The sequence below is a fragment of the Sphingobium sp. 22B genome (assembly GCF_001580035.1).
Taxonomy (GTDB): Bacteria; Pseudomonadota; Alphaproteobacteria; order Sphingomonadales; family Sphingomonadaceae; genus Sphingobium; species Sphingobium fuliginis.
In genome coordinates, this window is record NZ_LTAB01000006.1 from 1 (window position 1) to 55,083 (window position 55,083).

Below are 55,083 nucleotides of genomic sequence, written 5' to 3' on the forward strand. Positions count from 1 at the left end.
TAGGGGGTGGGCTGGCGCGACATCAGCGTGAATTTTCAACGGCTAAGCTGGAAGCTCGCTGCGCTCGCGCCCACCCCTAACCCCTCCCGCTTGCGGGAGGGGAATGTCTTGGATTGGCCAGAAACAGCCTAATAGCTACACCATCTCGCCCGTCAGCAGGCGCGGCAGCGCGCCGGATTGTCCCCGCGCCTCCGCCATGAAGCGGTTCTTGAGCAGCGACGTGCGCTGCACCGCCGCCAGCCCGGCGCGGCGGACCAGCGAGGGAATGCGCCCCGGCACGTCGAACAGCCGGACCAGCCCGTCCATCGCCACGCTGGTCATCATCGCGTCCAGACCGCGCCAGCGCTGATAGCGGGCGAGCAATTGCGCGTCGCCCGGATCGAGGCCGAGCCGCATGCCCTCCACTAGCACCTCCACCAGCGCGGCGACATCGCGGAAGCCGAGGTTCAGGCCCTGCCCCGCAATCGGGTGGATCGCATGGGCGCTGTCGCCCACCAGCGCGAGCCGCGTGTCGGTGATCCGCGCCGCATGGTGGAACCCAAGCGGATAGCTGGAGCGCGGCCCGGCCAGCGCGATCTCGCCCAGGAAGCCGCCCATGCGCTTCTGCGCCTCCGCCAGCCAGGCCCGTTCGGACAGCTTGAGCATGGCGGGAGCCTGCTCGGTCGGCACGGTCCAGACGATGGCGGAGCGGGTGCCCGGCAGCATCGGCAGCAGCGCGAAGGGGCCGCCGGGATAGAATATCTCATAGGCCGTGTTGGCGTGCGGCACGGCATGGTCGATGGCCGTCACCATCGCGACATGCCTGTAGTTCCAGCGCGTGGTGCGGATGCCCGCCGCCTCCCGGGTCGGGCTGTTGCGGCCCTCCGCCGCGACCAGCAGCGCGCCGTGGAGGGTTTCACCGCTGGCCAGGGTCAGCGTCACGCCGTCGGCATTGCGGTCGACATGCAGCGCCCGGTCGGGCTGGAAGCGGGTGAGATTGTCCGCCTTTTCCGCCGTCTGCGCCAGGGCGACGCGCAGGTCGCGATTGGGGAACATGATCCCCATCACGCCGTCATCCGCGTCCGGCGCGAAGTCGAGCGCGCCCGGCTCCAGCCCGTCGCTGACCCAGATGCGGTCGATGGGGCAACCCTTGCCGTCCAGATGATCGGCCACGCCTATGGCCGACAGCATGGCGAAACTGGTGGAACTGATGGCCGAAACCCGCCCGTCGAAACCGGCGGCGGTGGTCTCAACCGGATTGGCCGGATCGATCACGGCGCAGAGCACGCCATGGCCGGAAAGCGCGATGCCAAGGGTCAGGCCGACCAGGCCACCGCCCAGAATGACGACGTCGAAGCGTTGCATGAGGGCGGTTCTAGGCGCTCATGAGAGGATTGGGAAGGGCGTCAAAGCGCCTCCCCTCTCCTCCGTACGCCCTGAGCTTGTCGACCCGAACGGCGGCGATAGCCAACGGCTCCACTTTCTTTGAAGAAAAGTGAAGGGCTTCGACAGGCTCAGCCCGAACGGAGGAGGGGTATGTTGATCCGTTAAAGCTTCCGCACCCAGTTCGCCGGATCGGCCACCGTGCCGCGCTGGATGCCGGTGAGGTCGGCGCGCAGCGCTTCGGTCACGATGCCGCCGTCGCCATTGCCGATGGTGAAATCGCCATCGACGCTCTTGACCGTGCCGATGGCCGTCACGACCGCCGCCGTGCCGCAGGCGAAGGCCTCCCGCAGCTTGCCGCTGGCGGCGTCGGCGCGCCACTGGGCGAAGCTGTAGGGTTCCTCGCGCACTTCATGCCCCTTGGCGCGGGCGAGCGAGAGGATGCTGTTGCGGGTGATGCCCGGCAGGATCGTGCCGGACAGCGGCGGGGTGACGATGGACCCGTCGTCCATCACGAAGAAGACGTTCATGCCGCCCAGTTCCTCGACCCACTTGTTCTCGGCGGCGTCGAGGAAGACGACCTGGTCGCAGCCATGCTGGATCGCTTCCTTCTGCGCCACCAGCGAGGCGGCGTAATTGCCGCCGCATTTCGCAGCGCCGGTGCCGCCGCGCGCCGCGCGGGTGAAATGTTCCGACACCCAGAGCGTGACCGCCTTCTTCCCGCCCTTGAAATAGGCGCCGGCGGGCGAGGCGATGACGCAGAAAATATATTCGTTCGCCGGGCGCACGCCCAGGAAGGTCTCGCTCGCGAACATGAAGGGGCGCAGGTACAGGCTGCCCTCCCCGCCCGGAATCCAGTCGGCGTCGATCTTCACCAGTTCCTCGACAGCCTCCAGGAAGAGGTCTTCCGGCAAAGCGGGCATGGCCATGCGCTCGGCCGACTCAGCGAAGCGGCGCGCATTTTCCTCCGGCCGGAACATGGCGATGCTGCCGTCCTCCAGACGATAGGCCTTCATCCCTTCGAAGATTTCCTGCGCATAATGCAGCACGGCACAGGCCGGATCGAGCTGGAAGGGTTCGCGGGGGCCGATGGCGTGGCTGTGCCAGCCCTGCCCTTCCGTATAGCGAATCGTGACCATATGGTCGGTGAAGAGCTTCCCGAAGCCGGGGTCCGCCAGCAATACCGCGCGCTGGTCAGCCGACACAGCCTTGCTGCTGCGGGTGACGGTGAAGCGCGATGTCTGCTGGACGTCCATGACGAAAAACTCCTTTGGGTTGGACGCGCCGCCTATGTCACAGATGGCGGCGCGAAACAAACGGTCAATATTACTGACCCATGTAGCCGCCCATAGCCGATCCGATGGGGGTGGCATCTTGGCGCTGGAGCGCGGCGGGGCTATCGCTGCGCCATGCACTTTTTTTCCGACAATGCGACGCCGGTCTGTCCGGAGGTGATGGCGGCCATCGCGGCCGCCGACCATGCCGACCATGGCTATGACGGCGATGGCTGGAGCGCCCGGCTGAACGGCGCCTTTTCCGACCTGTTCGGGACGCAGGCGGTGGCGCTGTGGATCGCGACGGGCACGGCGGCGAACAGCATCGCGCTGGCCTGCCTCTGCCCGCCCTATGGCGGGGTGATCTGCCATGAGGAGGCGCATATCGTCGTCGACGAATGCGGCGCGCCCGGCTTCTACACCCATGGGGCGAGCCTGATGGCGCTGCCCGGCGCGGGCGCGAAACTGTCGCCCGATGCCGTGAACGACCGGCTGAAGGCAATCCGCCCCGATGTGCATCAGGTGCCGGCGCGGGCGATCAGCATCACCCAGGCGACCGAATATGGGGTGGTCTATAGTCCCGAGGAGGTGGCGGCGCTGGGCGATCTGGCGCGGGAATATGGGCTGGGTTTCCACATGGACGGGGCGCGCTTCGCCAATGCGGTGGCGCATCTGGGCTGCCATCCGGGCGATGTGACCTGGCGGGCGGGCGTCGACATACTCTCTTTCGGCTGCGTCAAAAATGGCGGGATGATCGGGGAGGCTCTGGTCTTTTTCGGGGACCGGGCGGAGGCGCGGGCGGCCGAAGCGGCGCGTTGGCGCAAGCGGGCGGGGCATCTCTTCTCCAAGGGGCGCTATCTCGCGGCGCAGGCGCTGGCGATGGTCGAGGGCGACCTCTGGCTGCGCAATGCGCGGGCGGCCAATGCGGCGGCCCAGGCGCTGGCGGAGGGCGCGGCGGGTCGGCTGATGCATCCGGTCGAGGCCAATGAGCTGTTCGTGCGGCTCACCGAAGCGGAAAGGGCGCAGTTGCGGGCGCAGGGCTTCGATTTCTACGATTGGGGCGCGGATGCGGCGCGGCTCGTCACCAACTGGTCGCAGGACGCCGCCAGCGTGCAGCCTCTGGCCGATGCGCTGAGGGCGTTGAAGGGATGAGGCAAGGCAAGGGCGTCCTCCTGCCCTTCATCCTCGTCACGCTGATCTGGAGTTCGACCTGGATCGTCATCCGCGACCAGTTGGGCAGCGTGCCGCCAAGCTGGTCGGTCTGCTACCGCTTCCTGCTGGCCGGGGTGGCGATGGCGATCTTCGCCCGGCTGCGCGGCGTGCCGCTCAACATCGGCGGCAGGGGGCTGGTCTTTGCGGGCCTGCTGGGCATGGCGCAGTTCGTGATGAACTTCAACTTCGTCTACCGCGCCGAGCATTTTCTGACATCGGGCGTGGTGGCGGTGGTCTATGCGATGCTGCTGATCCCTAACAGCGTCCTTGCCTTCCTCTTCTTCCGCCAGCCGGTGAGCCGGGCTTTCATCGCCGGATCGGTGGTGGCGGTGGCGGGGATCGCGCTGATGCTGGCGCATGAATATCGCGCCGCGAGCGTGCGGCCGGACATGGTGATTCTGGGAGCCGCTTTCTCCGTTGCGGGGCTGCTGAGCGCGTCCGCCGCCAATGTCATGCAGGGGATGGAGATCGCCCGGCGGCTGCCGATGGTGGCGGTGCTGGCCTGGGCGATGCTGATCGGCGCGGGGGTGGATGCGCTGTTCGCCTGGATTACGACCGGGCCGCCGGTGATCGAGGCGCGGTGGAGCTATCTGGCGGGAATCGCCTGGCTGGGGCTGGCCGGATCGGTCGTGACCTTTCCGCTTTATTTCCGGCTGATCCAGAGCATGGGCGCGGGGCGCGCCGCCTATACCAGCGTGCTGATCCCGGTGATCGCGATGCTGATCTCCACGCTGGTGGAGGGCTATCGCTGGACGGCGCTGGCGGGTGCGGGCGCGCTGCTGGCGATAATCGGGATGGTCGTGGCGCTGCGGACCAAGCAGGCTTAGCGGCGGACGCCCGGTTGGTATAGCCGCTTCGCCGCGTTCACCCGGTCGATCAGGCTGGCGAGCGGGACAGGCGCGGATGCGGCGCGTTCGGGCAGGGACAGGCTGTTGATGCGCTGGCCAAGGGCGGTGAAGGCGTGATCGAAGCGGTCCATCTCTTTAGTCCCCGAAAGCTGACGGGACAGCCATCGGGCAGGGATGGTTAAGAAGGCGTTAGCGATGATCAGGCTTTGCGGCGGAGCGAGTCACAGGCAGGCGCGCAACCCTTGGCGATAGGTTGGATAGCGGGGCGACCAGCCCAGCAACCGCTTGGCCCGCCCATTCGCGACCCGGCGGTTTTCGGCGTAGAAGGACCGGGCCATGGGGGTGAGCTGGGCTTCCTCCAGCGTCAATAGCGGCGGCAGCGGTTGGCCAAGCAGGGCGCAGGCCGCTTCGATCAGGCGGTTCTGCGCGCAGGGCAAGTCGTCCGAAAGATTGTAGATGCCTGGCGGTCCCCGATGAATCGACGCGACGATGCCCGCGCCGATATCGTCGACATGGGCCCGGCTGAACACTTGATCGGGCAGATCGATGCGATGCGCCCGCCCTTCCCGCACGCGATCCAGCACCGAGCGGCCGGGGCCGTAGATGCCGGGCAGGCGGAAGCGCCGTACATCGGGGCGAAGCGTGCCCCAATCGGCGTCGGCCTGCGCCCGTGCGGCACGGCGACCCTGACGGAGAGGGGTGGCTTCATCGACCCATGCGCCCGCCGCATCGCCGTACACGCCGGTGGAGGAGAGATAGCCCGTCCAGATGGCGGGGGCGGCGGCGATGGCCGCGCCATAGCGGCTGAGGACGGGGTCGGCATCTCCCTCCGGCGGAACGGACGAGAGGATATGGCTGGCCTGCGCGATGGCGGCGCGGACGGCGTCTTCATCATCGAAGGCGAGCGCTTCGGCATCGGTGGTGCGGCGGACGCCGGTGACGTGCCAGCCTTCTTCGCGAAGGCGGACAGCCAGGCGGGAAGCGGTGTAGCCCTGCCCCAGAATGAGCATATGGGGCATGAAACACTATTCCCTCAGACCGTGAAGCTCTCGCCGCAGCCGCAACTGCCCTTGGCATTGGGGTTGTTGAAGACGAAACCGGCGGTGAAGTCGTCCTCCACCCAGTCCATCGTCGACCCGACCAGATAGAGCACCGACGCGCCGTCGATGTAGAAGGCGCCGCCGGGGGTCTCGATCTTCTCGTCGAACTTCGCTTCCTCGCTCACATAGTCGACCGAATAGGCAAGGCCCGAACAGCCACGGCGCGGGGTCGAGAGCTTGACGCCGATCGTGCCTTCGGGAGCCTGGCTCATCAGGTCGGCGATGCGCTGCTCCGCGCTCGGCGTCAGGATGACGGCGGCGGGGCGGGCTCGGGTCTTGGTCGTCGTTTCGGTCATTTCCGTTCCTTCTTCCCTCCTCCCGTCTGCGGGAGGGGAGAGTGTTACAACATCCCCAGTTCGAGCTTAGCCTCGTCCGACATTTTCTGCGGGTCCCATGGCGGGTCCCAGACCAGGTTGACCTGCGCGTCGCCGACGCCGGGCACCGCGCCGACGCGCAGTTCGACTTCGCCGGGCATGGATTCGGCCACCGGGCAATGCGGCGTGGTCAGCGTCATCGTGACGACGGCATGGCCGTCCTCCGTCACGTCGACGCCGTAGACGAGGCCCAGATCATAGATATTGACCGGAATTTCCGGGTCGTAGATTTCCTTGAGCGCGTCGATGATCGCGTCGTAGAGGCTGCCGCCCGGCTCGCCCTTCGGCGTTTCCGCTGGCTTGGCGTTCAGGAAACCGTCCAGATAGTCGCGCTGGCGCGGTTCTTCCACGCGCGCCTTGGGTGGGGTCTCCACCGCCGCGACCTCTTCCACCAAAATCTTGCGTTCCTCGGTCATCCGAAGATCTTCCTCACTCGTTCAATCCCTTTGACCAGCGCGTCCACGTCGCCCTCGTCGCTATAGATGCCGAAGCTGGCCCGCGCGGTCGCCTCGACGCCCAGATGGCGCATCAGCGGCTGCGCGCAATGATGCCCCGCCCTGATGGCCACGCCCGTTTCGTCCAATATGGTGCCGACATCGTGCGGATGCACCCCCTCGACCTCGAAAGAGAGGATTCCCGCGCTATCCTGCGGCCCGAAGACGCGGACGCTGTTGAGGCTTTCCAGCGCGGCCCGCGCTTTGCCGACCAAAGCGCATTCATGGGCGTGGATCGCGTCGAGCCCGATGGCCTGCACATAGTCGATCGCCGCCGACAGGCCGACGACGCCCGTGATATGCGGCGTGCCCGCTTCGAACCGCGTCGGCGCGGGGGCATAGGTGGTTTTTTCGAACGTCACCTTGTCGATCATCGACCCGCCCCCCTGATAGGGGGGCATGGCGTCCAGCAGTTCCTTGCGGCCCCAGAGCGCGCCGATGCCGGTCGGGCCGTAAAGCTTGTGCGCGGAAAAGACGTAGAAGTCGCAGTCCAGCGCCTGCACGTCGACGGCGAGGCGCGGCACGGCCTGACAGCCGTCGATCAGGATCTTGGCGCCGACGCTGTGCGCGATGTCGGCGGCGCGGCGGACGTCGAGCACGCTGCCCAGCACGTTCGACACATGGGCCAGCGCAACCATCCTGTGCGCCGGGACGATCATCGCAGCCATGGCGTCGAGGTCGATCCTGCCGTCGGCCGTTAACGGCACCACGTCGATCTGCGCGCCGACTTTCTCGGCCACGATCTGCCAGGGGACGATATTGCTGTGATGTTCCAGCATCGAGAGCAGGATGCGGTCGCCGGCTTTGAGCTGCGTCCCCGCCCAGCTTTGCGCGACGAGGTTGATGCCCTCGGTCGCGCCGCGGACATAGACGATCTCGCTGTCCGACTGCGCGCCGATGAAGCTGGCGACCTTGCGCCGCGCCGCTTCATAGGCGAGCGTCATATTGGCGGAACGCTCATAGACGCCGCGATGGACGGTGGCGTAGTCCGGCCCATAGGCGCGGGCGATGGCGTCGATCACCGCATGGGGCTTCTGCGCGGTGGCGGCGCTGTCGAGATAATGCCAGTTGCCCCCCGCACTGTTCAAAAGACCGGGGAAGTCGTCGCGCAATCGCAGCGCCTGGGCGAGGTCGCTCATACCAGTGCCTCCAGCTTGGCGAGGGCGGCGGCCTCAAGGCTGTCCTTGACCGCTTCATCCGCCACATCGTCGAACACGCCCGCGACGAAGGCCTTCAGCAGCAGCGTCTTGGCCGTCGCCGGGTCCATGCCGCGGCTGGCCATGTAGAACAGCGCCTGCCTGTCCAGTTCGCCCACGGTCGCGCCATGGGCGCATTTCACATCGTCGGCGTAGATTTCCAGTTCCGGCTTGGCATTGGCCGTGGCGGTGCGGTCCAGCAGCATGGCCTTGACCGACTGGAAGGCGTCGGTGCGCTGCGCGTCGCGAGCGACGTTGATGCTGCCCAGATAGCTGCCGGTGGCGCGCTGGCCCAGGATGGAGCGGATGGTCTGGCCGCTGGTCGAGTCCGGCTGCGCATGGGTGACGGCGGTGACGATCTCCAGCACCTGGTCGCCGCCGCCGATGATCGCGCCGTTCAGTTCGAAATGGCTGCCCTTGCCCAGCGTGACGGCGAAGGTCACGCGGCCCAGTTTCCCACCGATATTGAGGACATGGAAATCGCAGCGCGCGCCGTCCGCGATGTCGATGACATAATCATGCACTGCGGCCGCGCCGTCGGCTGCGTCCTGCAACAGATGGTGGCGCGCGCTTTCCCCGGCGGCGACATCGATCCGCGTCGGCGCCGGGGTCGGCCAGATGGCGGCCAGCGCGTCGAGGTCGCTGTAGCGCCATTCCTCGGCCTTGCGCGTGGGAAGGGTGAGCGCGTTCATTCGATATACCCGTTCGGGCTGTCCGAGCGAGCCATTTGTCTCGCTCGAATGTCGAAGCCCAGTCCTTTCTTCGAGGAAAAATAAGGCCGTTGGCTATTGCCGCCCTCCGGGTCGACAGGCTCAGGGCGAACGGAACCCGGAAGCATCATGCCGCAACCACCTCGGCATAGCCTTCGCGCTCCAGTTCCAGCGCCAGTTCGGGACCGCCCGATTTCACGATCCGTCCCGCCGCCAGCACATGCACGAAGTCCGGCTTCACATAGTCGAGCAGGCGCTGATAATGGGTGATGAGCAGCACCGCCTTGTCGGGCCTGCGCATGATGGCGTTGATGCCCGCGCCCACGATCTTGAGCGCGTCGATGTCCAGGCCGGAGTCGGTCTCGTCCAGTATCGCCAGCCTGGGGTCGAGAATGCCCATCTGCACCATTTCGGCCCGCTTCTTCTCGCCGCCGGAAAAGCCGACATTCACCGGGCGCTTCAGCATCTCCATATCGAGGCCCAGCAGACCCGCCTTTTCCTTGGCGAGCTTGATGAACTCGCCGCCTGACAGCGGTTCCTCGCCCCGCGCCTTGCGCTGCGAATTGAGGCTCTCGCGCAGGAATTGCAGGTTGGAGACGCCCGGAATCTCGACCGGATATTGGAAACCGAGGAACAGGCCAGCGGCGGCGCGCTCATGCGGTTCCATCTCGAACAGGTCCGCGCCCTCGAAGGTCGCGGTGCCGCCGGTGACCTCATAATGGGGCCGGCCGCCCAGCGTATAGGCCAGCGTCGACTTGCCCGCGCCGTTCGGTCCCATGATCGCGTGGATTTCGCCCGCCTTGATGGAGAGCGACAGGCCTTTCAGGATCGCCTTGCCGTCGATTTCGTTGGTGAGATTGTCGATCGTCAGCATCTTTTATCCCTTATGCGCGCGCTGGAGCGTCCGCGCGGTCCAGAAGGCCATGTCCCGCACATCGCCCGGCGCGGGGAACAGCGTGTCGATATGCCGCTTGATGGGCATATAGGGCCACCAGTCGGCGCCGGGTTCGGGCGCGCCCTTTTCCAGCACGCCGGTCACGAACTCCGTCACCGGACCCATGCGGGCGAGATTGGGGGCCTTGGCCTTGTGGAAGGCCTTGTCGGTCCTGAGGCGCTCGGTAAAGGCGGCGTCGCCCTTGTCCAGCGCGGCGCGGCATTCGGCCTGATAGGCGTCGAGATCGCCGAAATCCTTGGCCGCGCGTGCCTGAAGCTCGCCCTCTTCCAGCTCATAATCTTCGGTCAGGATGCGGATCGCGGCGGTCCAAGCCTGGCCGTTTCCGACATCCTCCGCGAAATCCGCGAGGGCGTCCTGAATATCGTCTTCGTCGCTCAAGAGTCCTGGTCCTCTAAAAGCCCCTCCCCTTCAGGGGAGGGGTTGGGGTGGGGGCTGGCCCAACGATCTGACGCCTGTTCAAGCGCGCCGAAGATCGCGGCACAAACCCCTTCGATATTCTGCATCACGTCATGGTTGGCGATACGGATGATGCGGTAGCCCAATGCGTTCAGCGTCGTATCGCGCGCCTTGTCCGACCCCGCTCTATGCGTATCGCCATCGACTTCGACGATCAGCGCTTTTTGTGGGCAGAGGAAGTCGACGATGAAGGGACCGATCACGGACTGACGGCGGAATTTATAGCCGCCGAGCTGCGAGCGGGAGAGTTTTGCCCAGAGGCGCTTTTCCGGTTCGGTGGGTTCGCGGCGCATTTCGTGGGCGAAGCCCGCCAATTGGGCGAGGCGCCCAGCCGATAGCCCCCACCCCCGGCCCCTCCCCTGAAGGGGAGGGGAGTTTAGACGGCTTGCCTGATCGAGAGGCGTCAACTCCCTCAACCGACCGACCCCTCCAGCGAAATGCCCAGCAGCTTCTGCGCCTCGACGGCGAACTCCATCGGGAGCTGTTGCAGCACCTCGCGCGCGAAGCCGTTGACGATCAGGCTGACGGCCGCTTCCTGATCCAGCCCGCGCTGCATCGCGTAGAACAACTGGTCGTCGCTGATCTTGCTGGTGGTCGCCTCATGCTCGATCTGCGCCGAGGGGTTGCGCACCTCGATATAGGGCACGGTATGCGCGCCGCACTGGTCGCCCAGCAGCAGGCTGTCGCACTGGGTGAAGTTGCGCACGCCCTCCGCGCCCGGCGCGACGCGCACCAGCCCGCGATAGGTGTTGTTGGACCGCCCGGCGCTGATCCCCTTGGACACGATGGTCGAACGCGACCCCTTGCCATTGTGGATCATCTTGGTGCCGGTGTCGGCCTGCTGCAGATTGTTGGTCAGCGCCACCGAGTAGAATTCGCCAACGCTGTTCTCGCCATTCAGCACGCAGCTTGGATATTTCCAGGTGATGGCGGAGCCGGTTTCCACCTGCGTCCAGCTCACCTTGCTGTTGCGGCCCTGGCAGAGCGCCCGCTTGGTCACGAAATTATAGATGCCGCCCCTGCCATTCTCGTCGCCGGGGTACCAGTTCTGGACGGTTGAATATTTGATCTCCGCATCGTCCAGCGCGACCAGTTCCACGACCGCCGCGTGAAGCTGATTCTCGTCGCGCATCGGCGCGGTGCAGCCTTCGAGATAGCTGACGTAGCTCCCCTCATCCGCGACGATCAGCGTGCGTTCGAACTGGCCCGTATTCTCCGCATTGATGCGGAAATAGGTGGAAAGCTCCATCGGACAGCGCACGCCCTTGGGGATGTAGACGAAGGTGCCGTCGGAGAAGACCGCGCAGTTGAGCGTCGCGAAATAATTGTCGTGCATCGGCACGACCTTGCCCAGCCACTTCTTCACAAGGTCCGGATATTCGCGCACCGCCTCGCTGATCGAGCGGAAGATGACGCCCGCTTCCTCCAGCTCCTTGCGGAAGGTGGTGGCGACCGAGACGCTGTCGAACACCGCGTCGACGGCGACCTTGCGGCTGCCCTTCACCCCGGCGAGCACTTCCTGTTCGGCAATGGGGATGCCCAGCTTTTCATAGGTGGCGCGAATTTCCGGATCGAGTTCGTCCAGCGACTCCAGTTCCGCCTTCTTCTTCGGCTCCGCATAATAATAGGCGTCCTGATAGTCGATCGGCGGGATATTGAGCTTGGCCCAGTCCGGCGCTTCCATCTGCCGCCACATGGCGAACGCCTTCAGCCGCCATTCCAGCAGCCATTCGGGCTCCTGCTTCTTGGCGGAGATGAAGCGGACCGTGTCCTCGTTCAGCCCCTTGGGCGCGAAGTCCTGCTCGATGGCGGAGGACCAGCCATGTTCGTAGGTGGAGGCGCGATCGGCGGCCTCCTGCGCTTCGAGGTTGCGAACGGTGGTGGCTTCTTCGGTCATAGCGTCTGCTCTGCAACTCGTTTCTCGACTTCGCTCGAAACGAACGGAGGCGGGGTGACTTCTCTGGCGAGGCTGGCGATGGTGACGCCCGCGAGCGCCGACCGGATCGCATTGTTCGCCACATTCATATGCGGACGGACGCGGCAGTCCTGCTCCAGCGAGCAGTCATGCGCGCCCATTTCGGTGCAGGCGGTCATGGCGATGGGGCCTTCCACCGCCTCCACCACATCGGCGAGGGTGATCGCGGCGGGCGGGCGGCTGAGGCGCACGCCGCCGCCGGTCCCCCGGCTCGATTCGAGCAGTCCGGCAGCCGACAGGCGGCTCACCAGCTTCTGCGCGGTGGGCAGGGGAATGCCGGTTTCGGCGGAGAGCGTGGTCGCGTTCATCTTCACATATTTGTTGGTCGCAGGGTCAAGCCCAGCGCCCGCCCCGCAATGGCGGGCGGCGGCGGACATCAGCACCACGGCATAATCTGCGAAACTCGAAAGCCTCATGACCCTGCGTCTTGCGAACCATTCTCAAATCGGATCGAATCAATCCGATTGCGCATGTGGTCCCGCCCGCGCGCGGAATCAAGGCATTTTTGCTTGGGAGGAAGGCTTAGCTGAAACGGTTGATCACGGCCACGTCTCCGCCCAGCGAGCGGCGCAGCAGGGTGAGTTGCGCCACGGCGCTGGGTTCGGTCTGCAGCTGATGCGGGGTCAGGCCGATGAAATGCTTGATCTCCCGAATGAAATGCGACTGGTCGTAGAACCGACCGTCGTCGCACAGCGCCTGCCAGCTTTCATGATCCAGCGCGATTCGCGCGCTGCATCGAAGCGCCCGATATTTGCGCGCCAGCAGCTTGGGCGGGCAGCCATAATATTTGTTGGTGAGCCGGGCGAGCTGGCGCGGCGAGAGGCCGGTGATGTCGGCCAGCGTCTCGATCCGCGGGGAGCCTTCGCCCATCAGCCAGCCGTCCACCGCCTCCAGCAGCCGCCATGTCGATTCCGGCAACGGGACCAGCCTTTCCGACAGGAAGGACCAGCAAAGCGCCGCCATCCCCTCCGCATCGTCGGTGGCGCGGAGCCGGTCGAGCAAATCGCGGTAGCCGCCAAGATGCGCCATTTCCTGCACGCGATCCGTGAGCGTGCTGGCATCGCCCCCATGCAGGGCGATCCATCCCGCCGGCAGCAGCGAAATGCCGACCACCCGGCCCGGCCCCGTCAGTTCGAAGCGGGTCGCGCCCATGGTCGGACCCAAAAGGCAGACTTCGGGCGTCGGCAATATCGTTCCGTCGTGGAAATGATAATTGCCGCTATTGTCCAGCATGAAGCGAAGTTGCGGTACGTCGGCGCGTGTCACATCCGAATAATGTTCGGCCGTTTCGGTAAAGATATAAAGCGAACCGAAATAGGCGTTGAGTTGTTCGGGCGGCGCGAAATAGCGCAACCGCACCGGTCCCTGTGCCGCGTCGACGGTATAGGACAGCGGCGCATGACCATCTCTTGCCGTGATATTCGACGCCCCCCCGGGCGCCCCGCCTTTATGCGACCGCATATTTCACCCCAGCACGCAATATGCGCCATCGGGGTGAAGGTGCAAGGGCTATGCTTGACGGGATGCCACTTTCCGTCTTGTCCGGAGACGATGAACGGGGGTTCCCGTAAAAACGACCCGGCGGTTTTCACCGCCGGGTCAGGAAAAGGTCTCGTCAGCCATATGGCCTAGAGCCTTCGGGTCGCAGGACTCTCTTACGTCCGAATCGGGGAAATTTTATTGGATGGATCGGACATCGGCCGGACCAAAACGGGACGAATCCACGGAATCTTGTTAAGAAATGCCGTTCCTTCCTTACTGTTGCCGCGTTGCAACAGCGACTCGACGCCGGCCGTCCGCGCTGGCATAGCCCGGCCATGTCGTACCGCCTGATCCGCCCCCTGTTTTTCGCTCTGGACGCCGAGCGCGCCCATCATCTGTCCATCAAGATGCTGCGCCTGATGCCGGTGCCGCCTGCGCTGGAACCCGATTCGATGCTGGCGCAGACCGTGGCGGGCATCGCCTTTCCCAATCCGGTGGGCCTGGCGGCGGGTTATGACAAGGAAGGACTGATCGCGCACAAGATGCACGGGCTGGGCTTCGGCTTTGCCGAGTTGGGGACGCTGACCCCCCTGCCCCAGCAGGGCAATCCCCTGCCCCGGCTGTTCCGCCTGGCGGAGGATCGGGCGGTGATCAACCGCATGGGCTTCAACAATGGCGGCCAGGCGGCGGCGGCGGAACGGATCGCCAAGCGCAGGCGGCCGGGCGGCCCCGTCATCGGCATCAACATCGGCGCCAACAAGGATGCGGCCGACCGGATCGCGGACTATGCCACCGGCGTCACCTGCATGGCCCCGCTGGCCGATTATCTGACGGTCAATATCTCCTCCCCCAACACGCCGGGATTGCGCGCGCTTCAGGACCGGGCGGCGCTGGACCAGTTGCTGGGCGCGGTCATGGCGGCGCGGGGGACGAATCGGACGCCGGTCTTCCTGAAGGTGGCCCCGGACCTGGAGCCCGCCGATGTGGAGGATATTGCCGCCGCCTGCATCGACCACCGGATCGACGCGCTGATCGTGTCCAACACCACCATTTCCCGGCCGTCGCTGCAGTCTCGGCTGGCGGGGGAGGCTGGCGGCCTGTCCGGCGCGCCGCTGCACGATCTGGCGCTGCAAAGGCTGCGCGACTTCCGCCGGGCGCTGGGCACGCAGCTGCCGCTGATCGGCGTGGGCGGGATCGCCACGGCGGACCAGGCCTATGCCCGCATCCGGGCGGGGGCCAGCCTGATCCAGCTCTACAGCGCCCTGGTCTATGAGGGGCCTTATCTCGCCCGGCGGATCAATGCCGGGATCAAGGCGCTAATGGCGCGCGACGGCGTGGGGAATATCAGCGAGATAGTGGGTATCGACGCCTGATCCGTCCTATGGGTTGCGAACCGCAACGCAGCGACTAGGGTGCCGGACATGACTTTTCGCCTTTCCGGCCTGCTGGCTGCCTTCACCCTTCATGCCCTTTCCCCCTCTCCGCTCGCCGCGCGGGAGCCGGTCGCGGTCAACGCCACCGTGTCCGCCGCCGATCCCCGGGCGGCGGAGGCGGGGCAGGAAATATTGCGCAAGGGCGGCAGCGCCACCGACGCCGCCATCGCCATGATGCTGACGCTGAACGTCGTGGAGCCGCATAATAGCGGCATCGGCGGCGGCGGATTCCTGATGCATCATGACGGGCGGACCGGCGTGCTGGAATCGATCGACGGGCGGGAGACGGCTCCCGCGGCGGCGCGGCCCGACCGTTTCATGGGGGCGGACGGCCAGCCCCTCTCCTTCCGCGAAGCCTGGCCGGGCGGCTATTCCGTCGGCGTGCCCGGCAATGTCCGCCTTGCCTGGGACGCGCATCGCAAATGGGGCAAGCTGCCCTGGGCCGAGCTGTTCCAGCCCGCCATCCGCTTTGCCGAACAGGGATTCGAGGTGCGCCAGCGGCTCGACACGGCGATGAAAGCGGTTGCCCCGGTCTGGGCGGATTTTCCGGAAATCCAGAAATATTTCTGGATCGACGGCAAGCCGGCGCCGATGGGCACGATCCTCAAGAATCCGCCGCTTGCCGCGCTGTTCAGGCGGATCGCGGCGGAGGGACCGGATGCCTTCTATCGGGGCGACAATGCCCGTATGATAGCCGAAACCGTCACCAACGCGCCGAAAAACCCGGTGCCGATGACGGAGGCCGACCTCGCCGCCTATCGGGCGAAGCCGCGCAAGCCCGTCTGCGGCCCCTATCGCGCCTATACGGTCTGCGGCATGGGGCCCGCCTCGGCGGGCGGCATCACCGTCCTGCAGGTGCTGGGCATGGTGGAGCGATTCCCGCTGGCGCAATGGGGCAAGGACGATCCCCGGTCCTGGCATGTCATCGGGGAGGCGATGCGGCTCGCCTATGCCGACCGGGACACCTGGCTGGGCGACCCGGAATTCGTGTCCGTGCCCATCGCGGGGCTGATCGATCCCGGCTATCTGAAGCAGCGTTCGGCGCTGATCGGCATGGGCAGGGCGCTGAACGACTATCGCCCCGGCACGCCCCCGGGCGCGGAGAAGCGCACCGCCGCCCGGCCCCAGCCGGAATCGGGCACCAGCCATTTCGTCGCGGTGGACCGCAATGGCGATATTGCCGCCTGGACCTCCACCATAGAGAGCTTCTTCGGCAGCCAGCTCGTCGCCAATGGCGTGATCCTGAACAATGAACTGACCGATTTCAGCTTCACCCCCGAAAAGGACGGCGCGCCGGTCGCCAACCGGGTCGAGCCGGGCAAGCGGCCGCTGTCGTCCATGTCGCCCACCATCGTCTATGATGCGGCGGGAACCCCGGTCTTCACCATCGGGGCGGCGGGCGGCAGGACCATCATCATGCAGGTCGCCAAGGCGCTGATCGCGCATTTCGACTGGGGGATGTCGGCGCAGGATTCGATCGCCCTGGGATTCCTGTTCTTCGACCGGGACGGTCTGGTCGTGGAACAGGGCACGTCGCTGGAGGGCATGAAGGCGCCGTTGGAGAAGCTGGGGCACAAGGTATCAGTCAGCCGCTTCGGCCTGAAGGCCAATGCGGCGGAGCGGACGGCGGACGGCCATTGGGTCGGCGGCGCCGATCCGCGCAGCCCGGGCGTGTCGTTGCAGGAGTGACGCCCCTTCGGCGCACCCTGTTCGCGCGCGGGAGCATGGTGCTCCGGGCAGGCTACCCCTTCAAATCCAGGCCGGCGACGTTGAACTGGAAGGGGAAGACCTTGTCCTTCGGCCCGACCACCAGGTTCACCTTGATCGTCCGGCTGTCCTTGATCGCGTCATAGGCCCCGGCGGCGGGCAGGACTTCGATACCGTCCTTGTTCTCGGTCATGCGGCCCTTCCATTCATGGGTCTTGCCGTCTTCCGTGACCGCCGTGACCTTGCAGTCCGACAGGTCGCAGGCGAAGGGCGCGCCGACCAGCTTGACCGTCACATCCGCCCCGCCCTCCTGCATGGGCTGGACCAGCAGCACGCCGAAGGTGTCGGCCGCGGTCATGGTCTGGACCGCATTGGCGCTGCCGATATAGGCGACCTTGGGCTTTCCGCCCTCGCCGCCCTCATATTTCCAGACCTGCCCGATCTGGTCGCGCTGCGTCGGTCCCTTGTCCTCGGAAGATGAGCAGGCCGCGATCAGCCCCAGGGCGGCAAGCACCGCTATCGATCGCATCGCGTTTCTCCTTCTGTCCGTTTCGATGTCGGAAGGAGAACGCATGGCCCCTGCGGGGTTTCCCTCCGCTCAGCTATAGCGGGCTGCGGTTTCCCGGATCAGCGCGATCATGTTGGGAATGCCCTGCGTCCGATTGGAACTCAACTGGTTGCGCAGGTCGAACGGCGCCAACGCGCCTTCGATGTCCGTGGCGGCGATGGCCGCGGGCGGCTGGTCCTGCACGGTGAGGAGGACGAGCGCGATGATCCCCTTGGTGATCGCCGCATTGCTGTCCGCCAGGAAGTGGAGCCGTCCCCCGCCGGCAGAACCGGCGTCGATCACGGTCGGATAGACCCAGACCGCCGCCGAGCAGCCCCGGACCAGCGTGGCGTCGGTCTTGAGCGCGTCGGGCATCGGCTCCAGCGCCTTGCCCAGATCGATCAGCAGGCGATAGCGGTCGTCGGCATCGAGAAATTCATATTCTTCGACCAGATCGGCGAGGACGGGCAATTGGGTCATGGCCGCCCATATAGGGGTAAAATCGGGCGGGGGAAGGCGGTTTCCGCTGCTGCTCCGTCCCCCTTGAGGCAGGTTGGAGGGACAGACGGAGCAAGCCGGTCGACCTGTCCGGCAAGGATGGAAGCGACTGCGCCGCCATCACGCCCGCCCCCTGCCCCCGCCCCCCTCGCGGGAGGGGGAGCATCGGATTTTCAGAGGTCCACGCCCGCGGCGATCGCTTCCAGCTTGCGGATGCGTTCCTTGAGGTCGGCCACCTCGATCCGCGTCGCGGTGGAGGGTGGTGCTGCCTCGTCCGTTCCGCGGGCGAGTTCCGCGCGCTTCAGGTCCAGCCAGCCATTCCATCCCCGCAGGGCCGTGGCGGCGACGATGGCGAGTCCGGTCAGACCCGCGACCGCCAATGTCAAAGTGATGAGGGGGTCCTGCATATCGTCCTCCCTGTGATGGTGGGCCGCGTCAGTCGCGATCCCGGAGCTTGTCGAATTCGCGGTCCAGCGCGGTGCTGCTGTCCGTGGCCAGCCGTTCCAGCACGGCGACCCGGTCCTTCAGCGCCTTCACCTCCGCACGGAGCCGTTCGGCTTCAGGATCGGGTCCGCGCTGGACCAGTTCCTCGCCCTTGTGGCGGCGGACGATGCCATATTTGGCGCGAACGACGCTGGCGATTGCCGCTATGGCGACGATGGCGACGACCATTTCGAACGGATTCATGACTTTTTTCCCTTGCTGAGCGTGGGGCCCTTCAGTTGGCGGGGCCGCGCAGGCGCTCGATTTCCCTGTTCAATGCGTGACTTTCATCGGTGACGATGCGCTCGACCACGGCCAGCCTGTCCTTCATCGATCCGAGTTCGGCACGGAGCTGGGCGTTTTCCTGGGTCAGCAGGCTGATCCGTTCCATCGCCTCATTGCCCGCCCTGGGATAGACGGCCTGGCCCCAGGCCCCATCCAACGGATAACCATGCTTGATCCTCAGCCAGGTGGTGAAGATCCATCCGCCCACACCGATCCCGGTACAGATCGCGATCAGCGGCGCGAGTTGCGCGAACATCGCGAATTGTTCCGACATGGCAAACCTCCCTCATTCCGCTCCCCATGGGCGCGGCCCATCAGATGTTGGATTTCTCAGACAAATTGGCCGGCTTTTCGACAGGCTCCCAAGCCCGTTCGATAAACGGCGTAGGCGATGCGATTCCGTCAGCGCAGGCTGTCGATCTCATCCGCCAGCCGGGTGTTGCGGCTGGTATAGTAGGTTTCGATGTCGGCCAGGCGCCGGTCGATGTCGCGAAACTTGGACCGCACGTCGCGGGTGGAGCGCGCCGGATTGGTGCGCACGCCCTGCCAGAATTTCTGGTCGTCGCGGTCGGCATAGAGGCCCAGCGGCTTGTTCTCGGCAAAATAGGCGACGACGAAATAGGCGATCAGCGTCCAGGGAAAGGCCCCCATCAGCGTCACCAGCACGGCGCCGACCCGGACCCACAGCACGTCGATCCCCGTATAGTCGGCAATGCCGGCGCAGACGCCCATCCATTTGCCGTTCTGCTTGTCGAGATAGAATTTGGTGCGACGGGCAGCCATCTCAATTCCTCCTGTCGGGATTTTGGCGTTCGGGATATGGGCGGTCGAACTCATAGCCATCGTCCTGCGACGGACGGGCGGGGCGGAAATCGGGGTTGTCGGCGGCGACGATCCGTTCGACCGTCTGCAGCCGCTCCTCCAGCCGCCGGGCGAGCAGGTGAAGCTCGTCCAGCAGCTTCTCGTCCTCATCGGTGATCTTGGGCGCCTGCTTCCACTTGGTGACATAGTGGAAGATCAGCCAGGGCATGCCGATGAACAGCATGCCGCAGATCATGATGGGCAGGAACACGTCCTCCATGCGTCACTCTCCCTTGTTCATGGACGCCTTGAGCGCGGCCAGTTCGGCATCGACCTTGTCGCTGGCCTTCAGCTCGGCAATCTCTTCCTCCAGCGTCTTGGGCTGGGCGCCAAGGCCCATGGCGTCCGCGCGGCCTTCGGCCATGTCGACCCGCCGTTCCAGCATGTCGAAGCGGGCGAAGGCGTCGTTCACCTTCTCGCCGGCATAGGCTTCGCGGACGCGCAGGCGATTCTGGGCGCTTTCCATGCGGGTCACAAGGCTGTTCTGGCGGGCGCGCGCCTCGCGCAGCTTGGCCTGGAGCTTGGCGATGTCCTCTTCGGAGGCGCGCAGCGCTTCGTCCAGCACCCCGATCTCATGGGAAAGTTGCTCCGCCATGTCGGCTGCCTTCTGCTTTTCCACCAGCGCGGCCTTGGCAAGGTCTTCGCGGTCCTTGCTGAGCGCGAGCTGGGCCTTTTCCGTCCAGCTGTCCTGCAGGCCCTGAAGCTTGGCGATGTGGCGCCGCATTTCCTTCTGGTCGGCGATGGTGCGGGCAGCAGAGGCGCGCACCTCGACCAGCGTCTCCTCCATTTCGAGGATGATCATGCGGATCATCTTCGCCGGGTCTTCCGCCCGGTCGAGCAGGTCGGTGACATTGGCGGCGATGATGTCGCGGGTGCGGGAGAAAATACCCATTTGAACTTCACTCCTGGTACGAACTTGTTAGGCAGGCCTTACGCCAGATAGTGCAAGGCTGCGGGGCATTCCTTGTTCGCGAGCATCGGGATTTCGCTGGCGCGGGCCGGGCCGACCGCCGAAAGGATCAGGGTCGATCCGAACAGGACGGAGGCGATGGCGACGGACAGGAACTGGCCGATTTCGCGAACGCTGTTGCTTTGCTTTTCCATGATAAACTCCTGAACCTTGGCCTTCGTCGATGTGCCGCTTGATGCGTCAGCGGCTTCGCTTTCCGACTTTGCAGAAGCCGTGCCAATTTGCGGAAATGGCGGAATTTCGCGGTTTTTTACGATTGTCCGAATATTGGGCTTGCCGAAAGATGGGAAATTTCACCATAAGTTGGGGATGGAGAAAAATACCCAGTTCGTCGGCCAGTCGCTGGCCTTTCTGGATGCGGTCGAGCAGGCCGGGCGGGCGGCAGAACTCAACCGGCCGGTCCTGGTCATCGGCGAACGCGGGACCGGCAAGGAACTGATCGCCGAGCGCCTTCACCACCTCTCGCCGCGCTGGGACGAACCGCTGATCGTCATGAACTGCGCGGCCCTGCCCGAAACGCTGATCGAGGCGGAACTGTTCGGCCATGAACAGGGCGCCTTCACCGGCGCGGCGCGGGCGCGGGCGGGGCGGTTCGAGGAAGCCGATGGCGGCACGCTGTTTCTGGACGAGCTGGGCACGCTGTCCATGGCGGCGCAGGAGCGGCTGCTGCGGGTGATCGAATATGGCGAGGTGACGCGGATCGGGGCGTCGAAGCCCATGACCGTCGACGTGCGGATCGTCGCGGCGACCAATGAGGATTTGCCCGCCGCCGCCGATGCAGGGCGGTTCCGGCCCGACCTGCTGGACCGGCTAAGCTTCGAGGTGATCACCTTGCCGCCGCTGCGGGCGCGGGAGGGGGATGTCGCGGTGCTGGCCGATCATTTCGGGCGGCGCATGGCGGCGGAGATCGGCTGGCCGCAATGGCCGGGCTTTTCCGCCGCCTGCATGGCCGAGCTGGAGGCGCATGACTGGCCCGGCAATGTGCGCGAGCTGCGCAATGTGGTGGAACGGGCGGTCTATCGCTGGAATGAGCCCGGGCGGCCGGTCGCGGCGATCGTGTTCGACCCCTTCGCCTCGCCGTGGAAGCCCAAGCCGCTGATGGCGGCGCAAGCGGCGGTGGAAGCCGCGCCCATGGGTTCACCCGCTCCGGTCGCGAACGGCCATGACGCGGTCACCGACCTCAAATCCGCCGTCGATGCGCATGAGGCCGCCATCGTGCGGGCGGCGCTGGAGCGCTACCGCTACAACCAGCGGGCGACGGCGAAGGGATTGGGGCTGACCTATGACCAGCTTCGCCATTGCATGAAGAAACATGGGTTGAGCGCGGGGTAGCCACCTCCCGCAAGCGGGAGGGGCTGGAGGTGGGGGTAGGCATGCCGCGCCAGCGGCAATTTGCAACTGAGGACAGAAGCTCGCTCCGCTCGCGCCCACCCCTAACCCCTCCCGTCTACGGGAGGGGGACTATTGTCCTCTTAACGCGTCGGCACGGGCTCCGCGCCCGAATAATCGTAAAAGCCCTTGCCGGTCTTCCGCCCGAGCCAGCCCGCCTCGACATATTTCACCAGCAGCGGCGCGGGGCGATATTTGGGATCGCCGGTCGTGTTCTGCAGCACCTTGCAGATTTCCAGGCAGGTATCGAGGCCGATGAAATCCGCCAGCGTCAGCGGACCCATGGGATGGTTGAGGCCCAGCATCACGCCCTTGTCGATGTCGACCACGCTGCCCACGCCCTCGCCCAGCGCGAACACCGCCTCGTTGAGCATCGGCAGCAGGATGCGGTTCACCACGAAGCCCGGCGCGTCGAAAGCATGGACGACCTGCTTGCCCAGGCTGGCGGCGAAGCCCTCCACCGCGCTCACCGTCTCCGCGCTGGTGGCGAGGCCGCGAATGACCTCGACCAGCGCCATGACCGGCACCGGGTTGAAGAAATGCACGCCCACGAAGCGCCCCGCGTCGGGCGCCGCCTGCGCCAGCCGGGTGATCGGGATGGAGGAGGTGTTGGAGGCGAGGATCGCATCGCCGGCCAGCAGGGCGCCGACATTGGCGAAGATCGAACGCTTGATCTCTTCCCGCTCGGTCGCGGCTTCGATCACCAACTGGCAGGCGGCCAACGGCGCGACTTCGCCCACCGGCGTGATCCGGGCGATGGCGGCGTCGGCGTCGGCCTGCGCCAGCTTGCCCTTTTCCACAGCCTTTGCGAGTTGACGGATGATGCCGTCGCGGCCCTTCTGCGCGCGGGGCAGGTCGATGTCGGACAGGATCACCTCATAGCCCGCCTGCGCCGCCACCTGCGCGATGCCCGCGCCCATCTGGCCCGCGCCGATCACGCCCACGGTCCGAATATCCATCATTGCCGAAACCCTCCTGCACTGAATCCTGTTCGCCGTCCCCGTAGCGCCATGGCAGGCGGGCCGCCAGAGCTTCCGCACGGGCGAAAGCGGACGGAAAGCCCCGGACGGTCGGCGGAGCGCTGATCTTTCTGTGATTTCCCGCTTTGCGCCGCGCCTGCTTGATGGTTAAAAGCCCCGGCATGTCCGTTTCAGACCTGCTGCCCGCGCCGGCGACCGGAAGGTTCATTGCCGCCGTGCATCACTTCCCGCTGCGCGTCTATTTCGAGGACACCGATCTGTCCGGCCTCGTCTATCACGCCAATTATCTGCGCTATATGGAGCGGGCGCGGTCGGACATGCTGCGCATCGCCGGGATCGACCAGCGCGGCAATCTGGAGGGGGGAGAGGGCGTCTATGCCGTCACCGACCTTCAGCTCCATTACCGCCGCCCCGCCAGGCTGGACGATGACCTGATGGTCGTGAGCCGCGTCACCAAAGTCGGCGCCGCTTCATGTTCCATTCATCAGACGGTCATGCGCGATGGGGAAATACTGACGCAAGGCGATGTTTCCGTCGCCTTCCTGACGCCCCAGGGCCGCCCGCGGCGGCAACCCAAGCCCTGGACCGACATTTTCAGCCGTTTGATGAGAGGGGAAGACATCAACCCATGAGCCTTTCGATGCCCGACGTTGGCCTTGCGGTCGGCAATGCCGCGCAAGCCGCCACCATTTCGCCGCTGGCCCTGTTCCTTCAGGCCGACATCGTCGTGAAGGTGGTGATGCTGGGCCTGCTGCTGGCCAGCATCTGGACCTGGGCGATGATCATCGGCTTCAGCTTCACCCTGCGCAAGGCGAGCCGGCAGAGCCGGGCGTTCGAGCAGGATTTCTGGAAGGCGGAGGATATAGACCGCTTCTACGAAGCCCGCGGCAAGGCGGAATTCCCCGCCGCCAGGGTGATGGCCGCGGGCGTCACCGAATGGCGCCGCTCCACCGCGCAGAAGGTGATCGACCGGGAGGGCACCCGCGACCGGCTGTCGACCGCCATGTCCAGCACCATCGCGGCGGAGGTCGACCGCCTGTCGGACCGGCTGAACATCCTGGCCACCATCGGGTCGGTCGCGCCCTTCGTCGGGCTGTTCGGCACGGTATGGGGCATCATGCGGGCCTTCACCAGCATCGCGGCGGAGCAGAACAGCAGCCTGGCGGTCGTGGCGCCGGGCATTGCCGAGGCGCTGTTCGCCACCGCCATCGGCCTGTTCGCGGCGATCCCGGCGGTGATCGCCTACAACCGCTTCAGCCATGGCATCAACCGAATGGAATCGGGGCTGACGCGCTTTGCCGACGGCTTCTATTCGACGCTGAGCCGCGAGCTGGAGGCGCAGCGGTGAGGCCCCCTCTCCTCCCGTTCGCCCTGAGCTTGTCGAGGGGCTTCACTGCTTTTCAGAAGAAGGGGGCTTCGACAGGCTCAGCCCGAACGGTGATAGCCAAGGTCCGCCGTTTCGGAGGACGTGCCTGATGGCCATGTCCGGACCTCCCTCCAGCCGCAGGGGCCGTCATCGCGCGCCGATGGCGGACATCAACGTCACGCCGCTGGTCGACGTCATGCTGGTGCTGCTGATCATCTTCATGGTGACGGCGCCTCTGCTGGTCACGGGCGTGCCGGTGAACCTGCCCGAAACCCGCGCCAAGGGGCTGGACCAGGACCAGAAGCCGACCGTGGTGTCGATCGATCGCGACGGCGGCGTCTTCATCGACGACGCGCAGATCAGCGACGCCGAACTGCCCGGCCGCCTGGCCGAGATCATGTCCGCCAATGCGGGCAAGGCCGAACCGCCGCAGATATTCCTGCGCGCCGACAAGGGGCTGGACTATGGCCGGGTGATGCTGGTCATGGGCGAGCTGAACCGGGCGGGACTCAACAAGGTCGCGCTGGTCAGCACCGGTTCCGAAGGCGGTTCCGCTGTCAGCAGCGGTTCAGAATAGGGGCCATAGGTCGTGGCGATGGATCGCGCGGAGAAAATTGGCCTTGGCGTGGCGACGGCGGGACATGTCCTGCTGTTCGGCCTGCTGTCGTCCGGCTTTCTGGCCACTCCCAACCCCCTGAAGCTCAATTCGCCGCCGATGGACGTCAGCCTGGTGGATGAGGTGGCGCTGAAGTCGACGGCGCCGCAGGTGTCGACCCAGCCGCCCCCGCCCAGCGTTGCACCGGAGCAGGGCCCGACCGAGAATGCCGCGCCTGCGCCGGAACCCGAACCGGCACCGCAGCCCGAACCGACCCCGGCGCCGCCGGCTCCCCGGCCCGCGCCGCCCAAGCCGGTGGCAAAGCCAGCGCCGCCCAAGCCCGCGCCCGCTCCGCCGAAGAAGAATGTACCCGCCGCCAAGCCCAAGCCGGCGGCGGAAAAACCCGCCCCCGCCAAGTCCAAGCCTGCGCCGGAAAAACCCAAGCCAGCCGCCGCCGCGCCCGCCAAGGCGTCGCAGAAGCCCGCGGCCAAACCCAGGTCCGACGCGCCTGCCCGCGCTTCGGGACAGGGCAAGGCGGACAAGCCCAAGGGATCGCTACTGGGCAAGGATTTCCTGAAGGGCATCGACACCGAGGATGACGCGCCGCGCAAGCCCGCGCCGGTGCCCGCCGCCGCCATGGGCCCCGCGCAGAAGGCCGCGCTGGACGCGGAAATCCGCCGCCAGCTCAAGCCCTATTGGAAATCCCCGAGCGGCGCGGACATCGAGCAGCTTCGCACCTTCGTCGATGTGCAGCTTGCCCGCGACGGTTCGCTCGCGGGGCAGCCGCAGGTCGTCAACACCACCGGCATCACCGCCAGCAACCGCACGCAGGTGACGCTGCATCAGGAACTGGCGGTGAAGGCGATCCGCCTGGCCGCGCCGTTCAAGCTGCCGCCCGCTCTTTATGATGGCTGGAAATCCCTCCGCATCTCCTTCGACAAGAGGCTATCGCAATGACCCGACCCTTCAGGACAGGAAAGGCCCGAGCCATGTTCGGCGCCACGCTGGGGGCGCTGCTGCTGGCGTTCGCGCCCGCCGCTTCCGCGCAGCTCAGCGTCGATGTGACGGACGAATCCTCCTCCAACCTCAAGATCGTCGTCCCCGCGCTGCCGGCGCAGGCGGAAGTCTCGACACCGGCGGGCGGTTCCACCGAACTGGGCCGCAAGATCGCGGAGGTGATCGCCGCCGACCTCAAGGGGTCGGGCCTGTTCGATCCCTCTGGCCCCGGCGGCATCCCGACCATCGCCTTTCCCGAAGTCACCAATCCCGCCTACGATAAATGGGGCGCCTATCAGGCGCTGGTGCAGGGCTTCGTCCGCACCACCGGGGGCGAGGCGGACATCACCGTCGGCTGCTATCTCTACGACGTGGCGCTGAAGCAGGAACTCACCCGGCAGGGCTATGTCGTCGCGCCCCGCGACTGGCGGCGGGCCGCGCATAAATGCGCCGACGCCATCTATGCGCGCCTGTCGGGGGAAAGCCCCTTCTTCGACAGCCGCATCGCCTATATCGCGGAAAGCGGTCCCAAGGGGAACCGCACCAAGCGCCTCGCCATCATGGATTCGGACGGCGCGAACCACCGTTTCATCACCAATGGCCAGTCGATCGCGCTGACGCCGCGCTTTTCGCCCGACTACAAGTCGATCGTCTATGTGAGCTACCTGAACAACCGGGTCCGCATCTATGTCTATGACATCGGCACGGGACGGCAGCGGCTGGTGACGGAAAGCAACAATCCGACCTTCGCGCCGCGCTGGTCGCCCGACGGCCGCAACATCCTCTTTTCCATGGCGATCGCCGGCAATACGGACATCTATCGCGTTTCGGCCAGCGGCGGCGCGCCCGTGCGCCTGACCACGGCGCCGGGCATCGATGTCGGCGGCAGCTATTCGCCCGACGGCCGCCAGATCGTCTTCGAAAGCGACCGCTCCGGCAGCCAGCAGATCTATGTCATGAACGCCGACGGTTCGGGCCAGCGCCGGATCAGCCATGGCGGCGGCCGCTATGCGACGCCCGAATGGAGCCCGCGCGGCGACCTGATCGCCTTCACCAAGATTTCGGGCGACTTCAAGATCGCGGTCATGACGCCGACCGGCGACAATGAGCGCATCCTGACCAATGGCTGGCAGGATGAGCAGCCGAGCTGGTCGCCCAATGGCCGGGTGCTGCAATATTTCCGCACCACGCCGGGCCGGGAGGGCAGCAGCCAGGTGTGGCAGGTCGATCTGACCGGGGTGAATGAACGGCGGATTCCGACGCCGCTCAGCGGTTCCGATCCGGCCTGGGGGCCCTTGCTGCCCTGATATGCGCGGCCATCCCACTCAGGGCGGACTGCCCACGCTCCTGATCTGCATCATATCGGAACCGAATCGTCCCGACTGCGTAACGACTTTCAGACCATGTTGAGGAGCAACCCGATGAAACTATCCCGTCCCCTGCTGATGGCGACCGCCGTCATAGCCCTTGCCGCCTGTTCCAAGAAGCCGCCGCAGGAACTGCCGCCTGCCCCCGGCGGCGACGGTTCGGCCCAGACCGGCGGACCGGCGACGCCTTCGGGCCCGGTCAAGGGCAGCCAGGAGGATTTCGTGGCTTCCGTCTCGTCGGACCGCATCCTGTTCGACACCGACCAATATGATGTCGACGCGCAGGATCAGCAGATACTGCAGAGCCAGGCCGCCTGGCTGCAACAGAACCCCAATGTCCGCGTGACCATAGAGGGTCATGCCGACGAGCGCGGCACCCGCGACTATAATATCGCCTTGGGCGAGCGCCGCGCCAATGCGGCGAAGAACTATCTCGCGTCGCTGGGCATCGACGCCGGCCGCATCACCACCGTCAGCTATGGCAAGGAACGCCCCGCCGCCCTGGGTTCGGACGAAGCGGCCTGGGCGCAGAACCGCCGCGCGGTGACGGTCACCGTCCAATATTGATCCCGTGAAGCATTGGAGTCTCAACAGCTCCATGACCCGCCGGTCCCCAGGATCGGCGGGTGTTCTTTTCCCCGTCTGAATGGCAGCCAGTTCCCGCGCAGGAGCATGTTGCGCCCTGATCTGGTCAAACCAGCTTACGACCAGCCACCGCCGAGAGCGAGGAAGATGGCGATCTGGTCCTGCACCAACTGCACCCGCGCCGCCGCCGCCGAAGCCTCCGCATTGGCGAGCGAGCGTTGCGCGTCCAGCAGGGACAGGAAATCGCCGCGCCCGAAGCGGAACAGCTTGCCCGCCTGCGCCGCCGAAACGCCTGCGCTATCCCGCGCCCGGTCGAGCGCGGCCGTCTGCTCGGCATGGCGGCGGTAGCTTTCCAGCGCCGTTTCCGTCTGCCGCAAAGCCTCCAGCACAGTTCCGTCGAAACGGGCGAGATCGGCCTGTACCTGCGCATCGGCCTGCGCGATCCGCGCCCTGACGACAGGCCGGTTGGGGAAGCTCCAGCTCAGCAGCGGGCCCAGGCTCATGCCGAAGCTGGTGCCCGAACCGAAGCTTTTGAGCGGTCCGGCGAGCCCCAGCGACCCGCCGATGCTGACCTGCGGATAGAGGTCCGCGGTCGCCACCCCGACGCGGGCGGTGTCGGCGGCGATGCTGCGTTCCGCCTGTCGGATGTCGGGCCGCCGCCGGATCAGCGCCGCGCCGTCGCCCACGGGCATGGGTGCGTTCAGCGCCGGCAGCGTCGCGCAGCCCTCCACTTCCCTGGGATAATCCGCGGGCGATCGCCCCAGCAGCGTCGCCAGCAGATAGAGTCCGCTCTGCCGCTGTGCATCGAAGGCGGGAAGGCTCGCCTCGCTGGCGTCGACCGCCGCCTGCGCCCGGCTGACGTCGAAGGCGGTGCCGCGGCCGCCCCTGAACAGCCGCTGGGTGGCGTTGAGCGTCTCCCGCTGAAGCGCGACGACGCGCCGGTTGACGGTCAGCGAATAATTGGCGGCGCAGACCTGCGCATAGGCCCTGGCCGTGGCGGCCGCCACGCTGACCCGTACATAGTCGCGCGCCGCCACGACCGTTTCCAGGTCGGCGGTGCTCGCCTCTATCGCGCGCCTGATCCGGCCGTTGAGGTCGAGCGGATAGGAGGCGGCAAGGCCCAGATCATAGCCGACCACGCCCGGCAGGCTCTCCGCCGTGCCGGAGGGCCGGGCAAGCGTCCCGCCGCCGCTGACCGTGGTGCCGACGGTGCGCCCGGCCTCCGCCTCGCGCAGCACCGCCTCCGCCGCGGTCAGGTTCGCATCCGCCACGCGCAGGTCGGTGTTGGCGGCGAGCGCCTGTTCGACCAGCGCATCCAGCCGGGGATCGTTATAGAGCCGCCACCAATGATCGGGCAGTTCGGCATTGCTGAAGCTGGGGTCCTGCGCCGACAGGAAAGCGCCCTGCGCGGCGGGGGCGGTTGCGGCGGACTTTTCCGGCGGGCGATAGTCAGGGCCCGCGGTGGCGCAGGCGGCCAGCGCCAAGGCCAGAAAGGGCGTCCATATCTTCGCCCCACATCCGCTCCCTTCGGGTGAAGGCTGTCGGCTTCCCAAGAAAGAAAAGGGCTTCGACAAGCTCAGCCCGAACGGCGAGAAGGTGTCGGGAGCCGCGACATTATGCATGGCGGCACACCCCCGGCTTCGAGTCCTTCCGCGCCGGTTCGATCGTCACCGTGGCCGTGCGCCCGGCGATCAGCTTCACCTCCGGCGGTACCCGCGTCAGCTTCACCCGTACCGGGATGCGCTGGGCCAGGCGGACCCAGGAGAAGGTCGGCTCGACGGTCGGCAGCAGATTGCCCGAATCCGAACGGCTGCTGTCGTTGATGCCGTAGGCGATGCTGTCGACCCGCCCGTAGAGGTCCTGCGCCTCGCCCATCAGCCGCACCGTCACCGGCGCGCCGATGCAGACCAGCGGCAGCTTGGTTTCCTCGAAATAGCCTTCGATGCGCAGGCTGTCGCGGTCGACCAGCGCCATGGCCTGCTGCCCCGCAGCGACGAAATCGCCCGGATGCAGGTCGAGGTTCGTGACCACGCCGTTGACCGAGGCGACCACCCGCGTTCGCCTGAGGTTGAGGGCGGCGGCATCGCGCGCGCTCATCGCTTCGGCCAGCGCAGCCTCCGCCGTCGCGACGCGCGCGACATTCTGTTCATGCGCCTCCTTCGCCACCAGCTCGCCCAGCGCGACGTCGCGGGTCGCCTCCCGCCGCGCCTGACCGAGTGTGGCCCGGGCGCTGGCGATCTGCGCCTCCGCCTGCTCCAGCGCCAGCGCATAGCGCGGCCGGTCGATCACGAACAGCAGGTCGCCCGCCCTGACCGCCTGGTTGTCATGCACGGCGACGGAGGTGACGAGCCCGCCAATGTCCGGCGTCACCCGCACCACATCGGCGCGCACCCGCCCGTCGCGGGTCCAGGGGCTGCGCTCATAATGGTTCCACATCCATATCGCCACCAGCACGGCGGCGATGACGATGACGATGGTGGCGGCGCTCCTGATCAGGGCAGGGGGGATCAGCGTGGCGGCAAAACGGTTCATAGGCGGATTCCAAGGGTGGGAACGAGGAGGGCGAGCGCGCCCAGCACCAGCACGAAGATGCTGAGGTCGACCGCCGCGCGATAGGCGAGGAAACGATAGAGACCGAAAGCGCCGATCAGCCGGGTGACGCCCCAACTCAGGATCAGCGCCACCAGCGCGAGCAACAACAGGGTCGGCACATAGACGCCGCCCAGGGCGATTTCTCCGGTCATGCGGCCACTCTCCGATAGCCTTCGCTTTCAGGGAACAGGTTGCGGCGCAGGCTGACCAGCGCGAGTATGGCCTCCCGCCGGATCACCGCGCTGGGATTGCGCGACAGGTCGCTGATCGCATGGTCGATGTCGGTGAGCAGGGCGGGCTTCGCGGGCGCGGGCGCATCCGGGTCCAGCCCGCGATAATGCGCGCTGACGCCCGTCAGCACATCGGCCAGCGGCGCCGCTTCATCGGCGGGCAGGTCGAGCCGCAATTGCCGCAATTCGCCAATGGCGACGCCGGTCCGCAGGTCGCGCAGCGCGTCGTAGAGCGGCCGCCCGCTGTCGGACCGCACCGCCGCCAGACGCGGCGCCAACAGGGCGATGCGGTCCAGCATCCGGTTGATCCAGCCGCGCAGATCGGGCGGCGTCATCAACGTGGCGCGGTTGGCAATGTCGTTCCAGCCCGCGCGCACGGTGCGCCGGATCGCCCGCTCCACCCCCGCCGACTGCAACAGCCCGGCCATGATGATCGCGAACCAGATGCCCACCAGCTGCGCCACGGTGCCGTTGGCGTAGCTGGCAAAGGCGCTGACATAGCGATCCGACAGCAGCACCGGGCTGCCCAGCCCCAGCAGCGTCGGCAGGGCGATGCCCATCCAGCGCGGCGACGCCATCATCGTGCCGAGCAACAGCAGCATCGGGGCATAGGCGGCCGCCAGCATGGCGAAGCCGTCGAGGCGGGGCATGATCGCATAGCCATAGACCGCGCCGAGCAGCGAAGCGGCGATGGTGCCGATCATGAAGCCCTTGAGCGGCGCCAGCGGATTGTCCGACGCCGCGAACAGGGAAAGGAACACGCCCGCCAGCATCACCGCGCTGCCGCCGTCCTTCCAGCCGCTGCCGATCCACAATGCGCAGCCCACGGCCACGGTGACGAAGGCGCCGAGGGCCCCGCGCGCCGCCCCGGCATAATCCCTGTGCAGTTCGCGGTTGCGCCGCCCCTCCAGCAACTCACCGACGCGGGGGCTGACGGCTTCCCGCCTGTGCGTCACCATTTGGTCGTAAAGGTCGCGGCAGTCGCGATGCGCCGCGATCAGGGCGGCCAGCCGGGCGAACAGGCTGAGGCGCATCATGTCCGCCCACCCCATCTCCGCCCGCGCCGCAGGCTCCAGAGCGGCGCAGCGGGCGATCAGGGCATCCGCCGCCGCGGTGCGAAGGATGATGTCGTCGCCGGGGTTGACGATCCAGGCGCGGACATCCGCGATCAGTTCTTCGACCTCCCGCGGCACCTTTCCGCCGCTCGCCGCCTTCAGCATGGCCAACCGGTCCTCCACGGCCGCGCCCAGGGGCAGCAGCAGCGAAAGCTGGTCCTGCATCGCGCGCACCGTGCGCACGCGAGGCGCGAGGCGGCTGATGTCGAAGGGCAGATGCACCGACATCTGGTGCAGTTCGGTGATGTCCTGCGCCAGACGGCGACGTTCCTGCGCCAGCCCCTCCACCGGCTCCAACGCGATGGCGTCATGCGACCAGCGTTCCGCATCGCGCAGCATCGCCTCCACCCGCGCCAGCAGCAGGTTGGTGATGGAGCCGGGGAAGACGACGCCGTGGACCAGGCTGCCGCACATGATGCCGATGGTGATTTCCTGCACGCGCAGCGTCGCCACGGTGAAGATGGTCTGCGGCGTGTCGACGTCGGGGAAGACGATGAGGCAGGCGCTATAGCCCGCCAGCACGAACATATAGGATCGCGGCGTGCGGTCGAGCAGGGAGACGAAGACGCACAGGGCCAGCCAAAGCGCCATGGCGAGCGACAGCAGTTCCGGCGCATTGACCAGCGGCGGCACGATGGCGACGGAGAAGATCGCGCCGGTCAGCGTGCCGATGACGCGGAACACCGCCTTGGAAATCACCGCCCCGGCCAGCGGCTGGGCGACGATATAGCTGGTCAGGAAGGCCCAATAGGGCCGCTCCAGCCCGATGCTGAGCGCGACATAGAGCGCCAGCATCGCCGCCGCGAAGCATTTCAGGGAAAAGAGCGCGGCAGGCCAGCCGATGCGCTCTCCAAGGGCGTTCATATCAGCGCTCGCATGTCGGGCCATTCATGGCGGGCCGTCCCGTTACGACTGACCCCGCCGCTCGGCCATGCGCCGCTCCAGCAGGTTCAGCAGGTTGACAATGATCTCGATCGCGGCATCGGGCACGCCGTCGAGCAATTCGCGCCGAAGATTCTCCAGCCTGGCCTCTATCCGGCCCACCAGCTCCTGCCCCTCCGGCGTGAAGGCGACTCGATTCGACCGCCGATCATCGGGATTGGGTACGCGCTCCACAAGCCCCGCCGCCTGCAGCTGGTCCAGGGTCCGGACCAGCGAAGGCTGGGCGATGCCCAGTTCCTCCGCCAGATCCGCCTGCCGGACGTCGGGGCCCAGTCGGTCGAGATAGATGAGGCACCAGCCCGCGCTGTTCGAGACGCCGAATTCCGCCAGCGCCAGATCGGCCAGTTGCCGCCACTGGCGCGCCACCTGCGGCATTTTATGCGCGAGGGCGCGCTTCAACTCCGATCGGGACATTTTTCTTAGATAGCTAACTAATGTCCTGCGTCAAGGGATTTTCGTTTCTCTCCATCGCGGGATGGGAGCAGAAGCAGCCTTGGGCGGGTGGAGTTAAAAGGGGCCCCGATCTGCCGCGCCCGCGAGCGGTCCCCCACGTTGCGCATAGGGGAAGTTTTTGGCGCGGCACGAAAAAGGGCCGGAAACTCGCGTTTCCGGCCCTTTTTCCGCCCTGCTGGAACCCTCAGGCCCGGCGCGTCCCCGAAAAGCCCGCCGTGCCGAACGCGCCAAGCTGCATCGTCCCGGTGATGGCATCGCCATTCACCTCCGCCTCGCATTCCAGCGTCATCGGCATCGGCAGCGTCATGTTCATCTTCCAGCGCAGCTTGTTGCCGTCCACCTTGCCCTCGGCCACGTCGAGCGAACCCATCATGCCCGCGAAGGTGCCATGAAAGCCATCGCCCGAGCTGATGACCGTCAGCACGCCATTCTGGTCGCCCATCGGCGTTTTCGCGACGCAGTCATAGGCGCCATCCACTGCTGCCATAGCACTTCTCCTTTACGTAACCGTCAATCGGCCAATGTGCCCATTTCCACCGGAAGGCCGACGACGTCAAGCTGCGGTTTCACCAGTTTCGCGTCGCCCACGACCACCCAGATCAGCCGGTCGGGATTGATCGCATCCCGCGCCGCCTTGTCGAGATCGGCAGCCGTCATCGCGCGGTACACGCCCGGTAGCGTCTCATAATAATCGTCCGGCCGCCCGAGCATCCGGTTGCGCATCATCGCGCCGAGCAGGTCGGACGAGGTTTCGAAACTGCCCGGCAGCGACAGGATCTGGCTGTTGATCGTCTGGTTGCGTTCCGCCTCCGTCGTGCCCTTGGCGGTCAGGAAGTCGCTGATGTCCTTCCGCGCGGCGACGATGGACTCCCCGGTCTTATCGGTCTGGACCGGGGCATAGACCAGCAGCGGGATCGTCTCCTTGACGCCGGGCAGCGCGCTGCCCGCATAATAGGCCCAGCCCTTGGTCTCTCGCAGGTCCATGATCAGGCGGGAGGTCGAGCTGCCGCCCAGCACCTCATTGGCGGTCAGCAGCGTCACCGGATTGTCCGTGCCCGCCTTGTTGGTGAGCAGCCCGGCGAGGATCATCGACTGCGGGCTTTGCGGCTTGTCGACCAGGATGATGCGCGAAGGGCGCATCATGCGGTCCATGCGGAACAGCTTGGCGCCCTTGGCCGCCTTGGGCGCCTTCCAGTCCCCGAAGCGCTTTTCCAGCAGCGGCATCACGTCGGCCAGCGTGGTGTCGCCGGTGACGAAGATCGTCGCATTGTCGGGCCGCATCCATTTGTCGTGGAAGGCGACGAGATCGGCCCGCGTCACCGCCTTGACGCCGCTTTCCGTGCCCGATCCGGTGAAGGGAATGCCGTAGGGATGCGCCTGCCCATAGAGAAGCGGCGGCAGCAGGCGTTGCGCGATCGGCATGGGTTCGGTCTTTTCCGCCGCGATCCGGGTCAGCACCTGGCCGCGCAGGCGTTCGACCTCCGCCGGCGCGAAGGCCGGGTTGCGGATCACGTCCGCCAGCAGGCCCAGCGAGGCGTCCAGATTGGGCTTGAGCGCATAGAGGCCGACATTGGTCGCGTCCATGCCATTGCCCGCGCTGATCGAGGCGCCCAGCCGTTCCTGCTCCTCCGCGATCTGCACGGAGCTGCGCGTCGTCGTGCCTTCGTCCAGCAGCGCCGTGGTCAGGCCCGCCGTGCCCAGCTTCGCCTTGTCGTCGGCCGCATTGCCCGCATCGAAGGACACCGACACCCGCACCACCGGCACCGTTGCTCGGCGCGCGAAGACGATGGGAATGCCGTTCTTGAGCGTCGCATGCTCGACCGCCGGGAATTCCAGGTCCTTGACCGGCTCGATCCCCGGCTCAGCGATTTTTGTGGGCGGCGGCGGGGTCGCCGCGACCGGCGCGGGCTTCTTGGGATCGCGGAAATAGGCCGGATGATGGGTCGCGTTGCCTGCCAGCGCATTGTCCTCGGCCGACCGCTCGCCGGGGGCCACGGTCAGGCGGAACACCGGGCGGGACAACCATTTGCGCGCCGCTTCGCTCACCGATTGGGGCGTCGCGGCGGCGGCGGCGGCCAGATCCTTCTTATATTTGGCCGGATCGCCCGAATAGACGGCGCCCTCGGCCAGCGTCACCGCCTTGCCGCTGAAGCCGCCGACCTTCTCCAGCCCGCCGATGGTGCCCGAAAGCTGCTGCGTCGCGGCGCGCTGCACCTCGTCCGCCGTCGGCCCCTTGGCGAGATAGTCGGCCAGAAGCTGGTCGAGCCGCTTGCCCACCGCCGCCGGGTCCTGTCCCGGCTTCACGTCCACGGTGATCTCCGCGATGGAGAGCTTCTCGAAGGGCTGGATGCTGGCCTTCACGCCCACGGCGACCTTCTCGTCCCGCACGAGGATATTGTCGAGCCGCGAGGATTTGAGGCCGCCGAACACAGCCATCGCCAGGTTGAGCGGCGTCAGATCGTCCGAATTCACCCCCGGCACGATCCAGTTGCGATAGAGCCGGGTGGCGGCGACATTGTCGTGCATCACCTTCTCGACATCCTTGTCGAGCGTCGGGACGGCCGCATCCACATCCCTGGGCGCGGGACCGGCGGGGATATTGCCGAACCACTTCTCGACCTTGGCCTTCGCCGTCGGCACGTCGATGTCGCCCGCCAGCACCAGCACGGCGTTGTTCGGACCATAATGGGTCTTGAACCATGTCTGCACATCGGCAAGGCTGGCGGCGTTCAGGTCCGCCATCGAACCGATGGTGGAGTGGCGGTAGGGATGCCCCTCCGGCAGCATGGCGGCGAGCTGCGCATATTCGACCAGCCCATAGGGCTCATTCTCGCCCATGCGCTTTTCATTCTGCACGACGCCGCGCTGGGTATCGAGCTTGGTCTGGGTGACGGCGCCCAGCAGATGGCCCATGCGGTCGGATTCCAGGAACAGCGCCCGGTCCAGCGCGCCGGTCGGCACCGTCTCGAAATAATTGGTGCGGTCGAACCAGGTCGTGCCGTTCCAGTCGGTGGCGCCGATGTCCTCCAGCCGCCCGAAGAAAGGCCCGTCGGCATTTTCGGAGCCGTAGAACATCAGATGTTCGAACAGATGGGCGAAGCCGGTCTTGCCCGCCGGTTCGAAGCGCGAGCCGACATGATACCAGATGGACACGCCCACGACCGGCGCCTTGCGGTCGGTATGGACGATGACGCGCAGCCCGTTCTTCAGCGTGAACTGCTCATAGGGAATGTTCACCGCCGCGACCAGGCTGGAAAGCGGCGCGGGCGCGCTCGCCGCCTGGGACGCCGGAGCAGCCGCCGCCTGCATCATGGGCACGAACGCGAGCGAGGACAGGCCGAGCATCAGGGCCATCCGGCGGGAAATGGGGGAGAAGGTCATCGGCGCCTCATGATGGTCAGTGGATCGGCGGGCAGCATAGCGGGGCGTTTTAGCTGTGCAATACGCATGTGGGAGAGGCGCCTCATCCTCCGGCAAGGGCGAGAGGCCGCTGGACAGACGAAACCAGCGCGCTAGGTTTCCCTTCCAACCATAAACAGAGGTTTTCGCACCCGATGCGCCTTCGGTCCTTCGCCTTCGCTTCCACCTTCGCCCTTGCCCTCGCCACCCCCGGAACCGCACCCGCCGGAACCGCACCCGCCGAAACCGCGCCCGCCATCAGTGCGGAGGGCATTCGGGCCGACATCGGCTTCCTGGCCGACGACCTGCTGGAGGGGCGCGACGCGGGCACGCGCGGCTATGACATCGCCGCCCGCTATGTCGCCGCGCGGTTCGAGACACTGGGTCTGCGGCAGGCGGTTGCCGACAGCTGGTATCAGCCCGTGACGCTTGCCGTGGCGCGGCTCGACAAGGGGGCCGCCCCGTCGATGGACATCGGCGGCAGGCGCTTCGCCAATGGCGACGATGTCGCTGTCGGCGCCTTCGGCCGGGAGCCGCGGCAAAGCATCGAGGCGCAGGCGGTGTTCGTCGGCTATGGCCTGAAATCCGGGCGCGAGAAGATCGACGACTATGCCGGTCTCGACCTGCGCGGCAAGTTCGCGGTGGCGCTGTCCGGCTCGCCCGTCGGCATGCCGAGCGAGATCGGCGCGCACCTGGCCGCCGAAAAGGCGCTGGCGGCGCAGCAGGCCGGGGCCATCGGCCTCATCACCATTCCCACCACCGGCTATCTGCGCCGCACCCCCTGGGAGAAGCTGCGCGACCGGGCGCAGCATCCGACGGTGAGCTGGCTGGAAAAAGACGGCCAGCCCTATGTCCGCACTCCCGGGATCCGCGGCACCGGCACAGTGACCGGCGCCGCCGCCGACGCGCTGCTCGCCGGATCGGGCAGGAGCCTGGCCGCGATCCGTGCCGAGGCGGAGAAGAAGGGCGTCCGCCCCAAGGGCTTCGCGCTGAAGCCCGGCATCCGCATCGACCGCGCCAGCACCGTCGAGACCGCGCCCAGCCGCAATGTGCTGGCGGTGCTGCCCGGTTCCGACCCGGCACTGGCCCGGGAATATGTGCTGCTGATGGCGCATCTCGACCATCTGGGGGTCAAGGAAGACGGCAAGGGGCCGGACAGGGTCTATAATGGCGCGATGGACAATGCGTCGGGCGTGGCGACCCTGCTGGCGGTGGCCAAGGCCTTTGCGGAGAGCGGGGAGCGGCCGAAACGCTCCATCCTGTTCGCGGCGGTGACGGCGGAGGAAGACGGGCTGCTGGGGTCGCAATATCTGGCGCGGAACCCCGTCCTGCCGGCGGGGGGCAAGCTGGTCGGCGTGGTCAATCTCGACATGCCGATCCTGACCTATGATTTTCAGGACGTGATCGCCTTCGGCGCCGATCATTCGACCCTGGGGCCGATTGTCGAGAAAGCGGCGAAGGCCGAGGGCGTTTCGCTCTCGCCCGATCCCCTGCCGGCCGAAGGGCTGTTCACCCGGTCCGACCATTATCGCTTCGTGCAGGAGGGGGTGCCGGCGGTGTTCCTGATGACCGGTTTCGCCGGGCCGGGCAAAGAGGCGTTCGAACATTTCCTCAAGACCGACTATCACCAGCTTTCCGACCAGATGAGCCTGCCCTTCAACTGGGGCGCCGCGGCCAAGTTCGCCAAGGTGAACTATGCCATCGCGCGGGAGATCGCGGACGAGCCGCAGGCGCCGCTCTGGTACAAGGGGGATTTCTTCGGGGACGCCTTTGCCCCGGAGGCGCCAAAAGCGGTGAAGCGATAGGGAACATGTGTTCCCCGCCCGAGGTTTAACGCAGCGTGCTCCCGCGACCCGAAGGTCGGCCTGAGCCAATGCAGGAGTCCAGTTCTGACGGCGGGACCGGCTTCTCGCCTTCATAAGGAACACGGTGCGCCAGGACGTAAGGATATTTGCGTAGAGCCTCTTGTGTTGCTTTTATGCAACATTACATCGTGACGAGCTTCACGAAGGGGAACATGATGAACCTCGAAAAATTCACTGACCGCGCCAAAGGCTTCCTCCAGTCGGCGCAGACTGTCGCGATCCGGATGAGCCATCAGCGCATCGGCCCGGAGCATCTGCTGAAGGCGTTGCTGGAGGACCAGCAGGGCATGGCCTCCGGCCTGATCAAGGCAGCGGGCGGCGACGCCGGCGTGGCGCTGCGCGAAACCGACGCAGCGCTGGCCAAGGTGCCTGCCGTATCCGGCAGCGGCGCGCAGCAGACCCCCGGCCTGGACAATGATGCCGTGCGCGTTCTGGACAGTGCCGAACAGATCGCGACCAAGGCGGGGGACAGCTTCGTCACCGTCGAGCGGCTGTTGCTGGCCCTCACCCTCGCCACCACCACGGCGGCCGGCAAGGCTTTGGCGGCGGCTGGTGTGAAGGCGGAGGCGCTGAATGCCGCGATCAACAATCTGCGCGGGGGGCGCACCGCCGACACGGCGGGCGCGGAGGATCGCTACGACGCGCTCAAGAAATTCGCCCGCGACCTGACCGAAGCGGCGCGCGAGGGCAAGCTGGACCCCGTGATCGGCCGTGACGAGGAAATCCGGCGGACAATCCAGATCCTGGCCCGCCGCACCAAGAACAATCCCGTCCTCATCGGCGATCCCGGCGTCGGCAAGACCGCCATTGCCGAGGGGCTGGCGCTGCGCATCGCCAATGGCGACGTGCCCGATACGCTGAAGGACCGCACGCTGATGGCGCTCGACATGGGGAGCCTGATCGCGGGCGCCAAATATCGCGGCGAGTTCGAGGAGCGGCTGAAAGGCGTGCTGGACGAGGTGAAGGGCGCGGAAGGCCAGATCGTCCTCTTCATCGACGAGATGCACACGCTGATCGGCGCGGGCAAGTCCGAGGGTGCGATGGACGCGGGCAATTTGTTGAAGCCTGCCCTGGCGCGCGGCGAACTGCACTGCATCGGCGCGACCACGCTCGACGAATATCGCAAATATGTCGAGAAGGACCCGGCGTTGCAGCGGCGGTTCCAGCCTGTCTTCGTGGGCGAGCCGACGGTGGAGGACACCATCTCCATCCTGCGGGGCCTGAAGGAGAAATACGAACTCCACCATGGCGTGCGGATCACCGACGGCGCGATCGTGTCGGCGGCGACTCTCTCCAACCGCTACATCACCGACCGTTTCCTGCCGGACAAGGCCATCGACCTGATGGACGAGGCGGCTTCGCGGCTGCGCATGGAGGTGGAGAGCAAGCCGGAGGAGATCGAGACGCTCGACCGGCGGATCATCCAGCTCAAGATCGAGCGGGAGGCGCTGAAGAAGGAGACGGACAAGGCTTCGCAGGATCGCTTGGCGGCGCTGGAAGAAGACCTAGCCAATCTGGAGCAGCAGTCGGCCGAACTCACCCAGCGCTGGCAGGCGGAGAAGGACAAGATCGCAGGCGAAAGCAAGCTGAAGGAGCAGTTGGACGCTGCCCGCGTCGAACTGGACCAGGCGCAGCGCGCGGGCGACCTCGCCAAGGCGGGCGAGCTGGCCTATGGCCGCATTCCGGAGCTGGAGCGCAAGCTGGCCGAGGCCCAGAACGTCACGCAGGGCGCGATGCTGCGCGAGGAAGTGACGAGCGAGGACATCGCTTCGGTAGTCAGCCGCTGGACCGGCATCCCCGTCGACAGGATGATGGAGGGCGAGCGCGAGAAGCTGCTCGCCATGGAAGAGGAACTGGGCAAGCGCGTCATCGGCCAGGCCGATGCGGTCAAGGCCGTGTCGACCGCGGTGCGCCGTTCGCGGGCGGGTTTGCAGGACCCGAACCGGCCGCTGGGATCGTTCCTGTTCCTGGGGCCCACGGGCGTGGGCAAGACGGAGCTGACCAAGGCGCTCGCCGGATTCCTGTTCGACGACGACAGCGCGATGGTGCGCATCGACATGAGCGAGTTCATGGAGAAGCACTCGGTCGCCCGGCTGATCGGCGCGCCGCCGGGTTATGTCGGCTATGAGGAAGGCGGCGTGCTGACCGAAGCCGTGCGTCGCCGGCCCTATCAGGTCGTGCTGTTCGATGAGGTGGAGAAGGCGCATGGCGATGTGTTCAACGTGCTTCTCCAGGTGCTGGACGATGGCCGCCTGACCGATGGGCAGGGCCGGACGGTGGACTTCACCAATACGATCATCGTGCTGACGTCGAACCTGGGCAGCCAGTTCATCGCTTCGCTCACGGATGACGAGCCGGTCGAGAAGGTCGAGGATCAGGTGATGGACATCGTCCGCGCGCATTTCCGGCCGGAATTCCTGAACCGGCTGGACGAGGTGATCCTGTTCCACCGCCTGGGCGCCGCCCACATGGCGCCGATCGTGGACATCCAGGTGGCGCGGATCGGCAAGCTGCTGAAGGACCGGAAGGTGAAACTCGACCTGACCGACGGCGCACGGGCATGGCTGGGCCGGGTGGGTTATGATCCGGTCTATGGCGCAAGGCCGCTGAAGCGCGCGGTGCAGCGCTATCTGCAGGACCCGCTGGCCGACCTGATCCTGCGCGGCGAAGTGCCGGACGGCGCGACCGTGAGGGTGGATGAAGGGGATGGGGCGTTGAGGTTGAGTGTGGGCTGACCTTCGGAACGCCGGCACCGTAACGCAGTCGCTATCGGGATAGTGGTCCCGACATGAAAAAGGGCGGCTTCCGTCGGGAAGCCGCCCTCATCATTTCCAGTCTAGGCCGGTTTAGAAATCGACCTTCGCGCCGACGCGGAAGTACCGGCCGATGAACAGACGATCCGCCCAGGCGGGGTTGAACTGATAGATGGCGTAGCCCGCGTTCACATCGAGCGGCGGCCGATCGTTCAGCACGTTGAGCATGTCGGCGTACAGGGTGAATCTGTCGGCAACCTTGACCTCGGTGTGAGCATCCAGGTTGAACGTCGCCTTCACGTGGCACTGCACCGGATCGCCATTGTCGTAGACAATGAGCTGGCCGTCAGCGGCGCTCTGCGCGCAATCCTTGTAGGTGCCACCCGAGTCGGCTGCCGTCGGGGAATAGCCGGCGGTATAGCTGGCCGTCAGCGTGAAGCTGAACTTGTCGTTGAAGTCCAACGTGTTCTGCCAAGTCACGCGCCACTTCGGCGCACCCGAGCAGGACGTCCAGCCGCATGGACCCAGCGTGCCGTCAGCCCGCCAGATCGTGCCGTCGTCATTCTCCTGCTGCAACTTCATAAGGTAGGATGCGTTGGCGACGCTGCGCAGCGTAACGGTGTTGCCGATCGGCAGCTTGACGTCGGCCGACAGGTCGATGCCTTCACCCAGGAATGCGTTGGCATTGCGGAACGGAGCTTCGATGAAGCCCAGCAACGGCAGTGCGTTCGGATTCTGCGGGTCGGCCGCACCCGGGATCACGGTGATGCCCGGAATGTTCACAACACCGTTATTGGTATAATATTGCTCGTAGATTTCCGCCGATGCCGATGCCGGAACGATCAGATTCTTGATCTTGGTCCGCCAGTAATCGACCGTGAAAGTCATGTTCGACCGGGGCTGGAACACTGCGCCCAGCGTATAGGCCGTCGACTTCTCCGGCTTCAGGTTCGGGTTGCCCGCCGAAGTGAGGCCCGGCGAATAACCACCCGTGTAATAGGTGGGATTACTGGCATGCGCGGCGCAGAACGCCGCATAGGTCGGCTGCGAGCAGACGATCGTGGCAGCGGTATAGCCGGTGCCGGGCGCCTGGAACGATTCGTTGAAGTTCGGTGCACGGAAGCCCCGCGACCATGTGCCGCGCAGCTTCAGTTCCTTGATGGGCGTGAATTCGGCTTCGAACTTGGGCGAGAAGGCCTCCTGTCCAGTCGAATAATGTTCATAAGAACCAGAGGCCTTTACACGAACCGAGTCGAGGATCGGCGCTGCCACCTGATAGGAAGCCGACCAGATGTCGCGCTTGCCCTGAACTGCCACGGCGTTGATCGTATAGTAGCGCGCGTAGGGATTGGCATCGTCCGCCGGGTTAGAACTCGGGTTATTGAGCGATTCGTGGCGAAACTGTCCACCCACCGCGACGTTCAGCATTCCGCCCGGTAGTTCGAACACGTCCTTGGCCAGCGATCCCTGAATCTGGAACAGCTTCGAAGTGGACGTCTTGTGCTGTTCTGGGAACACTTGGTCGATTGCGGCTTGGCTGTTTGCCGTCGGATTAACGAAATTATAGGTTCCCTGCGCAATCGCATCCATCAGACCTTGCAGGTAGATGTAGTTGCGATTGGTGATATCCAGATTCACCTTCGATGCGGTCACGCCGAGATTATATTCCCAACCTTCACCGAAGGTACCGTGGGCGCCAAGCGCAGCACGATAAACCTTCGAATTGGTGTAGGTCTGGATACCGCGATCGGGCACGCCCAGCAGTTGGGCGACATTGCCTGACGCAGCGAACGGGTTATTCGGATTGAGAACGCCGTTGCTGGCGTTGCAACCCGAGGCGACGAGATCGCCGCTAATATTGCCGGTCGCCGGATTGGCGCCGACTACCGCCGTCCCCTGCGGGCAGACATAAGCTGGCAGGAAGATGCGGCTCACCGTCACGCGACGGCCGCCTGCAGCCGTCGAAGTAGCCCAACCACGCGGCGAACCTTCATTGAAGGTCGTCGTGTTGTAATAGTTGAACATGGCGAAAATTTCAGAGTCCCCAAGGACCTTCGTCGCACGCAGCGTGCCGCCCCGACGGGTGATCTCCGCATTATACATCTGATATTTGCCGACGACCGTGTCTTCCTGACAGACTACGCCATTGGCGGGCGCCGTCGACGTGAGCTGGTCCGGGGTCAGGGTGATCGAACCCAGGCCGTTACAGCCGTTCAGATATTGATAGCGGGCGTCGAGCGGCGTGGTGAGATTGGTCGGATCAAAGGGCCGCACCGCATTTGCCTGCGTCCCCTGGAAGCCGAGATAGCTGCCGTCATACTGGATGCCATTGCGGATCGCATTGGTAAGGCAGCCCTGCTCGGCGGTGCCGCAGATGCGGCTGAGGTCAGCCGTGTTGAACGGATAACCGCGCTGGTTCGAATAGAGCGAGTCATTATGCTGATATTCAGCGCTGACGTAGACGTTGAAGCCATCTTCGTCGATGTCGCCATAGCCGTAGCTGCCGCTGATGCGCTGCTCGCCGGCATCGCCGCGCTGCGAGATGCCCATCGAGCCGTTCAGGTGCAGGCCCTTGATCTCGCGCTTGGTGATCACGTTGACCACGCCGGCGATCGCGTCCGATCCATAGGTGGCGGAAGCGCCGTCGAGCAGCGTGTCGATATTGCCGATGATCGAGTTCGGGATGGTATTGATGTCGACGATGTTGCGTTGCGTGTCGTCGGCCAGCGGATAGACGGCAGTACGCATGCCGTCGAACAGGACGAGCGTGTAGGAATTGTTGAACCCGCGCAGCGAGGGCGCGCTCGCCCCCGTCGTGAAGCCGAAGGCCGACCAGCTAGGAGGAATGGTGCCGGCATTGTTGGCGGTCAACGTCTGAAGATATTCCGTCGCGGTGGGAATACCGCGCTTCTGGAGATCGTCGGCCGTGATCGAGACCACCGGCGACGCGGTTGCCGCCGCCGGATTGCGCGTGATGGACCCGGTAACGATGATGGTGTCTTCCGGCGCATTATCGCCTGACGCCTGAGGCGCCTGCGCAAATGCCGGTGCGGAAAACGCCAGCCCTGCAAAGGCCAACGCCTGCAATGCCGCGCTTCCGCGCAGCAGCGCATTCTTCGATGATTTGTTCACTATCCAGTCCCTTGCTCTGGAGTGATGATAGGCTGCAAGCCCACCGCCTGTTCCATTTCTTTCGACGTGTGAAGAGAGCGAAAGGAGCCCGACAGCAAACCCTCTTCACACGTGCTGCGGGATACTGTGCGCAGTCGTTTTATGGGTGTAAAGCAGGGCGGCCAGTGACAATTCGCATTTGAGCGGCACTGTAGCAATTATGCCACAATCGCTCAAAATGATCATTGAACACCTGTTTAACAACTTTGTTGCATCGCTGTGTTTGCGCGAAAAACATTCGCGCGAGGTGCGCGCAAACGAACGAATAAAATTATAGTTCCGTGAAATAATAGATCAGTTCTGCGGCATGGGTCCGGTGAGCAAAATCGGATCGATCCGGGCTTCATTCCACTTCATCCCCCAATGGAGATGCGGTCCGGTGGCCCGGCCGGTGGCGCCAATCGCACCGATGCGCTGTCCCTGAATCACATGCTGACCGGGAATCACGTCGATCCGCGATAGATGCAGGAAGGCGCTGTTCAATCCATGACCATGGTCGATCATCAGCAGATTGCCCTCCAGCGTGAACGGGCGATCCGCGGCCAGGATCACCACCCCGTCGGTCGGGGCCACCACCGGCTCGCCCGTCGCGCCCGCTATATCCACGCCGCCATGATAGGCGCCCGGCTGCCCCTGATAGATGCGCTGCGCGCCGAACAAGCCGGAGACGCGACCGATGCGCGGCCAGATGAACCGCTGGCGCCAACCCTGCGCGTCAGTCACGGTTTCGCGCGCGGCGGCGATCCGTTCAAGCTCCGGCTTGCGCAGGGCAAGGAAGGCTTCCGTGCTTTTCGTCGGACGCAGCGGCGCATCGACCCGCTCGATCCGCCAGTCGCGCGGCGCGACGGTGAGGGCGCGGTCGAGAAGCGTTCCATCGGCAAGACGTCCGATAAGCCGGGCCTGCGGCGCCGCATCGCGGTCGAAGGCGATCAGGAAACGGCCATCGGCATCGACCGGCACCAATTGCCCGTTGAAGCGCAGTTCGACCGTCCCCTTGGGCGCCGTGCCCAGCAAGGCGCCGCCCTGGACGGGCGTACCGGCCAGCACCAGTTCCACGGCAGGCGGCGCTGCCGGGGAGGTGGCCGCCACACCGGCCATCGCCAGCGCAGCGGCGGCGATCCAGCCCTTCATCTAAACCCCGGCACCTTACAGACCCCGCGCCTTCAGTTCGGCCTGGGCGGAGATTTCGGCGCTGGCATAGGGTTCCTGCCGGGCGATGCTCCAGTAGCGCAGATCCTCCAGCGGGATTTTCTGTCCGCTGACGGAGCACACCACATGGTCGCCCGCCTGCAGCACGCGGAAGCTGTAGGCCATATAGTGCAGCCGGGCCGGGCGGTCGCGGTTGGACATCAGCATGGGATCACTCGGCCTTTCCTGTGCAACGGCGTCATTGGGAAAACAGGTCCTGCTGGCCCGTCTCCTGGCCCTCGCGCGCTTTGCGCGGGGTGCGTGACGGAGTCGATATAGCCTCGGCGGCGGGCTTCTCAAGGGGCGTGCCGCCATCGATGCTCGCGCCCACCGCGCCGTCGCGGAAATGCAGGCTGACCGCGCCCGCCGCCCGCGCCTCCGCCACGGATTTCACCAGCCGGTCGCCCGCCATCACCCGCGCGAAGCCGCGTTGCAGCGGCAGGTCGGGATTGACCGACGTGAAGAGACGCGAGACGCGATCGAAAGCGGTCGCCCGGTCCTTGTAAACGCGCTCCAGATAATCCGGGCGCAGCCGCAACCGGCCGACGCGCTCGGCGGCGCGGTTGACATATTGGCGCAGCAGGGCGGGCCGCAACGCGCCGCCCGCCTGCCCCAGATGCGCCCGCGCATCGGCAACGCGATGCCGCAATCCGCTGACCAGACCATCGGACAGTTGGTCCAGCCGCTGGCGCTGGGGCGCGAGCAGCATGTCCGGCGTCGGCATCAGCCGCGCCTGCATCTCCAGCCGCTCGCGCGCCTGCGCCGCTCCTCGCCGCACGGCCCGGTCCATGCGCAAGCCCTGCTCCGTCAGCATCGCCAGCAGCTCCGCCCGCACCGGCACCGCCATTTCCGCCGCCGCCGTGGGCGTAGGCGCGCGCATGTCGGCGGCATAGTCGCAGAGCGTCGTATCCGTTTCATGCCCCACGGCGGAGATGATCGGGATCGAACATTCCGCCACGGCACGGACGACGATCTCCTCGTTGAAGCTCCACAAATCCTCGATCGAGCCGCCGCCACGCGCCACGATCACCAGATCGGGCCGAGGCACAGGGCCGCCCGGCTGCATCTCGCTGAACCCGCGCACCGCCCGCGCCACCTGCTCGGCGGCGCCCTGTCCCTGCACCAGCACCGGCCAGAGCAGCACCTGCGTCGGGCAGCGATCCTCCAGACGATGGAGAATGTCCCGGATCACCGCCCCGGTGGGCGAGGTCACGACGCCGATCACGCGAGGCATGAAGGGCAAACGCCGCTTGCGCTCCCGGTCGAACAGCCCCTCCGCCGCCAGCTTCTGTTTCAATTTCTCCAGCAGCGCCATCAGCGCGCCCTCGCCCGCCAGCTCCATCCGCTCGATCACGATCTGATATTTGGAGCGCCCCGGATAGGTGGTGAGCTTGCCGGTGGCGATCACCTCCACCCCGTCCTGCGGCGCGAAGGGCAGGCGCGCCGCCCCGCCCTTCCACATCACGCCGTCGATCACCGCATTGTCATCCTTCAGGCACAGATAGATGTGCCCCGACCCGGCCCGCTTGAAGCCGGAAATCTCTCCGCGCAGGCGGACATGGCCGAAACGGTCCTCGACCGTGCGCTTCAGCAGGGCCGACAATTCGCTCACCGACAGCGGCGGCGCGTTGTCCCCTGAGCGTTCCTCGGCTAACAGGCGCCCCGAGACATCGAAACCAGCTTCATATTCCGGGGACATGGGCGAAATGAACATCCTTCTGTTGGGCGGCGGCGGCCGCGAACATGCTCTGGCCTGGAAGCTGGCGCAATCGCCCGCTCTCAGCACCCTTTATGCCGCGCCGGGCAACCCCGGCATAGCCCAGCATGCGACATTGGTCGACCTTGATGCCACGGATCATCGCGCCGTCGTGGATTTCTGCCTGCGCCACAGCATCGGCCTGGTGGTGATCGGCCCGGAAGCACCGCTGGTCGACGGGCTGGCCGACAATCTGCGGGTCAAGGGCTATCCGGTCTTCGGTCCGGGCAAGAAGGCGGCGCAGCTTGAGGGGTCCAAGGGGTTCACCAAGGACCTGTGCAAGCGCGCGGGCATCCCGACCGCCGCCTATGAGCGCGTCACCAGCAAGGACGGCGCCATCGCCGCGCTGGACGATTTCGCGCTGCCGGTCGTGATCAAGGCGGACGGTCTGGCGGCGGGCAAGGGCGTGATCATCGCGGAAACGCGGGAAGAGGCGCTGGAGGCGCTCGATTCCATGTTCTCCGGCGCGTTCGGCGCGGCGGGCGAGGAAGTGGTGCTGGAAGAATTCATGACCGGCGAGGAAGCGAGCTTCTTCGCCCTGACCGACGGCAGCGCCATCCTGCCCTTCGGATCGGCGCAGGATCACAAGCGCGTGGGCGACGGCGACACCGGCCCCAATACCGGCGGAATGGGCGCCTACAGCCCGGCCCGCGTGCTGACCCCGGAACTGGAAGCGGAAGTGATCGAGAAGATCGTCCGCCCCACCGTCGACACGCTCGCCGCCGAAGGGACGCCCTATAGCGGCGTGCTCTATGCCGGGCTGATGCTGACCGCCGAAGGGCCGAAGCTGATCGAATATAATGCCCGCTTCGGTGATCCCGAATGCCAGGTGCTGATGATGCGCTTCGACGGCGATCTGGTGGCGCTGCTGCTTGCGGTGGCGGAGGGCAGGCTGGCCGAGCAGGGGCCGGTGCAACTGGCGGACCGCGCCGCGCTCACCATCGTCATGGCCGCGAACGGCTATCCCGGCACCCCGGAAAAGGGCGGCGCGATCACCGGCATCGACGCGGCGGAAGCCACGGGAGCGCGGGTTTTCCATGCGGGCACGGCGGACAGGGACGGCGCGATCGTCGCCCATGGCGGCCGCGTGCTGAACGTCACCGCGACCGGCGACACGGTGAAGGCGGCGCAGCAGGCGGCCTACAAGGCGGTCGACGCCATCGGCTTCCCGACCGGCTTTTACCGCCGCGATATTGGGTGGCGGGAGGTCGCGAGGGAGGAGGCCGCGCGCTGATCCCCTTGCGGCGCGCCCTCAACCATCCTTAAATAGGCCAAATTCGGACAGGGAGGGACAAGCGATGCAAGAATTTTTCATGGACTATGGCCTGTGGCTGCTGATCGCGCTGTTGGTCATCATCGGCATCGTCTTCCTGCTGTCCGGGCGCAACAGGCCGAGCGAACCTTCCGTCCCGGTGGAGGCCAAGAAGCCCACCACCCCCGTTTCCGCGCCGCCTGCTTCCGCCCCGCCCCTTTCCAAGCCGGCGGAGCCGGTCGTGCCGGAACCCGTCGCCGCTGCCCCGGCTCCGGTCGACGCTGCGGCGCCCATCGCGGTCCCGGCGTCGCCGGCGGTCACCGCAGCGTCCGGCGATGCCGACGACCTGCTGAGGTTGAAGGGTGTCGGCCCCAAGCTCAACACGCTGCTGATCGAACTGGGCGTAACGCGCTATGCCCAGATCGCCGGCTGGAGCGATGCCGACATTGCCGCCATCGATGCGAAGCTGGGCAATTTCAAGGGCCGCCCGGTGCGGGACCAGTGGATCGACCAGGCGAAATATCTCGCCGCCGGAGACGTTGCCGGTTTCGAAGCCAAATATGGCAAGATCTGAACGGTCAGGCCGGTAGGGGCGCTTTCGCCAGGGGCGGGACCGTCCCGCTCCCTTGCGGCAGGCTGCCGAACAGCAGCGGCAACAGCGTGCCGCGCGCCGTCAGGCGACATGCCAGCGCAAGCAGCAGGAGCGACAGCGCCAGCGTCGCTGCCGGGCCCACATCCGTCATGACGAGCACGCCCATGACCAGCGGGTGCCACAGGTAGAAGAACAGGCTGTCGCGCCCGATCGCATTGACCGGCGCGAAATCCAGCCGCAGGGCGGACAGCATCGGCAGCAGCGCGATCAGGCCAAGGCACATCAAAAGCCGCGCAGGCACGAAGGCCAGGACATTGTCGGCATCATAGAGGCCGGACCACCAGAGAAGGCCCAGCAGCGCGACCGCCCCGGCGATCGGCAGATAGCGTCGCGAAACCCGCCGCTCCGCCATCAGCATGCCGAAGAAGAAATAGACCAGATAGCGCAGGAAGCGGCTGTCGGGCGAAAACAGACTGTCCCCCACCGGTCCATGATGGAGGCCGAAGCCATACATGATCGCCAGGCTGATCGGCGTGCCGACCGCCAGCAGCGCCAGCGGGGAGAAGGGCAGCAGCCGCGTCAGCATGATCAGGAAGAACAATGTCGGCACATACCAGAGGTGAAAGGGCGGCCGGAACAACAGGTCGAACGGCAGGGTCCAGCGGAGCGCCGCGCCGCTCGCGATCAGGTACACCATGCCGGCAAAAAGCCAGGGCAGCAGCATTCGCCGGCCATAGCGGGACATCAGGCGCTGGATACTGTCGGTGCGGATGCGGGTGACGTTGAGCAGATAGCCGGAGATGCCGACCATCAACGGCATGCGAAAACCCGACCCGACCCACAGCGCCAGATCGTGGCCGCCGGTCAGTTCCATCACGTGCCCACCCATGACGAGCAGGATCAGCACGCCTTTCAGCAGGTCGATCGACGGATTCTTGCCCACAAAAATTGCCCCGGTGCAGGAATCGGAACGATAGCGTCACATTCTTGCCCGATCGTTAAGGCGCAGTAGGGAATTTCGGCTTTGCGCCGTAGAAAAAGACGCTACTTATATCCTTCGATGAAGACGCCGCTGCTGCAACGCCTCGACGCCTCGCCTTTTGCCAAATGGGGGCTGGCGGCCCTCATCTTCTGCCTGATCGTCGGTAGCTGGCTGGCGGTGGGCCGATACCGCGCGGCGCATGTGACGCTGCCGGACGACGGGCCCGGGCCAAGCGCCTGTTCGCTCTGGTTCGTAGGCAGTTCTTCCATGCGCCGCTGGACCAGCCTCAGCCGGGACATGGCGCCATGGAAAACGCATAACCGGGGCATCGATGATGCCACCTTTGCCGAGATCCTGCCGCGCTTCGCCAATGCGGCGCAGGACAGCAAACCGGTGGCGATCATCCTCTATGCCGGGGAGAACGACATCGCCAACGGCATTGAGGTTCGCACCGTCCTCCGCAACCTTGGGCGATTTCTGGACCTGCGCAACCGGATGATGGGTGACGTGCCGGTCGTGATATTGTCGATGAAGCCCAGTCCGGCGCGGCGGTCGATCTTCAAGAGCCAGATGCTGTTCAACGCGGCGACGCAAGGGCTGATCGAGCGCATGCCGCTGACCTATTATGCCGACATCACGACGCCGCTGCTGAAGGATGGAAAGCTGGGCGACAATTATCGGGCGGACGGCGTCCATATGAACCCGGCGGGATATGGCATCTGGGCCGGGGTGGTGCGCCAGCGACTGAACGATGTCCTGCCGGCCGAGACTGTCCGTCGCTGCGTGGCTTGATATGTGGAAGGGGGGCTGCCTCTCTGTTTTCGCCAAGCTGCCCATGCCAATGGCGGCGATTGGCCACCATCATGGTATCTCAAGCCCGGCGACGCCTCACCCGCGTCCCAATATTTCCCGTGCGCGCGGCGCCAGCCGCTCCGCTGCGGCGGCATGGATTCCTGGCGCGGCGCACAGCAAGCCGAAGGCCGTCGGCTGCGGCCGGTTGAAGGAAAAGGGATTGCTGAGCGCGTCGGTGACGATCGCCCCCGCCTCCTCCGCGATCAGCGCGGCGGCGGCGACGTCCCATTCATTGCCCCATCGCACCGTGGCGACCAGGTCGGCCTCGTCCGCCGCCACCATCGCCATGCGCAGCGCGATGCTGTTGGGCTTGTCGACGGTGACGAGATCGCGGTCATGGCGGGGCAACTGATCCGCCGGCACTCGTGAACCCGGCAGGACGGCCCGCGATCCGGCCTGCAAGGTCCGGCCGTTGCGGGTCGCCCCCGCGCCTGCCTGCGCTATCCACAGTTCGTTGCGCGCAGGCGCCGCCAATATGCCGAAGCGCACCGCGCCATGCTCCACCAGCGCCACCGATACCGCCCAGCCGGGCCGCCCGCGCAGATAATCCCGCGTCCCGTCGATCGGGTCGACCACCCAGACGCGGGGCAGGTTCAGACGGTGCACGGTGTCCGCCGTCTCCTCCGACAGCCAGCCCGCCGACGGATCGATGGCGTAGAGCCGCTCGCGCAGCATCGCGTCCAGTTCCAGATCGGCTTCGCACACCGGATGGCCGGGCACTTTCTCCCACTGGCGCACGCGCGTTTCCCCGCCCGCCCAGAGCGTCAGGGCCCGGTCAGCCGCGTCCGACACGACCGCCACCACCTCGCGCAAGGAGATGTCAGCCGCCTGCAACGGTCATCCCGTCGATACGGAGGGTCGGCACGTTCATGCCATAGCGGAAGGCGAGGTCGTTGGCCGGCACCAGCGCCCGGAACATGTCCTTCAAATTGCTGGCGATGGTGATTTCCGACACGGCCTGTCCCACGGCGCCATTTTCGATCAGGAAACCCGCAGCACCCCGGCTGTAATCCCCGGTCACGCCGTTGACGCCCATGCCGATCAGTTCGGTGACATAGAGGCCGCGCTTCACGTCCGCCATCAGTTCGCCCGGCGACAGCGTGCCCGGCTCCATATGGACATTGGTGACGCCCGCACCCGGCGCGCCGCTGCCGCCCCGGCTGGCATGGCCGGTCGGCTCCAGCCCCAATTGCCGCGCCGAAGCGCTGTCCATCAGCCAGCCGGTCAGCACGCCCCTGTCGATCAATGCGCGGCGTTCGACCGGAAGCCCCTCGCCGTCGAAGGGTCGCGAACGCAGGCCGCGCAACCGCAGCGGATCGTCGATGATCGTGATGGCCGCATCGAACAGCGCCTCGCCCAGCGATTCCAGCAGGAAGCTCGACCGCCGCGCAATGGCGGGGCCTACCATGCCGCCGATCAGATGCCCGACCAGGCTGGAACCGATGCGCGGGTCGAAGATCACCGGCATCACGCCGCTGCCCACCTTCACCGGATTGAGCCGCGCCACCGCCCGATGCCCGGCGCGGGTGCCAACCGTTTCGGCATCGTCCAGATCCTCGATATGGCGGACGCTGTGGCTGGCATGGTCGCGCTGCATGTCGGCGCCGGTCCCGGCCAGCACGCTCGCCCAGGTCGAATGGCTCGTCCCCGCATAGGCCTCGGCAAAGCCATGGCTGGTCGCCAGCGCCATCTGGCTCCGCCCGGTCGCCGCGCCGCCGCCTTCGCTGTTGGTGACGCCCGGCACGGCCCGCGCCGCTTCCTCGGCTATCATGGCGCGCTCTCTGAGCTGCGCCGGTTCCGGCTCGAACGGATCGGTCAGGTCCAGCGCGGGCAGCTTCTTCCTGAGCAGCCGGTCTTCAGGCGCAAGGCCCGCATAGGGGTCTTCCGGCGCCTGCCCCGCCATGGCGATGCAGCGGTCGACCAAGGTCGCCAATGTCGCCGGATTCATGTCCGACGCCGAAATGCTGGCGGACCGACGGCCGATGAACACGCGCAGGCCGATTTCCTCGCCTTCCGACCGCTCCACATCCTCCAACGCGCTCAGCCGCACGGATACGTTGGTCGAGGCGTTGCAGGCATAGATGGCGTCGGCCGCATCCGCCCCCGCCCGGCGCGCCGCCGTGACCAGATCCTGCGCGCGGGACTGGGCTTCTTCTAGGCTGAGCATGGACTGTGTCGATTCCTGAAAGGGGATATGCAGGGCGAAGGGGCGGCCTTACGCGCTTGGGCCATGGTCGGCAACCTGCCCTTCCGGTCGCTCATCCAGCCAGTGCCGCAGCAGATGCCAGGCGACCGCCATCGGCGGCGGCGCGATGAAGGGCGCGTCCTCTTCGCCAGCCATCGCGGCGCGAACGCCAGCCTCGTCGCACCAGAAGGCATGTTCGATCTCATTTTCATCGATCTTCAGCGCGTCGTCATCGGCCTGCGCCGTGCAGGCGATCATGAGCGAAGAGGGGAAGGGCCAGGGCTGGCTCGTCACATAGCGGACTGAGTGAGTGGCTACGCCCGCTTCCTCCTTGATCTCGCGGATGACGGCTTCCTCCAGCGTTTCGCCCGGCTCGACGAAGCCGGCCAGCGCCGAATAGCGTCCCGCCGGCCAGCTATGCTGCCGCCCCAGCAACACCCGCCCGCGATGTTCGGCCAGCATGATCACCACCGGATCGACGCGGGGGAAATGCTCGGCCCGGCACGACCCGCATTGCCGCGACCAGCCCGCCTTGACCGGCGCCGTGCGCTGCCCGCACACCGAACAGAAGCGATGCCGCGCATGCCAGGCCAGCAGGCTGCGCGCCACGCCGTAGAGGGCAACCTCATGCCCCGGCACCTCGTCCGCCAGCGCACGGCTGCGCGGCGTGGCGAAGAAGCTGTCCGGCGCATCCGCCAGCAGTTCAGCGAAGATCGGCCGCTGCTGCTCATCCACGCCCAGCAGCGCATGATGCTCGACCCAGGCATCCTCCGGCAGCGGCTCCATGACCAGATGCCCGCCCTCGACCACCGGCTCCAGCCCTTCCAGCACGACGCGGCGCGCCAGCGGCGAGGCAAAGGCCTCCGCCAGCAAAGCGGGATTGGTGCGGACATGGTCGACCCGGTCCAGCCGTCCCCCGCCAAAGGCCACGAGCCGCGAATAGGGGGCGTTAGAGCCGTGCATCGTCCATTCTCTCCTTCATCGCTGCCTCGGCGGCGCGAGCGAACAGGGTCGGCAGGCCCGCCTTCCCGATGTCCGCCACGGGCCACCACTCACCTTCGCCGGGCGGCGTCACGTTCGGCCCGACATGGGCATGGTGCACCGTCAATGCGAGGGAGAAATGGGTGAAAACATGCGCGACCGGCTCGGCCACCCGCCGCCACGACGCGGCAAGCGGCGGCGTCGCGTCGGGCGCATCGTTCCAATCCGACGAAGGCAGCGCCCGCATGCCCCCCAGCATTCCCTTGTCGGGCCGCCGCACCAGCCAGACATGTCCGTCGGGCCGCTCGATCCACCAGCCATGGCCCAGCCGGTGCGGCTTGGCCTTCTTCGCCGCCTTGACCGGGAAAGCGGCGGGATCGGCGGTGCGGAAAGCCGCGCAATCCTCCCGCAAGGGGCAAATGCCGCAGGCGGGGTTGCGCGCCGTGCAGATGGTCGCGCCCAAGTCCATCATCGCCTGCGCGAAGTCCCCGGCGCGGGCATCGGGCGTGATCGCGTCGGTCGCGGCGCGAATCTCCGGGCGCGCCACGGGCAGGGGCGTGGCGATGGCGAAGAGCCGCGCCACCACCCGCTCGACATTGGCGTCGACCACCACGGCGCGCCGCCCGAAGGCGATCGCCGCCACCGCCGCCGCCGTATAGGCGCCGACCCCGGGCAGGGCGCGCAGGCCCTCTTCGGTATCGGGAAACACCCCGCCATGGTCGTTAGCCACCGACCGGGCGCAGGCCAGCAGATTGCGGGCGCGGGCATAATAGCCGAGCCCCGCCCAGGCGGCCATGACCTCGGCATCCTGTTCCGCCGCCAAAGCCGCCACATCGGGCCAGCGCTGCGTGAATTTCGCGAAATAGGGCCCGACCGCCGCCACCGTGGTCTGCTGGAGCATCACCTCCGACAGCCAGACGCGATAGGGATCGGCGGCATTGGCCCCCGGCGGGGCGCGCCAGGGCAGTCTGCGCGCATGCACATCGTAATGAGCGAGCAGATCGGATGCTATTTTCTGGATGTTACCCTCGACGCGCATGCCGCCCCTATGCCATTAAGCGAGGCATGACGGAACGCCCCCCGACTCCCAAAATGAAAAGCCGCAAGTCGGATGCGGAAGACCGCCCGCGCATCGGCGCGCCGCGCCGGATCGCGGACCTGATGCCCGCCATCGGCGCCGCCGCCTTCCGCAAGTTCGGCTTCGTCCAGTCCAGCATCGTCACCCGCTGGGCGGAGATCGTCGGCCCGCATTATGCAGCGATCAGCGAACCCGAA

Annotated in this window: 57 protein-coding genes (1 of these 57 only partly in view); 17 read left to right on the plus strand and 40 right to left on the minus strand. The window is 66.2% G+C overall.

The genetic code is table 11. The features are described 5' to 3' along the window. Positions 1–135: 135 nt before the first annotated feature. Complete coding sequence (locus A0J57_RS07295) at positions 136–1,344, minus strand: FAD-dependent monooxygenase (RefSeq protein ID WP_061934834.1); 1,209 nt, start codon at positions 1,342–1,344, stop codon at positions 136–138. A gap of 182 nt (positions 1,345–1,526) precedes the next feature. Further along, a complete protein-coding gene (locus tag A0J57_RS07300; protein WP_025549772.1) occupies positions 1,527–2,618 on the minus strand; it encodes a branched-chain amino acid aminotransferase in 1,092 nt (363 codons plus the stop codon). Between the two features lie 153 nt (positions 2,619–2,771). Here A0J57_RS07300 and A0J57_RS07305 point away from each other — a divergent pair, with 153 nt between their 5' ends. Beyond that, complete coding sequence (locus tag A0J57_RS07305; RefSeq protein WP_061934836.1) at positions 2,772–3,788, plus strand: low specificity L-threonine aldolase; 1,017 nt, start codon at positions 2,772–2,774, stop codon at positions 3,786–3,788. Next, a complete protein-coding gene (locus tag A0J57_RS07310) occupies positions 3,785–4,675 on the plus strand; it encodes a DMT family transporter (protein ID WP_061934838.1) in 891 nt (296 codons plus the stop codon). The genes A0J57_RS07305 and A0J57_RS07310 overlap by 4 nt, the downstream gene beginning before the upstream one ends. Here A0J57_RS07310 and A0J57_RS26555 read toward each other — a convergent pair. From A0J57_RS26555 to A0J57_RS07365, 12 genes are all read right to left on the minus strand, one after another. Beyond that, the gene (locus A0J57_RS26555) at positions 4,672–4,827 is read right to left on the minus strand and encodes a hypothetical protein (protein ID WP_173664347.1); all 156 of its coding nucleotides are present in this window, start codon (positions 4,825–4,827) and stop codon (positions 4,672–4,674) included. The genes A0J57_RS07310 and A0J57_RS26555 overlap by 4 nt on opposite strands. Before the next feature lie 90 nt (positions 4,828–4,917). Continuing rightward, complete coding sequence (locus A0J57_RS07315) at positions 4,918–5,715, minus strand: NAD(P)-dependent oxidoreductase (protein WP_061934840.1); 798 nt, start codon at positions 5,713–5,715, stop codon at positions 4,918–4,920. A gap of 14 nt (positions 5,716–5,729) precedes the next feature. Beyond that, positions 5,730–6,092 (minus strand): iron-sulfur cluster assembly accessory protein, encoded by a 363-nt coding sequence (locus tag A0J57_RS07320; RefSeq protein ID WP_044660406.1) that lies wholly within the window; start codon positions 6,090–6,092, stop codon positions 5,730–5,732. Positions 6,093–6,136: 44 nt separating this feature from the next. After that, positions 6,137–6,586 (minus strand): SUF system Fe-S cluster assembly protein, encoded by a 450-nt coding sequence (locus tag A0J57_RS07325; RefSeq protein WP_061934842.1) that lies wholly within the window; start codon positions 6,584–6,586, stop codon positions 6,137–6,139. Beyond that, a complete protein-coding gene (locus tag A0J57_RS07330; RefSeq protein WP_061934845.1) occupies positions 6,583–7,803 on the minus strand; it encodes a cysteine desulfurase in 1,221 nt (406 codons plus the stop codon). The genes A0J57_RS07325 and A0J57_RS07330 overlap by 4 nt, the downstream gene beginning before the upstream one ends. After that, the gene (locus A0J57_RS07335) at positions 7,800–8,552 is read right to left on the minus strand and encodes a SufD family Fe-S cluster assembly protein (protein WP_044660409.1); all 753 of its coding nucleotides are present in this window, start codon (positions 8,550–8,552) and stop codon (positions 7,800–7,802) included. Before A0J57_RS07335 ends, A0J57_RS07330 begins: the two co-directional genes overlap by 4 nt. A 145-nt stretch (positions 8,553–8,697) precedes the next feature. Continuing rightward, a complete protein-coding gene (sufC, locus tag A0J57_RS07340; RefSeq protein ID WP_061934847.1) occupies positions 8,698–9,444 on the minus strand; it encodes a Fe-S cluster assembly ATPase SufC in 747 nt (248 codons plus the stop codon). A 3-nt stretch (positions 9,445–9,447) separates the two neighbouring features. Continuing rightward, positions 9,448–9,903, minus strand: coding sequence for a hypothetical protein (locus A0J57_RS07345; RefSeq protein ID WP_025549781.1), 456 nt, complete (start codon positions 9,901–9,903; stop codon positions 9,448–9,450). Further along, positions 9,900–10,295, minus strand: coding sequence for an endonuclease domain-containing protein (locus A0J57_RS07350; protein WP_268873879.1), 396 nt, complete (start codon positions 10,293–10,295; stop codon positions 9,900–9,902). Before A0J57_RS07350 ends, A0J57_RS07345 begins: the two co-directional genes overlap by 4 nt. Positions 10,296–10,393: 98 nt before the next feature. Further along, complete coding sequence (sufB, locus tag A0J57_RS07355; protein WP_061934849.1) at positions 10,394–11,878, minus strand: Fe-S cluster assembly protein SufB; 1,485 nt, start codon at positions 11,876–11,878, stop codon at positions 10,394–10,396. Beyond that, positions 11,875–12,372: an Rrf2 family transcriptional regulator gene (locus A0J57_RS07360; RefSeq protein ID WP_061934851.1), complete on the minus strand. Its 498-nt coding sequence runs from the start codon at positions 12,370–12,372 to the stop codon at positions 11,875–11,877. Before A0J57_RS07360 ends, sufB begins: the two co-directional genes overlap by 4 nt. A 106-nt stretch (positions 12,373–12,478) precedes the next feature. Further along, entirely contained in the window at positions 12,479–13,309 is an 831-nt protein-coding gene (locus tag A0J57_RS07365) for an AraC family transcriptional regulator (protein ID WP_061935017.1), read from the minus strand. Positions 13,310–13,773: 464 nt separating this feature from the next. Between A0J57_RS07365 and A0J57_RS07370 the strand changes: the two genes are divergently transcribed. Both A0J57_RS07370 and ggt read left to right on the plus strand, forming a co-directional pair. Continuing rightward, the gene (locus tag A0J57_RS07370) at positions 13,774–14,811 is read left to right on the plus strand and encodes a quinone-dependent dihydroorotate dehydrogenase (RefSeq protein ID WP_061935019.1); all 1,038 of its coding nucleotides are present in this window, start codon (positions 13,774–13,776) and stop codon (positions 14,809–14,811) included. A gap of 48 nt (positions 14,812–14,859) precedes the next feature. Further along, entirely contained in the window at positions 14,860–16,560 is a 1,701-nt protein-coding gene (gene ggt, locus A0J57_RS07375; RefSeq protein ID WP_061934853.1) for a gamma-glutamyltransferase, read from the plus strand. Between the two features lie 52 nt (positions 16,561–16,612). Here the strand turns inward: ggt and A0J57_RS07380 are convergent, their stop codons facing one another. From A0J57_RS07380 to A0J57_RS26560, 9 genes are all read right to left on the minus strand, one after another. Next, entirely contained in the window at positions 16,613–17,107 is a 495-nt protein-coding gene (locus tag A0J57_RS07380; protein WP_061934855.1) for a hypothetical protein, read from the minus strand. 69 nt (positions 17,108–17,176) lie between these two features. Beyond that, complete coding sequence (locus tag A0J57_RS07385; protein WP_025549788.1) at positions 17,177–17,605, minus strand: SufE family protein; 429 nt, start codon at positions 17,603–17,605, stop codon at positions 17,177–17,179. 191 nt (positions 17,606–17,796) lie between these two features. Next, positions 17,797–18,030, minus strand: a complete 234-nt coding sequence (locus tag A0J57_RS07390; protein WP_025549789.1) for a hypothetical protein — start codon at positions 18,028–18,030, stop codon at positions 17,797–17,799. Between the two features lie 28 nt (positions 18,031–18,058). Beyond that, entirely contained in the window at positions 18,059–18,310 is a 252-nt protein-coding gene (locus A0J57_RS07395; protein WP_025549790.1) for a hypothetical protein, read from the minus strand. A 31-nt stretch (positions 18,311–18,341) separates the two neighbouring features. Next, complete coding sequence (locus A0J57_RS07400; RefSeq protein WP_101756456.1) at positions 18,342–18,647, minus strand: hypothetical protein; 306 nt, start codon at positions 18,645–18,647, stop codon at positions 18,342–18,344. Positions 18,648–18,793: 146 nt separating this feature from the next. After that, positions 18,794–19,174, minus strand: a complete 381-nt coding sequence (gene pspC / locus A0J57_RS07405) for an envelope stress response membrane protein PspC (protein ID WP_025549791.1) — start codon at positions 19,172–19,174, stop codon at positions 18,794–18,796. Between the two features lies 1 nt (position 19,175). Then, positions 19,176–19,472 (minus strand): envelope stress response membrane protein PspB, encoded by a 297-nt coding sequence (gene pspB / locus A0J57_RS07410; protein ID WP_025549792.1) that lies wholly within the window; start codon positions 19,470–19,472, stop codon positions 19,176–19,178. 3 nt (positions 19,473–19,475) lie between these two features. Continuing rightward, a complete protein-coding gene (pspA, locus tag A0J57_RS07415; protein WP_025549793.1) occupies positions 19,476–20,144 on the minus strand; it encodes a phage shock protein PspA in 669 nt (222 codons plus the stop codon). A 38-nt stretch (positions 20,145–20,182) separates the two neighbouring features. After that, complete coding sequence (locus tag A0J57_RS26560; protein ID WP_165363315.1) at positions 20,183–20,356, minus strand: hypothetical protein; 174 nt, start codon at positions 20,354–20,356, stop codon at positions 20,183–20,185. Between the two features lie 175 nt (positions 20,357–20,531). Between A0J57_RS26560 and pspF the strand changes: the two genes are divergently transcribed. Then, positions 20,532–21,554, plus strand: a complete 1,023-nt coding sequence (gene pspF, locus A0J57_RS07420) for a phage shock protein operon transcriptional activator (RefSeq protein ID WP_061934857.1) — start codon at positions 20,532–20,534, stop codon at positions 21,552–21,554. A gap of 140 nt (positions 21,555–21,694) precedes the next feature. On the opposite strand, the gene A0J57_RS07425 is transcribed toward pspF, so the two are convergent. Beyond that, positions 21,695–22,573, minus strand: a complete 879-nt coding sequence (locus tag A0J57_RS07425; RefSeq protein WP_061934859.1) for a 3-hydroxybutyryl-CoA dehydrogenase — start codon at positions 22,571–22,573, stop codon at positions 21,695–21,697. A gap of 179 nt (positions 22,574–22,752) precedes the next feature. Between A0J57_RS07425 and A0J57_RS07430 the strand changes: the two genes are divergently transcribed. The 6 genes from A0J57_RS07430 (at position 22,753) to pal (ending at position 27,482) form a co-directional block, all read left to right on the plus strand. Further along, positions 22,753–23,223 (plus strand): YbgC/FadM family acyl-CoA thioesterase, encoded by a 471-nt coding sequence (locus A0J57_RS07430; protein WP_044660419.1) that lies wholly within the window; start codon positions 22,753–22,755, stop codon positions 23,221–23,223. After that, entirely contained in the window at positions 23,220–23,939 is a 720-nt protein-coding gene (gene tolQ / locus A0J57_RS07435; protein ID WP_044660420.1) for a protein TolQ, read from the plus strand. Before A0J57_RS07430 ends, tolQ begins: the two co-directional genes overlap by 4 nt. Before the next feature lie 127 nt (positions 23,940–24,066). Continuing rightward, on the plus strand, positions 24,067–24,534 hold the full coding sequence (gene tolR / locus A0J57_RS07440; RefSeq protein WP_061934861.1) for a protein TolR: 468 nt from the start codon (positions 24,067–24,069) through the stop codon (positions 24,532–24,534). Positions 24,535–24,552: 18 nt separating this feature from the next. Beyond that, positions 24,553–25,509 (plus strand): hypothetical protein, encoded by a 957-nt coding sequence (locus A0J57_RS07445; protein ID WP_061934862.1) that lies wholly within the window; start codon positions 24,553–24,555, stop codon positions 25,507–25,509. Positions 25,510–25,541: 32 nt separating this feature from the next. Beyond that, positions 25,542–26,855 (plus strand): Tol-Pal system beta propeller repeat protein TolB, encoded by a 1,314-nt coding sequence (gene tolB, locus A0J57_RS07450; RefSeq protein WP_044660422.1) that lies wholly within the window; start codon positions 25,542–25,544, stop codon positions 26,853–26,855. Positions 26,856–26,969: 114 nt separating this feature from the next. Further along, complete coding sequence (gene pal, locus A0J57_RS07455; protein ID WP_044660423.1) at positions 26,970–27,482, plus strand: peptidoglycan-associated lipoprotein Pal; 513 nt, start codon at positions 26,970–26,972, stop codon at positions 27,480–27,482. A 134-nt stretch (positions 27,483–27,616) separates the two neighbouring features. Here the strand turns inward: pal and A0J57_RS07460 are convergent, their stop codons facing one another. The 7 genes from A0J57_RS07460 to A0J57_RS07490 all read right to left on the minus strand — a co-directional run bounded on the left by A0J57_RS07460 (position 27,617) and on the right by A0J57_RS07490 (position 36,213). Next, the gene (locus A0J57_RS07460; protein WP_061935021.1) at positions 27,617–28,990 is read right to left on the minus strand and encodes an efflux transporter outer membrane subunit; all 1,374 of its coding nucleotides are present in this window, start codon (positions 28,988–28,990) and stop codon (positions 27,617–27,619) included. Between the two features lie 124 nt (positions 28,991–29,114). Next, positions 29,115–30,032, minus strand: coding sequence for an efflux RND transporter periplasmic adaptor subunit (locus A0J57_RS07465; protein ID WP_061934864.1), 918 nt, complete (start codon positions 30,030–30,032; stop codon positions 29,115–29,117). Further along, positions 30,029–30,244 (minus strand): DUF1656 domain-containing protein, encoded by a 216-nt coding sequence (locus A0J57_RS07470; protein ID WP_025549801.1) that lies wholly within the window; start codon positions 30,242–30,244, stop codon positions 30,029–30,031. Before A0J57_RS07470 ends, A0J57_RS07465 begins: the two co-directional genes overlap by 4 nt. Continuing rightward, positions 30,241–32,301 (minus strand): FUSC family protein, encoded by a 2,061-nt coding sequence (locus A0J57_RS07475; protein ID WP_082718630.1) that lies wholly within the window; start codon positions 32,299–32,301, stop codon positions 30,241–30,243. Before A0J57_RS07475 ends, A0J57_RS07470 begins: the two co-directional genes overlap by 4 nt. Before the next feature lie 42 nt (positions 32,302–32,343). Continuing rightward, the gene (locus tag A0J57_RS07480; protein ID WP_025549803.1) at positions 32,344–32,793 is read right to left on the minus strand and encodes a MarR family winged helix-turn-helix transcriptional regulator; all 450 of its coding nucleotides are present in this window, start codon (positions 32,791–32,793) and stop codon (positions 32,344–32,346) included. A gap of 223 nt (positions 32,794–33,016) precedes the next feature. Beyond that, a complete protein-coding gene (locus A0J57_RS07485; protein WP_048576931.1) occupies positions 33,017–33,319 on the minus strand; it encodes a hypothetical protein in 303 nt (100 codons plus the stop codon). Between the two features lie 23 nt (positions 33,320–33,342). Beyond that, positions 33,343–36,213 (minus strand): pitrilysin family protein, encoded by a 2,871-nt coding sequence (locus tag A0J57_RS07490; RefSeq protein WP_061934868.1) that lies wholly within the window; start codon positions 36,211–36,213, stop codon positions 33,343–33,345. Positions 36,214–36,386: 173 nt separating this feature from the next. On the opposite strand from A0J57_RS07490, the gene A0J57_RS07495 reads away from it, so the two are divergent. Together A0J57_RS07495 and clpB are read left to right on the plus strand one after the other, a co-directional pair. After that, the gene (locus A0J57_RS07495; RefSeq protein ID WP_061934871.1) at positions 36,387–38,036 is read left to right on the plus strand and encodes a M28 family metallopeptidase; all 1,650 of its coding nucleotides are present in this window, start codon (positions 36,387–36,389) and stop codon (positions 38,034–38,036) included. A 215-nt stretch (positions 38,037–38,251) separates the two neighbouring features. Next, positions 38,252–40,831 (plus strand): ATP-dependent chaperone ClpB, encoded by a 2,580-nt coding sequence (clpB, locus tag A0J57_RS07500; RefSeq protein ID WP_061935023.1) that lies wholly within the window; start codon positions 38,252–38,254, stop codon positions 40,829–40,831. Between the two features lie 111 nt (positions 40,832–40,942). Here clpB and A0J57_RS07505 read toward each other — a convergent pair whose 3' ends face one another. From A0J57_RS07505 to xseA, 4 genes are all read right to left on the minus strand, one after another. After that, positions 40,943–43,981, minus strand: coding sequence for a TonB-dependent receptor (locus A0J57_RS07505; protein WP_061934873.1), 3,039 nt, complete (start codon positions 43,979–43,981; stop codon positions 40,943–40,945). Between the two features lie 333 nt (positions 43,982–44,314). Next, a complete protein-coding gene (locus A0J57_RS07510; RefSeq protein WP_061934875.1) occupies positions 44,315–45,151 on the minus strand; it encodes a M23 family metallopeptidase in 837 nt (278 codons plus the stop codon). 15 nt (positions 45,152–45,166) lie between these two features. After that, positions 45,167–45,376 carry a DUF2093 domain-containing protein gene (locus A0J57_RS07515; protein WP_061934876.1) on the minus strand — a complete coding sequence of 70 codons (210 nt, stop codon included), beginning with the start codon at positions 45,374–45,376 and terminating at the stop codon, positions 45,167–45,169. 31 nt (positions 45,377–45,407) lie between these two features. Continuing rightward, on the minus strand, positions 45,408–46,907 hold the full coding sequence (xseA, locus tag A0J57_RS07520) for an exodeoxyribonuclease VII large subunit (RefSeq protein ID WP_025549422.1): 1,500 nt from the start codon (positions 46,905–46,907) through the stop codon (positions 45,408–45,410). A 7-nt stretch (positions 46,908–46,914) separates the two neighbouring features. Here xseA and purD point away from each other — a divergent pair, with 7 nt between their 5' ends. Both purD and A0J57_RS07530 read left to right on the plus strand, forming a co-directional pair. Beyond that, positions 46,915–48,198, plus strand: coding sequence for a phosphoribosylamine--glycine ligase (gene purD, locus A0J57_RS07525; protein ID WP_061935025.1), 1,284 nt, complete (start codon positions 46,915–46,917; stop codon positions 48,196–48,198). Positions 48,199–48,262: 64 nt separating this feature from the next. Beyond that, positions 48,263–48,790: a hypothetical protein gene (locus A0J57_RS07530; RefSeq protein WP_048576922.1), complete on the plus strand. Its 528-nt coding sequence runs from the start codon at positions 48,263–48,265 to the stop codon at positions 48,788–48,790. Positions 48,791–48,794: 4 nt separating this feature from the next. Here the strand turns inward: A0J57_RS07530 and A0J57_RS07535 are convergent, their stop codons facing one another. Continuing rightward, complete coding sequence (locus A0J57_RS07535) at positions 48,795–49,751, minus strand: acyltransferase (RefSeq protein ID WP_061934879.1); 957 nt, start codon at positions 49,749–49,751, stop codon at positions 48,795–48,797. Between the two features lie 117 nt (positions 49,752–49,868). Between A0J57_RS07535 and A0J57_RS07540 the strand changes: the two genes are divergently transcribed. Further along, positions 49,869–50,582, plus strand: coding sequence for a GDSL-type esterase/lipase family protein (locus A0J57_RS07540; protein WP_061934881.1), 714 nt, complete (start codon positions 49,869–49,871; stop codon positions 50,580–50,582). A gap of 96 nt (positions 50,583–50,678) precedes the next feature. On the opposite strand, the gene A0J57_RS07545 is transcribed toward A0J57_RS07540, so the two are convergent. Genes A0J57_RS07545 through A0J57_RS07560 form a run of 4 tightly spaced genes read right to left on the minus strand, consistent with a single transcriptional unit; the run spans position 50,679 to position 54,847 of the window. Next, positions 50,679–51,476 (minus strand): inositol monophosphatase family protein, encoded by a 798-nt coding sequence (locus A0J57_RS07545; RefSeq protein WP_048576920.1) that lies wholly within the window; start codon positions 51,474–51,476, stop codon positions 50,679–50,681. Further along, positions 51,463–52,809 (minus strand): TldD/PmbA family protein, encoded by a 1,347-nt coding sequence (locus A0J57_RS07550; protein ID WP_061934883.1) that lies wholly within the window; start codon positions 52,807–52,809, stop codon positions 51,463–51,465. The genes A0J57_RS07545 and A0J57_RS07550 overlap by 14 nt, the downstream gene beginning before the upstream one ends. A 48-nt stretch (positions 52,810–52,857) precedes the next feature. Further along, positions 52,858–53,790 carry an NAD(+) diphosphatase gene (gene nudC / locus A0J57_RS07555; protein WP_025549417.1) on the minus strand — a complete coding sequence of 311 codons (933 nt, stop codon included), beginning with the start codon at positions 53,788–53,790 and terminating at the stop codon, positions 52,858–52,860. Further along, entirely contained in the window at positions 53,777–54,847 is a 1,071-nt protein-coding gene (locus A0J57_RS07560) for an A/G-specific adenine glycosylase (RefSeq protein WP_061934885.1), read from the minus strand. Before A0J57_RS07560 ends, nudC begins: the two co-directional genes overlap by 14 nt. Positions 54,848–54,873: 26 nt before the next feature. Between A0J57_RS07560 and A0J57_RS07565 the strand changes: the two genes are divergently transcribed. Further along, a protein-coding gene (locus A0J57_RS07565; RefSeq protein WP_048577243.1) for a DUF721 domain-containing protein crosses the window boundary here: on the plus strand, positions 54,874–55,083 show its 5' end (the start). It continues 333 nt past the right edge of the window; the window shows 210 of its 543 coding nt (coding positions 1–210); it begins with the start codon at positions 54,874–54,876; its stop codon lies off the right edge, out of view.

Bases quoted from the DNA above. Each gene is read 5' to 3' on its own strand.
- A0J57_RS07295 (WP_061934834.1), bottom strand. From the start codon at position 1,344: ATGCAACGCTTCGACGTCGTCATTCTGGGCGGTGGCCTGGTCGGCCTG.
- A0J57_RS07300 (WP_025549772.1), bottom strand. From the start codon at position 2,618: ATGGACGTCCAGCAGACATCGCGCTTCACCGTCACCCGCAGCAGCAAG.
- A0J57_RS07305 (WP_061934836.1), top strand. From the start codon at position 2,772: ATGCACTTTTTTTCCGACAATGCGACGCCGGTCTGTCCGGAGGTGATG.
- A0J57_RS07310 (WP_061934838.1), top strand. From the start codon at position 3,785: ATGAGGCAAGGCAAGGGCGTCCTCCTGCCCTTCATCCTCGTCACGCTG.
- A0J57_RS26555 (WP_173664347.1), bottom strand. From the start codon at position 4,827: ATGGACCGCTTCGATCACGCCTTCACCGCCCTTGGCCAGCGCATCAAC.
- A0J57_RS07315 (WP_061934840.1), bottom strand. From the start codon at position 5,715: ATGCCCCATATGCTCATTCTGGGGCAGGGCTACACCGCTTCCCGCCTG.
- A0J57_RS07320 (WP_044660406.1), bottom strand. From the start codon at position 6,092: ATGACCGAAACGACGACCAAGACCCGAGCCCGCCCCGCCGCCGTCATC.
- A0J57_RS07325 (WP_061934842.1), bottom strand. From the start codon at position 6,586: ATGACCGAGGAACGCAAGATTTTGGTGGAAGAGGTCGCGGCGGTGGAG.
- A0J57_RS07330 (WP_061934845.1), bottom strand. From the start codon at position 7,803: ATGAGCGACCTCGCCCAGGCGCTGCGATTGCGCGACGACTTCCCCGGT.
- A0J57_RS07335 (WP_044660409.1), bottom strand. From the start codon at position 8,552: ATGAACGCGCTCACCCTTCCCACGCGCAAGGCCGAGGAATGGCGCTAC.
- sufC (WP_061934847.1), bottom strand. From the start codon at position 9,444: ATGCTGACGATCGACAATCTCACCAACGAAATCGACGGCAAGGCGATC.
- sufB (WP_061934849.1), bottom strand. From the start codon at position 11,878: ATGACCGAAGAAGCCACCACCGTTCGCAACCTCGAAGCGCAGGAGGCC.
- A0J57_RS07360 (WP_061934851.1), bottom strand. From the start codon at position 12,372: ATGAGGCTTTCGAGTTTCGCAGATTATGCCGTGGTGCTGATGTCCGCC.
- A0J57_RS07370 (WP_061935019.1), top strand. From the start codon at position 13,774: ATGTCGTACCGCCTGATCCGCCCCCTGTTTTTCGCTCTGGACGCCGAG.
- ggt (WP_061934853.1), top strand. From the start codon at position 14,860: ATGACTTTTCGCCTTTCCGGCCTGCTGGCTGCCTTCACCCTTCATGCC.
- A0J57_RS07380 (WP_061934855.1), bottom strand. From the start codon at position 17,107: ATGCGATCGATAGCGGTGCTTGCCGCCCTGGGGCTGATCGCGGCCTGC.
- A0J57_RS07385 (WP_025549788.1), bottom strand. From the start codon at position 17,605: ATGACCCAATTGCCCGTCCTCGCCGATCTGGTCGAAGAATATGAATTT.
- A0J57_RS07390 (WP_025549789.1), bottom strand. From the start codon at position 18,030: ATGCAGGACCCCCTCATCACTTTGACATTGGCGGTCGCGGGTCTGACC.
- A0J57_RS07395 (WP_025549790.1), bottom strand. From the start codon at position 18,310: ATGAATCCGTTCGAAATGGTCGTCGCCATCGTCGCCATAGCGGCAATC.
- A0J57_RS07400 (WP_101756456.1), bottom strand. From the start codon at position 18,647: ATGTTCGCGCAACTCGCGCCGCTGATCGCGATCTGTACCGGGATCGGT.
- pspC (WP_025549791.1), bottom strand. From the start codon at position 19,174: ATGGCTGCCCGTCGCACCAAATTCTATCTCGACAAGCAGAACGGCAAA.
- pspB (WP_025549792.1), bottom strand. From the start codon at position 19,472: ATGGAGGACGTGTTCCTGCCCATCATGATCTGCGGCATGCTGTTCATC.
- pspA (WP_025549793.1), bottom strand. From the start codon at position 20,144: ATGGGTATTTTCTCCCGCACCCGCGACATCATCGCCGCCAATGTCACC.
- A0J57_RS26560 (WP_165363315.1), bottom strand. From the start codon at position 20,356: ATGGAAAAGCAAAGCAACAGCGTTCGCGAAATCGGCCAGTTCCTGTCC.
- pspF (WP_061934857.1), top strand. From the start codon at position 20,532: ATGGAGAAAAATACCCAGTTCGTCGGCCAGTCGCTGGCCTTTCTGGAT.
- A0J57_RS07425 (WP_061934859.1), bottom strand. From the start codon at position 22,573: ATGATGGATATTCGGACCGTGGGCGTGATCGGCGCGGGCCAGATGGGC.
- A0J57_RS07430 (WP_044660419.1), top strand. From the start codon at position 22,753: ATGTCCGTTTCAGACCTGCTGCCCGCGCCGGCGACCGGAAGGTTCATT.
- tolQ (WP_044660420.1), top strand. From the start codon at position 23,220: ATGAGCCTTTCGATGCCCGACGTTGGCCTTGCGGTCGGCAATGCCGCG.
- tolR (WP_061934861.1), top strand. From the start codon at position 24,067: ATGGCCATGTCCGGACCTCCCTCCAGCCGCAGGGGCCGTCATCGCGCG.
- A0J57_RS07445 (WP_061934862.1), top strand. From the start codon at position 24,553: ATGGATCGCGCGGAGAAAATTGGCCTTGGCGTGGCGACGGCGGGACAT.
- tolB (WP_044660422.1), top strand. From the start codon at position 25,542: ATGTTCGGCGCCACGCTGGGGGCGCTGCTGCTGGCGTTCGCGCCCGCC.
- pal (WP_044660423.1), top strand. From the start codon at position 26,970: ATGAAACTATCCCGTCCCCTGCTGATGGCGACCGCCGTCATAGCCCTT.
- A0J57_RS07465 (WP_061934864.1), bottom strand. From the start codon at position 30,032: ATGAACCGTTTTGCCGCCACGCTGATCCCCCCTGCCCTGATCAGGAGC.
- A0J57_RS07470 (WP_025549801.1), bottom strand. From the start codon at position 30,244: ATGACCGGAGAAATCGCCCTGGGCGGCGTCTATGTGCCGACCCTGTTG.
- A0J57_RS07475 (WP_082718630.1), bottom strand. From the start codon at position 32,301: ATGAACGCCCTTGGAGAGCGCATCGGCTGGCCTGCCGCGCTCTTTTCC.
- A0J57_RS07480 (WP_025549803.1), bottom strand. From the start codon at position 32,793: ATGTCCCGATCGGAGTTGAAGCGCGCCCTCGCGCATAAAATGCCGCAG.
- A0J57_RS07485 (WP_048576931.1), bottom strand. From the start codon at position 33,319: ATGGCAGCAGTGGATGGCGCCTATGACTGCGTCGCGAAAACGCCGATG.
- A0J57_RS07490 (WP_061934868.1), bottom strand. From the start codon at position 36,213: ATGACCTTCTCCCCCATTTCCCGCCGGATGGCCCTGATGCTCGGCCTG.
- A0J57_RS07495 (WP_061934871.1), top strand. From the start codon at position 36,387: ATGCGCCTTCGGTCCTTCGCCTTCGCTTCCACCTTCGCCCTTGCCCTC.
- clpB (WP_061935023.1), top strand. From the start codon at position 38,252: ATGAACCTCGAAAAATTCACTGACCGCGCCAAAGGCTTCCTCCAGTCG.
- A0J57_RS07510 (WP_061934875.1), bottom strand. From the start codon at position 45,151: ATGAAGGGCTGGATCGCCGCCGCTGCGCTGGCGATGGCCGGTGTGGCG.
- A0J57_RS07515 (WP_061934876.1), bottom strand. From the start codon at position 45,376: ATGCTGATGTCCAACCGCGACCGCCCGGCCCGGCTGCACTATATGGCC.
- xseA (WP_025549422.1), bottom strand. From the start codon at position 46,907: ATGTCCCCGGAATATGAAGCTGGTTTCGATGTCTCGGGGCGCCTGTTA.
- purD (WP_061935025.1), top strand. From the start codon at position 46,915: ATGAACATCCTTCTGTTGGGCGGCGGCGGCCGCGAACATGCTCTGGCC.
- A0J57_RS07530 (WP_048576922.1), top strand. From the start codon at position 48,263: ATGCAAGAATTTTTCATGGACTATGGCCTGTGGCTGCTGATCGCGCTG.
- A0J57_RS07540 (WP_061934881.1), top strand. From the start codon at position 49,869: ATGAAGACGCCGCTGCTGCAACGCCTCGACGCCTCGCCTTTTGCCAAA.
- A0J57_RS07550 (WP_061934883.1), bottom strand. From the start codon at position 52,809: ATGCTCAGCCTAGAAGAAGCCCAGTCCCGCGCGCAGGATCTGGTCACG.
- nudC (WP_025549417.1), bottom strand. From the start codon at position 53,790: ATGCACGGCTCTAACGCCCCCTATTCGCGGCTCGTGGCCTTTGGCGGG.
- A0J57_RS07560 (WP_061934885.1), bottom strand. From the start codon at position 54,847: ATGCGCGTCGAGGGTAACATCCAGAAAATAGCATCCGATCTGCTCGCT.